This is a genomic window from Klebsiella sp. TF21-TM, assembly GCF_019753495.1.
Classification (GTDB): Bacteria; Pseudomonadota; Gammaproteobacteria; order Enterobacterales; family Enterobacteriaceae; genus Klebsiella; species Klebsiella quasipneumoniae.
Genome location: NZ_JAIJYL010000004.1, coordinates 1 through 56848 on the forward strand (window position 1 = coordinate 1; position 56848 = coordinate 56848).

The following is a 56848-nucleotide window of genomic DNA, read 5'->3' on the forward strand; positions in this document are numbered from 1 at the left end:
GGCTTTATTGTAGGTGGGCCAGTTGGTGATTTTGAACTTTTGCTTTGCCACGGAACGGTCTGCGTTGTCGGGAAGATACGTGATCTGATCCTTCAACTCAGCAAAAGTTCGATTTATTCAACAAAGCCCTTCTGAGGCTTTAGAAGAGTTGTATGATTATTCATTCATAGGGTTTTATAAGGCGGGTGGTAGTGGCTATGGTGGTTCAGAATATGTGTTTAAATACAGAGATTCCCGTGCATCTTTCTCTCATGCCTCTACTAGGTTCCGAATTCATCCTGGTCTAATTGAAGTTCTTGGATTAAAAAAAGTATAATTTTATCTTTAGCCCAGCTAATGCTGGGCTTTTCTTTTAGGGGGAGGGTACACAAAGAACTTTTTACCCATCATGTGTTTATTTCGGGGTTATTAGATATTGAATGCTTTACTGCATGTTTATGATGGTGGTGAATGACATGCGAATAATAGAATTTGACGATGATTCTGTGATGTAAAGATGACGCAGCCCCTACACTTAGGGGCCGGTATATAGGTTATTAAAGGAGTGTTTCTAAGGAGGGTTCGACTATGCAGCGAGATGTATCGAGTTCTGCATGGCTGTTTTTACAGCAGGGAGGTAGCTGAGGTGTAGGACACCCATTTTGGGGTTGGTTGTTGGTTTTTGGCCTGGCTGAACTGGCGCCAAGTCGAACCATTCTGAGTCATACGGTATCGTGACAGCCATGTTCATGTCGAACTTGGTGTCAAACGCAAGACCGCTGTCAGAAAAATTTGCATCTGCTTTCTTCAGCACAAATTCAGACTTGTAAATTTTGTCCGTTTTTTGGCTGGTACCGTACACGACCTTCACAACATGGTGTTCAGGCGATACCGCGATTACTAATGCGGGGCGGGGCTTTGGTCTAGGATTCCCAAGAAAGTGATAAGTATTTGAAATTTAGTGCACGTATTTGCAGCTATTTCAGGTCGGTTTTTGCTCACTTTTATTATTAACTGATTGATATTTAACAAAAATAAATGAGTGCTGGCAGAAACAGGAATCGTATTCGGTCTCTTTTTATCTTTATCTGTCTTCTTTCCCAAGAGCCAGCGACATCCTGTCAGTCAAACACCCGCTGGCCTCTGGATGTCCCGTTATAGCACACCGTTTTTAGCATACACAATTCATTTACACACAAATTGCATCCTGCGGAAGAACGATATGAGGAAGGCGGAACCGTAAGCGAGGGGAGAGGAAAAGAAAAAACCTGCACCTAAACAGGCCCGGCGTGCAGGTTAACTGGCGGGCCAACATCGGAAGTCTGCTAGTATACCTATTTGTATGATAAATAGAATAAACAAAACCTTATTGATTTGGCAATTCATGCGATTAGTCGTCCGCGCCCCACTACGTGGCGGGAAATAATATTCAGAGGTGTAGTTTCGGGCAAACAGTATTATTCCGGAACGCTGAAGGTGGGAAATATCTGACTCTCCAGATAGCAGAGTAAAAGCCAAATTTCATCGCTGAAAATAAACCATATGCTGCCCAGCAGCACGACCGCCAGAATAATCAGCAGAAAAATTTCGGTTTTACTCATCATGCTAACGACTATCCAATGGCCTGCGGGACCATGATAGTAGCGAAATAAGAACATAATAAGCAAACGCTGCGTAACGGGGCGGGTTCGCTGGTCGCGAAATTTACATGCCCGGCAGCGGCTGCGTCAATATTGCCACCTGCTCCGCCAGCTGATCCAGCAGCTGGAATCGACGCCGGTATTCGGCCCGTTTTTTACTGGCGATGCTCTCCAGCGGTTTTCTGTCCAGACGCAGCGGTAGCTGCCAGCGCCAGAGGCTTTCCGGCTTGCCGTCGATGGATTGCCAGAACTCGTCATAGCTGGCGTGGAAATGGCGCCCCTTGCTCAGGCGATAGCGCAGGGCGCGGAACACATGGCCGTTATCGCTGACGCCGTAAATCGCCGCGATATGGCTGCGAGCGGCCAGCAGCCAGATAAACTCCAGCAGCAGGCGCTTCGGGAACAGACCGTAGCAGGCGCGGGTCGCCTGCTTGATCACCTCATGAGAAACGTGGCGTCGCGGTCCCTGTAAACCGCCGATGACCAGCTGCCAGGCGTCGCCCTCCCGGGTCACGCTGAAGGTCGCGCTGGCCAGCAGGGTATGGTCGCTGTCGCGCAGCCATAGGGTGGTTTCACCCTCACGCTCGGCTTTCCCGGCCGAAGAGGCCGAGAGGGTAAACTGGCGTTCATCCTTTCCATTGAGCGTCAGCAACGGGACCTCGCACACCGCGGTCATAGCATGCGCCAGCCGCGACCCGCGCAGGGTATCGACATAGCGATAATGGCTTATGACCGCCATCGCCCGCTGCCAGGCGTTGAGATCGCGCGTCAAATATTGACGGTGCACTTTCCCCGGCAGCGTCGCCTGCGCCGTCAGCAGCTGGTTAAAATCGTCACGAGCGCTCAGCGCCTCCAGCATCGCTTTGGTAGGGCTATAAAATAACGCCGTGCGCAGCAGAAACTTAAAGCGGTAATTTTTCTGCCGCCAGATAGGTGCGGGTGTTAATCTGCCCATCACCAGATCGGCAATGAGATGCGAGCGCGGCGTAAGCACGCTGGATGAATGCAGGCTATTGTCTGTCACGATAAACACCTCGTTGTTATTTCCTGCTATTTTAAAGCGAGGCACTGATAAGCTTAATGCTCTGGCCGACTATATTTGCCGTTTGTTTAAAATCGATTGAGGTGTAAATAAAAAACAGCGGCTGTAAGCTGGAATTACCTATAATTACGGCAGAGAGGTAATTATATGTATCAGCGTATTAATGGCAGCGACTGGCGTAATATCTGGCTGATGGGCGATCTGCATGGCTGCTTTGCGCTGCTGATGGAGCGCCTGCGCCGGCTGCGCTTTGATCCCTGGGCCGATCTGCTGATCTCGGTTGGCGATCTGATCGATCGCGGGCCGCAAAGCGCTGACTGTCTCGGCCTGTTGCGCAGCCGCTGGTTCAGGGCCGTGCGCGGGAATCATGAGCAGATGGCGCTGGAGGCGCTGGAGAGCGGAGATATGACGCTCTGGCAGATGAACGGCGGCGACTGGTACGCCCGGAGCAACGTGCGGCAGCGGGCTGACGTCGATCGGCTGCTGGCGCGCTGTCAGCGGCTGCCGTTGATTATTGAAGTGGAGTGCGCAAAGGCGCGGCATGTGATTGCCCATGCCGATTACCCGGCGCCGGTCTATCGCTGGCAGCAGCCGGTGGATCCCCAGCGGGTCCTGTGGAGCCGCCATCGTCTGAGTGAACATCTGGCGGGGCGTCATGGCGCTATCGCCGGGGCTGACCATTTCTGGTTTGGCCATACGCCGCTTCGCGCGCGTTGTGACTACGACAATCAACACTATATTGACACCGGCGCCGTGTTCGGCGGCACGCTGACCCTGGTGGCGCTGCAGTCGGCAGGCTAAAAGTCACTGTATTCGCTGGCGGGTTGCCAGAAGCCGTCAATAAAATCTTCTATCGGGTAGCAGCCGCCGTGGCGGATCCGCTGATCTTCCATCGCCACCAGGCACTGCGTTTCCTCGCGGTAGACGTCAACCACAATGTCCTCGCAGCCGCCATCCAGATAGCAAATAAACAACACTAAGGCAAACATCCTGGCCTCTTGTCCGGGGGCACATACTCTTTAGTGTAGGGGATGACGGCGGGACGGGGAAATAAATAACCCGTCTCAGGCGACGGGTTCATTGGTGTCAGGCAAGGCGCATGACCCAGGCATCGGACTGGCGGTCGTAATGTTTACGGTAGAGGACGGAATGTTCACCATTGAGAATCGCGGGAACGCTGGTATCGGCATCCCAGGCGTCAAGCTGCATACATAAATCTGGATCGGATTTGCAGGGAATACTTAACGTTCGCTCACCCTGATGTTCACCATGCAGTTCGGCATCGTCTATCTCAAACGCGCCGATGCGGACATTGGTTTTACTCATCGCTTCACCCCATTTTTTCAGCTGAGTTGTGGTACGACCAGTTGCGGCCGTCATTTTTCAGCGTAGTCAATGGGGGGAAAACCGCCAGTCAAAAAGTGCGTATTTTTTGCGCGGTGTCACACCTTGCCGGCAAAAAGTTTCCCATCGCGTACCAGCTCGCGCGGATAACTGTTCTTCAGTCGGGAGCCGATGCGCTTGGCCAGGCCCAGCGGCACGCCCTGGAAGGTCACAATGGTTTCGTCCTGCGCTGGCGGGGTTTGCGGATAGACGTCGCGTCCGCGATACCACGCCTCCGCCTCCTCCAGCGTCAGCTCGAAGGCGCGCTGCGGCGCGGCAAAGGCAATAACCGCCTCATGCTGCCAGCGATAACCCTTATTGTGCAGCTCCGCCAGGCGCACGCCAATGCGCGAAAACCGCACCCGACCAAACAGAGGCTCCATAGACTGCGGAAACAGCCATAGCTCTTTATCTCGTTGCCACAGCGTGTGGCTCGCGTCCCATTCCAGGCCGACAGCGCGGGCTGCGGCGGTCGCCGCTGCGGCTTCCCGGCCCTTCAGCGGCACAAACGGGAACTTGCCGACCTTATAGCCCGGCGCCGGGAGCGGATCGATCGCCGCAGTCTTGCGCAGGCGAGCGACAAAGAAGCCTTCACAATCGTAGATCTGCGGGAAGACATGCAGAAATCCCTCCGCGGTTAGGGCATCTGCCGCGCCGGGAAACAGCGCTTCCAGCGGCTGGATCTCTACCGCCTGCGGGTAACGGGACAGCAGCCAGTGAATGACTGACTGATTTTCTTCGCGGTTCAGGGTGCAGGTCGAATAGACCAGCGTCCCGCCAGGGCGCAGGGCATGGAAAGCGCTGTCGATAAGTTCGCGCTGGGTGGCGGCGATGTCGAGGTTGCTCTCCGGCGACCAGTTTTTCAGCGCGTCGGCATCTTTGCGTACCACCCCTTCGCCGGAGCAGGGGGCATCAAGCAGAATGGCGTCGAAGGCTTCGGGCAATGCCGCGCCGAACACCCGCCCGTCGAAATGGGTCAGGGCGACGTTGCTGATGCCGCAGCGGCTGATGTTGGCATGCAGCACTTTCACCCGGCTGGCGGAGAACTCATTCGCCAGGATGCCGCCCGCATTGCCCATCCGGGCGGCGATCTGGGTGGTTTTCGACCCCGGGGCGGCGGCAACGTCCATGACCCGTTCAGGCAGCGGGTTGTCGGCGAACAGGGCGGCGACCGGCAGCATTGAGCTTGCTTCCTGAATATAGAACAGCCCGCTGAGGTGTTCGGCGGTGCTGCCCAGCGGCAGCGCATCGTCGTCCCGCTCGATCCAGAATCCCTCCTCACACCAGGGGACCGGCGTCAGCTGCCAGCCATAGGGAGCGACCAGAGAGAGGAAATCATCGACGCTAATTTTCAGCGTATTGACGCGAATACTACGGCGTAGCGGGCGCTGACAGGCGGCGATAAAGTCGTCGAAAGAGAGGTGCGCCGGCATTGCCGCGCGCATTTGAGCGAGAAACGCTTCAGGGAAATAGACAGTATTTTCGGCCACGGGCAGCGCACCACAGAAAAAAAGGGTGAGCAGTTTAGCACAAACGCCCCGGTGCAGGACACCGGGGCGTGCGGTTTGTCGTCTGCCCGCCGCCGGCGTTTGCCGGGGCGGGAGAAGGGGAGGTGAGGATTACTGCGGCAGGGCGGTGCCCCACTCCCGCCACTCTTTCGGCTCGCTCTCCAGCAGCAGGAAGTGCTTGCCGTCCTGGGCCTTCGGCGCCAGCGGCGTACCCGGCGGCGTGGCAAAGGCGATCCCGCCGCGGATAAACTGATTGAAGGTCCCGGTTTTCACCACGCCGCCAACCAGGCCGAAGTCGAGGCTGTAACCTGAGGCCAGCCAGAACACCGAGTTATTGCGCACCAGGTACTGGTAGCGCTTGCTGATGCGCATCTTAACCATGACCCGGTCAGACATCGATCCCAGCGACAGACCGGTCACCGTCCCGACTTCCAGACCGCGGAACAGCACCGGCGTACCGATGCCAAGCGATCCGGCCTCCGGCGCTTCCACCACGATATTCAGACCGTCGATATAGCGCGAGTCGCTGATCGTCGTATCCTGGATCTCAAAGTCGCGACGCGCCGGGCCGCGTCCGGGCTCAACGTTAATATAGGACTGGAACAGGGTGTCGAGATGCTCCACGCCTGCCGCGGAGATCTGCGGGGTGATCACCGAGAAGCGAGTCCCGGCGCGGGCAAACGTGCCGACGTATTCCGGGTAAAGCACGGCTTTCGCCTGCACCTCGTTTTTGGCGGTGATCAGCTCCAGGGACTGGATCTGACCGATATCAATGCCGAGATAGCGAATCGGCATCCCGGCCGCCATCTTCCCGGCGTCAAACGCATGCAGGGTGATCTGGCCGCCCACGGCGCGCGCCGCCGTTTCAGAAGCGTAAAGGATGCGTTTATTATTCAGCCGCGCGTTGGCGCTGCTGCCGTTGAGGTTATCGAAACTGATCGCTCCTTTAATGGCGCGGGCCAGCGGCGAGGCCTGAACGGTGAGCCCGTTGCCGTCAAGTTTGACCTTCGCACCCCCTTCCGCCCAGAAGACGCTGTTGTTGGTCAGCAGGTAGCGGTACTCCGGCTTGATATGCAGATCGATATCGAAAGCGTCTTTGCGCGGTTTGACGGCGATGATCTCGCCGACGGCGAATTTACGATACAGCACCACCGAGCCAGCCTGAACGTCAGGCAGCGTCTCAGCGGAGAGGCTCAGGGTGGTGGTCGGCACTTCGCTCAGGCTGTTTTCCTGCGCCTTTTCGAGGTTGGCATACAGCGGATAGCTGCTCTGCATTTCGCCTTTTTCACCCGGGATCACCCGGATCCCGCCGTTCACCCATTCGCTGGCGCTGGCGCCCAGCACCTGCACGCCATCGAGCCCCACTTTGACGTCCAGACGACTGTTCACCACAAACTTGCTGTCGCCGCGAATCAGATCGCGGTATTCCGGGGCAATCGCCACCTGGAAGGTCACCCCTTTGGCCGTCAGCTTGCGCTCCAGCACCTGGCCAACTTTCACCCCGTGCAGCACCAGCGGCTGGCCGCCGTCGATCCCGTAGCTCTCCGGCGCCGAAAGGGTGACGGTGGCGACATTGGGCTCCTCCAGCAGCGCTTTATCCGCTGGCATGACGGAGAAGTGATTACGCGGTTCGCCTTCGCCGGGCACCAGCTCAAAGGTATTGCCGGTGAGCAGGGCGCTGACGCTGGGGTTATCAAGGGAGATCTTCGGCTTCTTCATCTGAATCAGCGTTTTCTCCCGCAGCAGGGTCACCACGCTCGGGTCGACGGTCATCTCGCCCGTGACTTTGCCGCCAGGGTTAAGATTCAGTTTGCTTAACTGGCCCACTTCCAGCCCCTGATACATCAGCGGCGTCGAGCCCGCTTTCAGGCCGTCGCCGTCCGGCAGGTCGAGGGTCACCACCACCCCGCGCTGACTGTGCGCCAGGTCTTCGTACAGATGATAGTCATCGTTTTGCGACGCGACCTGCGAATCGGCAGGGGAGTCAAAGGCGATGGCGCCGTTCACCAGCGCGGAAAGGTTCTCCAGCTGCACTTTGGCCCCGCTCAGGCCGACGTCGGCTTTGATCCCGGAGACGTTCCAGAAACGGCTGCCTTTTTTCACCAGGTTGGTAAACCGGCGCTCGATCAGCACATCAATGGTGACCCCCTGGTTATTGTCATTCAGCGTGAAGTCATACACCCGCCCGACCGGGATCTTACGGAAGTAGACCAGCGAGCCGCTGCTCAGAGAGCCAAGGTCGGGCGCCTGCAGGTGGATCATCAGCTCGCCGTTGTTGATGCGGTATTTGGGCTGGGTGTCGAGGGCAACGAAGTGATCTTCGGGTTCGCCCTTGCCCGGCATCATGCCGATGTAGTTCCCGCCCACCAGGGCATCCAGTCCTGACACGCCGGCCAGAGAGGCTTTCGGCGTCACCAGCCAGAACTGCGTATCTTTGCGCAGCGCCTCTTTCATATCGCGTTTGATGCTGGCGGAAACTTCAATTTTACTCAGGTCTTTACTGAGACTAATGTCCTGGACGGTACCGACTTCCACCCCCTGATAGCGGATAGGCGTCCGCCCCGGCACGATGCCGTTAGCAGACTGGAAATCGATAGTGATCGTCGATCCACGGTCGTCAAAGCTGGTCCAGATGAGCCAGGCGGCAATCAGCAGCGCGATGACCGGCAGCAGCCAGAATGGCGAGATACGACGTTTGGTTTTTATTCTGGCTTCAGTCTGCGAAGCGGGCGTTTCCTGACTCATGTGCGTCCCAAAGTAAGCGGCTGTCCAGCCATTCAACTGCAAGAATAGTTAAAATTACCGCGCCACCGAAGTAAACCGCGGCCGGCCCCATCGTAAAGGCGAGGAGCTGATCGCGATTGATTAGCGACATGGTGAGTGAGATAACAAACAGATCCAGCATCGACCAGCGGCCAATCCAGGTTATCAGCCGCAGCAGCAGGATGCGGGTGCGCAGCCCCTGCTCGCATTTGAATTGTATGCTGAGCAGCAGGGTAAATAACACTATAACTTTGGTGAATGGCACCAAAATACTGGCGATAAACACCACGCCGGCGATGGCGATATTGCTGCTGGCGAGGGAGATGATCCCGGAGAGGATGGTGTCTTCCTGGCGCGCGCCGTTAACGTAAATGATGGAGATCGGCAGCAGGTTGGCCGGTAAGAGCAAAATCAGCGAGGCAATCAGCGCCGCCCAGCTGCGCTGCAGGCTCTGCGGTCGGCGATGGTGAAGCGGCGTGTGGCAGCGCCGGCAGCGGCCGCGGGCGTCGCGGTAGCCGGTGTAGTGGCAGCCGGTGCAAACCTGCAGATTGTTATCGGCGCGGGTCGCCGGCCGTTCGGGATAGAATCGCTCCCACAGCTCTTCGACGTTCATATGGATAAGCGTCAGGATGCTCAGCAGCGTCAGGGAGATAAATGCCACGAGGCCGATGCCGGGCTGCAGAAAGGCGTAATCCTGCACCTTGATGGAGGCGACGCCGATGCCCACCAGATAGATATCCAGCATGACCCACTCCTTGAGCTTACCGAGCATTAGCAGCACCGGACGCAGGTTCATCCCCAGCACGTTGCCCAGCCACAGATAGCTAATCGAAACCACCAGCAGCACCGGGGCGACCACCGCGCAAAACAGCACCATCGCGGCGGTAAGCGGGTCGCCCTGCGCGGTCATCTGCCAAATTCCATGCAGGACGTTGGCGTCAATGCGAACCCCCAGCAGGTGAAGGCGCAGCAGGGGTTCGGACCAGGCAAAGGGCATTAACAGCAGCATCGCCAGGGCCATGCTGCCCAGACGGGTCAACGACCAGTCGCGGCCATCGCGCACCTTTGCGTTACAGCGCGGACACCAGGCGCTTTGGTTGCGTTTAAGCACCGGTAAGCGAAAGAGCATGTCACACTGCGTACAGCGCTGATAATGCGCATAGGGAAGCGGTGTGCTCACGGCATGCACGACCATCTTATTCGCAGGCTTAAGGGTGGATGTTTTTATCGGCATTTAATACGTACAGGAATGAATGTATCCCACTATCTTAACCTATGAATGAATTCATCTTGAGCCCAAGCGCATTTAATGCTTATTTTAGTAGGCTGTACGTATCAGGCAGTAAGACAACCAAGTGAAGATATAATGAGCAAAACAGAATTTTACGCGGATTTGAACCGCGATTTCCAGGCATTAATGGCAGGTGAAACCAGTTTCCTGGCGATGATCGCCAATACCAGCGCGCTGCTGTTTGAACGACTGGGCGAGGTCAACTGGGCCGGTTTCTATCTTCTGGAAGGCGATACCCTGGTGCTGGGGCCGTTCCAGGGCAAACTGGCCTGCGTGCGGATCCCGGTCGGGCGCGGCGTATGCGGCGCGGCGGTGGCGCAAGCCCAGGTGCAGCGCGTCGAGGACGTCCACGCGTTTGACGGCCACATCGCCTGCGATGCCGCCAGTAATTCGGAAATTGTCTTCCCCCTGCGCGTGAACGACCAGATTATCGGCGTGCTGGATATCGACAGTCCGGCTTACGGCCGCTTCACTGCTGAAGATGAGCAGGGGTTGCGCACGCTGGTCGAGCATCTGGAAAAACTCATCGCGGCCACTGATTATCAAAAAATCTTTACCCGTGTCGTGGGATAATCAACGGATAACGTAGCATTTAGCGAGGACGTCATTATAATGTCGCCTGTTCATGCCTGCGGCTTGTTGGCTACGTCCGTTGTAATCAGGAAATTTCATGGAAAATCAACCTAAGTTGAATAGCAGTAAAGAAGTTATCGCCTTTCTGGCCGAACGTTTCCCTCAGTGCTTCAGCGCTGAAGGCGAAGCGCGCCCCCTGAAAATCGGAATTTTTCAGGATCTCGTTGAGCGAGTGGGTGGTGAGATGAATCTCAGCAAAACCCAGCTTCGCGCTGCATTACGTCTCTATACCTCGAGCTGGCGCTATCTCTACGGCGTAAAAGCCGGCGCTATCCGCGTTGACCTGGACGGCAACCCGTGCGGCGAACTGGAAGAGCAGCACATTGCCCATGCGCGTCAGCAGCTGGAAGAAGCGAAAGCTCGCGTTCAGGCGCAGCGCGCTGCCCAGCAGGCGAAAAAACGCGAAGCCGCTGCCGCTGCAGGCCAGCCGGATGAAGGCGTTCGCCGCGAGCGTAAACCGCGTCCTCAGCAACCGCGTCGTAAAGAGGGTGCTGAACAGCGTAAACCGCGTCCTGTTGCAGCCAAAGCTCCGCGTGAAGAGCGTCTTACTCCGGTATCGGATGTTTCCGTTCTGACCGTCGGCCAGGCGCTGAAGGTAAAAGCAGGCAATAACGCAATGGACGCCACCGTTGTGGAAATCACCAAAGATGGCGTTCGTGTACAGCTGACTTCTGGTATGTCAATGATTGTACGCGCAGAACACCTGGTGTTCTGAAACGGAGGCCGGGCCAGGCATGAACACATTTTTTAAAATCACCGCGCTTGCGGGCCTGCTGGCAATAGCAGGCCATGCGTTCGCTGTTGATGAAATAACCCGTGCAGATCAAATCCCAGTGCTGAAAGAAGAGCCGCAGCACGCGACGGTGAGCGAGCGCGTGACATCGCGCTTTACCCGCTCTCACTACCGTCAGTTCGATCTCGACAACGCCTTCTCGGCAAAGATTTTTGACCGTTATCTGAACCTGCTGGATTACAGCCATAATGTGCTGCTGGCCAGCGATGTGGCGAAGTTCGCGGCGAAAAAAGACCAAATCGGCGACGAACTGCGCACCGGGAAACTGGACGTCTTCTATGACCTCTACAACCTGGCGCAGCAGCGCCGCTTCGAGCGCTATCAGTATGCGCTGAAGGTGCTGGAACGTCCGATGGACTTTACCGGCAACGATAATTTCAACCTTGACCGCTCCAAAGCGCCGTGGCCGAAAGACGAGGCCGAGCTGAACAAGCTGTGGGACGCCAAGGTGAAATTTGACCAGTTAAGCCTGAAGCTGGCGGGGAAAGACGATAAAGAGATCCGCGACACCTTAACCCGTCGCTATAAGTTCGCTATCCGTCGTCTGGCGCAAACCAACAGCGAAGATGTCTTCTCGCTGGCGATGACCGCCTTCGCCCGCGAAATCGACCCGCACACCAACTATCTGTCGCCGCGCAATACCGAGCAGTTCAACACCGAGATGAGTCTCTCACTCGAAGGGATCGGCGCTGTGCTGCAGATGGATGATGACTACACGGTCATTAATTCGCTGGTGGCGGGTGGTCCGGCTGCGAAGAGCAAAGCGATCAGCGTCGGCGACCGCATTGTCGGCGTCGGCCAGACCGGGAAGTCGATGGTCGATGTCATTGGCTGGCGTCTGGATGACGTCGTGGCGCTGATTAAAGGGCCGAAGGGCAGCAAGGTTCGCCTTGAGATCCTGCCGGCCGGCAAAGGGGCCAAGACGCGTATCGTCACCCTGACCCGCGAACGCATCCGTCTGGAAGACCGCGCGGTGAAGATGTCGGTGAAAACCGTCGGTAAAGAAAAAGTCGGCGTGCTGGATATCCCGGGCTTTTACGTCGGCCTGACCGATGACGTGAAAGTGCAGCTGCAGAAGCTGGAAAAACAGAACGTCAGCAGCGTGGTTATCGATCTGCGCAGCAACGGCGGCGGGGCGCTGACCGAAGCGGTATCGCTCTCGGGGCTGTTTATTCCGTCCGGCCCGGTGGTGCAGGTGCGGGATAACAATGGCAAGGTGCGCGAAGACAGCGATAACGATGGCGTAGTCTATTACAAAGGGCCGCTGGTGGTGCTGGTTGACCGCTTTAGCGCCTCAGCGTCTGAGATCTTTGCCGCCGCAATGCAGGATTATGGCCGCGCGCTGATCGTTGGCGAGCCGACCTTCGGTAAAGGTACCGTACAGCAGTATCGCTCGTTGAATCGTATCTACGATCAGATGCTGCGTCCGGACTGGCCGGCGTTAGGTTCCGTTCAGTACACCATCCAGAAGTTCTACCGCATTAACGGCGGCAGTACTCAGCGCAAAGGCGTAACGCCGGATATCATGATGCCAACCGGAAATGAAGATCGCGAAACCGGCGAGCAGTATGAAGACAACGCGCTGCCGTGGGATAGCATCAACGCGGCCACCTACGTGAAGTCCGGGGACCTCGCCCCGTTTGGACCGGAACTGCTCAAGCGCCACGACGAGCGTATTGCCCAGGATCCTGAGTTCCAGTACATCATGAAGGATATTGCCCGTTATAACGCGATGAAGGACAAACGTAACATCGTCTCTCTGAACTACGCGCAGCGTGAAAAAGAGAACGAAGAGGATGATGCGATTCGTCTGGCGCGGATTAACGATCGCCTGAAACGCGAAGGCAAACCGCCGCTGAAAAAACTGGACGATCTGCCGAAGGATTACCAGGAGCCGGATCCGTATCTTGATGAAACGGTCCATATCGCGGTAGACCTGGCGCATCTCGAAAAAGCGCGCCCGGCGGTGGAACCGCCGGCCAGCCAATAAGTCGCCAACGGGCACCCTGAGAGGTGCCCGTTTTTTTATGCGCCTGGTCATCGCCATTCAGCTCATCTAACAAAATGTCAACCTGCTCTGCCGCTGTCAGCAAGATGCTACAAAATGTAAAGTTGTGTTTTTATCGTGACTTAGCGGGGGCTGATGGTTGAAAATTGCAGCCTGACCCATACGATGTGGGTAATCGCATAGTGCGTTTTGTTAAATTGAGGTAAAAAGAAAATTATGATGCGAATCGCGCTTTTCCTGCTGACGAACCTGGCAGTGATGGTCGTGTTCGGGCTGGTGTTAAGCCTCACGGGGATCCAATCCAGCAGCATGACCGGTCTGTTGATTATGGCCCTGCTGTTCGGCTTCGGTGGTTCTATCGTTTCGCTGATGATGTCGAAATGGATGGCGCTGAAGTCTGTGGGTGGGGAAGTGATCGAGCAGCCGCGCAACGAAACGGAACGCTGGCTGATGAACACCGTTGCGCAGCAGGCGCAGCAGGCGGGCATTGCCATGCCGCAGGTGGCTATCTATCACGCCCCTGACATTAACGCCTTCGCTACCGGCGCGCGTCGCGACGCCTCGCTGGTCGCCGTCAGTACCGGACTGTTGCAAAACATGAGCCGTGATGAAGCGGAAGCGGTCATCGCCCATGAAATCAGCCACATCGCCAATGGCGATATGGTCACCATGACGCTGATCCAGGGGGTGGTAAACACCTTCGTTATCTTTATCTCCCGCGTTATCGCGCAGATTGCGGCCGGCTTCCTCGGCGGCAACCGGGAAGATGAAGGCGAGAGCAGCAATGGCAACCCGCTGATCTACTTCGCCGTCGCTACGGTGCTGGAGCTGGTGTTCGGTATTCTGGCCAGCATTATCACCATGTGGTTCTCTCGTCATCGCGAGTTCCATGCTGATGCCGGCTCGGCGCGCCTGGTGGGCCGCGAGAAGATGATTGCCGCCCTGCAGCGTCTGAAAACCAGCTATGAGCCGCAGGAAGCCAGCAGTATGATGGCGTTCTGCATTAATGGTAAAGCGAAATCCATGAGCGAGCTGTTTATGACCCACCCGCCGCTGGACAAGCGTATTGAAGCCCTGCGTAGCGGTGAATATCTGAAATAGTCCGTCATCTGACGCTGAAAATAAAAATCCGCAGCCCGAAGGCTGCGGATTTTTTTTTGTCCTTCATCGTCAGGCTGCGCGCGGCTGGGTGACGCGCAGACCGCTAATCAGCGTAGCGACGGTCGCCAGGATGCCGGCCAGCAGCAGGGCGGTGTGGGTGCCGCTGTTGCCGAGCAGGTTGAACAGCAGGGCCACCAGCGCGGCGCCGGTGCTCTGGCCGAGCAGGCGAGCGGTGCCCAGCATGCCGCTGGCGCCGCCGCTGCGATGGCTCGGCGCCGAGGCGACAATGGTGTGGTTGTTGGGCGACTGGAACAGCCCGAAGCCGGCGCCGCACAGCGCCATACGCCAGATAATATCCAGATCGGTGGGCGACGCCGGAAGCAGCGCCAGACCGAACAGGCCGCAGGCCATAACCAGCAGCCCAATGGCCCCCAGCAGCCCCGCATGGCATTTCTCGATTAAATAGCCGGCCAGCGGCGCCATCACCATCGTCGCCAGCGGCCACGGCGTCAGCAGCAGGCCGGTTTCCACTTCGCTGCGCCCCATCATCGTCTGCAGGAAGAAAGGCAGAGAGACCATCGCCAGCATCTGTGCGCAGAAGGAGCAGATGGAGGTGCAGATTGAGAGGGAGAAGAGCGGGATGCGCAGCAGATCGACCGGCAGCAGCGGGACGGGCATCGTGAGCTGACGGCGAACGAAGAAAAAGCCTACCACCAGCATAGCGGCGACCTCCGCCAGCACCAGCTGCGTGGACTGGCCCTGGGCGAAACCGCTCAGGGCGGTGATCAACAGCCCGAAGGTCAGCGCGTTCATGATGGCGCTCGGCAAATCGAAGCGGACGATTTTGCTGCGCGCGCTGTTGGGCGGCAGAAAGCGCATGGCCAGGACAAAGGCGACGATGCCGAGAGGCACGTTAATTAAAAACAGCCATTGCCATGAGGCGAGGGAGAGGATGGCGGCGGCGATCGTCGGGCCTGCCGCCGAAGAGACGGCGACGACAAAGGAGTTGATACCCATGCCGCGACCGAGAAAGCGCTGCGGATAAATCAGGCGGATCAACGCCGTGTTTACGCTCATCAGCGCGGCGCCGCCTAGTCCCTGGGCGACGCGGGCGAAGGTCAGCATTTCGAGGCTGCGCGACAGGGCGCAGGCCAGCGAGGTAAAGATAAACACCACCAGGCCTATCTTATAGATACGGCGATAACCGACCATGTCGCCGAGGAAAGAGAGCGGCAGCAGGGCGATAACAATGGCGATTTGGTAGGCGTTAACGATCCAGATTGAAGCCGCCGGCGAGGCGTTAAGATCGCTGGCGATGGTTGGCAGCGCGACGTTAGCGATAGCCCCGTCGAGCACGGCCATGGTCAGCCCAAGCACAATGGTCAGAATGGCGCCATAGCGTTGCGGCAGCGGCACGCCATCGGATGAATTTTTATCCATGGTGAATATAAGTCTTAAATGAAACGGTTTTTTGAATGATGAGTTTAGCATTGATTATTCCGCAGTATGTCGCAGATTTGTAACGAAGTGGCAGAAGAATGATTGCGGCGCAGAGGCGGCGAATTTATAATAAAAACCGGTTCTAAATTTTATAAAACAGTTACGACGAGGTGATAAATGGCAGGTGCAGATTTGGATAAACAGCCAGATTCTGTCTCTTCGGTATTGAAGGTTTTCGGCATCCTGCAGGCGCTGGGTGAAGAGCGTGAAATTGGCATTACCGAACTGTCCCAGCGCGTCATGATGTCGAAAAGCACCGTTTATCGCTTTTTACAGACCATGAAATCACTGGGCTATGTGGCGCAGGAGGGAGAGTCTGAGAAATACTCCCTCACGCTCAAACTGTTCGAGCTGGGCGCGCGCGCGCTGCAGAACGTCGATCTGGTGCGCAGCGCCGATATTCAGATGCGGGAACTCTCCCGCCTGACGAAAGAGACTATCCATCTCGGCGCGCTGGATGAAGACAGTATTGTTTACATTCACAAGATTGATTCAATGTATAACCTGCGGATGTACTCGCGTATCGGCCGTCGCAACCCGCTGTACAGCACCGCGATTGGCAAGGTTCTGCTGGCGTGGCGCGATCGCAGCGAAGTGGAGCAGATCCTTGACGGCGTGGAGTATAAACGCAGCACCGAGCGGACCATCACCAGTACCGCTGAGTTGCTGAAGGTGCTGGATGGCGTTCGCGAGCAGGGGTATGGCGAAGATAACGAAGAGCAGGAAGAGGGGCTACGCTGCATCGGGGTACCGGTATTCGACCGTTTCGGCGTGGTCATCGCCGGGCTGAGTATCTCTTTCCCGACCTTACGTTTCTCTGAAGAACGTTTGCATGAATATGTGGCGATGCTGCACCAGGCGGCGCGCAAGATTTCTGAGCAGATGGGATATAACGACTACCCCTTCTGACCCGGCGCTGAAGCATTCGGCGACCGCGGCGCTATCGTCGCGGTCGCCGGTTCGATCTTAGCCGTTATCGACGACGGTTGCGCTTTTACGCAGCAGCGGGCAGCTGCTGACGCCGATCACGCCGCTATTGGAATGCACATAAAGTGCGGTACTGACCCCACGGGCGGTGAGGTATTGACACTTCAGGCCCAGACCGCCGACGTTTTCTTCACTGTGGAATAATACCCCGTAGCCGCTTAATAATACGCCAATCCATAAGATAGCCACTACGACAATAGTACGAATGATTAATCGCATTGATGCCTCATTATTTGTAAGATCCTTGCCGTGATTTTGACACGAACACGTTTTGAAACAAGTCGATGATTCCTAAACTTGCCTTTCGTATTACAGTTAGCCGCGGTTTAAGAAGGCCGTGTTATCCTGGCGACATAAAGTACTGATGCGGAGAGTGGAGTGAAAAAATTACGGTGGGTTTTACTGATAGTCATCATAGCAGGCTGCCTGTTGCTGTGGACTCAGATGCTTAACGTAATGTGCGACCAGGATGTTCAGTTTTTCAGCGGCATTTGCACTATCAATAAATTTATCCCGTGGTAAGACATTTTTCTGACGACCGATTTCCTTCTGCGCCGCGGGTGGTAGAATGAACGCCTTCTCTTTGAGGTGGTGAAATGAGTGAGTTACTAAATCCTGGGATCTTAAATCTGGCATCGCTGGCCGTGTCTGTGGCGCTGCTGCTTGTCGGTCTGTTGTTATGGTTCTTCGTCAACCGCGCCAGCTCGCGGGCGAATGAGCAGATAGAACTGCTGCAGGCGCTATTGGATCAGCAAAAGCGGCAGAATGCGCTGCTACGTCGCCTGTGCGAAGCCAGTGCGCCGGAAAAAGAGGACGTGGCTGAGCCGACCGTCGCCGGTAAGGCGAAAGGGGAGGACGACTTTATCCGCCTGGTGGCAGAGCGCTAAGTACCTCGACAGGTGTGCATCATAAGATGCGCACCTGCATGATAGCGGGCGGTAATATCTTATTCTTATTCCATTATTCCATTATTCCTTTCTCAATGTACTATCCCCTTTTTTACACGCTGTAAATAAAGTGATCCCCGCCGCGTTTATTGTTGGATAACGTGACGCTGTCATCTTTTTTTCATTATTAAGGTGCAGAATTAGCACTATTTTTAGCGTGACGACTAACAGGTTTTATTATCACTACACTGGCGTGGCTTTAGCGATTTTTCGTCTGGGGTTATAACGAATTTTGCGCATCAATATTCATCATGGCCCGCCAGTCGCCCGTATACTGGCAGTTCGTATACGGACATACCTGGACGAAGCGAAGTTGTTGAGCTATGGTAAAAAAGTTGCCGTTACCGGGCTGCGCTCTTGCGTTATTGATAACCGCCATAGCGCCTTGCCAGGGGCGACAAACACGCATAAATGTGCAGGCGATCAAAGGATTACCTTATAATTTGTGCGAACGATCGAGACACGTTTAAAAATGGCTTGCCATTATTTACGTAGTGTGTGATAACACCTTTCGGGTTAAACGAGGTACAGTTCTGTTTATGTGTGGCATTTTCAGTAAAGAAGTCCTGAGTAAACACGTTGTCGTTGAATACCGCTTCTCTGCCGAACCTTAAATTAGTGCCTCATGCAGTTATGTGTCAGTTTTATCTATGTAAACGCCAGCAGGCGAAGAAAACAGTCTAAGGAATTTTGCAAATGGCAAAGATTAAAGGTCAAGTTAAGTGGTTCAACGAGTCTAAAGGTTTTGGTTTCATTACTCCGGCTGATGGCAGCAAAGACGTGTTCGTACACTTCTCCGCTATCCAGGGTAACGGCTTCAAAACTCTGGCTGAAGGCCAGAACGTTGAGTTCGAAATTCAGGACGGCCAGAAAGGTCCGGCTGCAGTTAACGTAACTGCTATCTGATACAAGACCACTCTTCTTGTATAAAAGCCTCGCCTGCGCGGGGCTTTTGCGTTTTTATTGCAAAGCATGTCATTTTTCCCCCTCTCGTCGCGTCTTGTTGCAAATACTCAACTTTATTAGCATTGTGTAGCAGTCTGTTTTGCTAATTTTCTGTTAAATCAGTTGGTTGCAAAACAATGCCGGAGCTATGGTGCTAAATAAAAAAATGAAGTCCGCCGCCAGCTTTACCCCGATTCGCTTCGGGTTACTCTGCGTGGCCATACTCGGTTGTCTGGGACTGCTATTGGCCCGCGTGGGCTGGCTGCAGATTATTTCCCCCGATAATCTGGTAAAACAAGAGGATATGCGTTCTCTGCGCGAAGAGCCCGTTGCGGTTGAGCGGGGGATGATCACCGACCGGGAAGGACGACCGCTGGCGGTGAGCGTTCCGGTCAGCGCAATCTGGATCGACCCGCAGACCACCATGGAGAAGGGCGGCGTCGGCTACGGACCCCGCTGGCAGGCGATGGCCGAAGCGCTGCATCTCAACCTTGGGGAACTGGCCCAGCGGGTACAGAGCCATCCCCACGCCCGCTTTCTCTATCTGGCGCGGCAGATCAATCCCGAGCAGGCGGCGTGGATTGATAAACTGCATCTGCCAGGCGTCTACCTGCGCGATGAATCGCGGCGTTTCTATCCGGCAGGCCATGTGGCTGCCAATCTGCTGGGCTTTACCAATGTCGATAATCAGGGCATCGAAGGGGTGGAGAAAAGCTTCAACGCCCAGCTGACCGGTAAACCCGGGCGACGTCTGGTGCGGAAAGATAAACATGGCAATGTGATTGAGAACATTACCGAAGTACCGCCGGTGCCGGCGCATAATCTGCAGCTGAGTATCGATGAGCGCCTGCAGACGGTGACGGAAGATGCCCTCGACAACGCTGTTCGCTGGAATAAAGCCGAGTCCGGGGCGGCGGTGCTGATTAAAATCGATACCGGCGAGATCCTGGCGATGGCCAGCTATCCGGACTTCAATCCCAACAATCGCGATGCCGCAACGCTGGATGATTTTCGCAACCGGGCCATCAGCGATACCTTCGAGCCGGGGTCGACCGTCAAACCGCTGGTGATCATGACCGCGCTGCAGCAGGGGATTGTCCAGCCGGACAGCGTCGTGGACACTCATCCGTTTGTCCTCGACGGCCACCGTATCCGCGATGTCGGCTATTATCCGGAGCTGAGCCTGACCGGCATCCTGCAGAAGTCCAGCGATACCGGCGTATCGCATCTCTCGCTTGCCATGCCGGTGCAGCATCTGATTGACACCTATACGGCTTTCGGCTTCGGCGAGCCGACGGGGTTGGGGTTGACCGGCGAAAGCGCCGGGCTGATGCCGCATCGTCGTTACTGGGGGCAATTGGATCGTGCCACCTTCGCTTTCGGCTATGGTTTGATGGTTACCCCGCTCCAGCTGGCGCACGTTTACGCCACCATCGGCGGCTTCGGCATACAACGACCGTTGTCGATCACCCGCATTGATCCGCCGGTGATTGGCACGCGCGTAATGCCGGAGAATATTGTTCACAGCGTGGAGCATATGATGGAGAGCGTGGCGCTCCCGGGCGGGGGCGGTACCAAAGCGGCGGTGCGCGACTACCGGGTGGCGGTAAAAACGGGGACGGCGAAGAAAATCGGTCCGGACGGCAAATATATCGACAAATATGTCGCCTATACCGCCGGCGTGGCGCCCGCCAGCCGTCCGCAGTTCGCGCTGGTTGTAGTGATGAACGACCCGAGCAATGGCTCCTATTACGGCGGGGCCGTTTCCGCCCCGGTATTCAGCCAGATTATGGGCGATGTCCTGCGGCTGGAGAACGTCATGCCGGACGGCATGCCACAAGGGGCGGAGAATCTGATCGTTATGCACGACAGCCACCCGTTGGCGCCGGCGCTGTAACAGTGGTCTGCAGGGGCGAATAGCGCTACACTTTCGCCCTTTCAGCGACACCGGAGCCGTCATGTCATACAGTTGCCCCCTTTGCCACGCGCCGCTCAGCCGTAGCGACAATCACTATTCCTGCCCGCAGCGGCACCAGTTCGATCTGGCGAAAGAGGGGTACGTCAATCTGCTACCGGTGCAGTTCAAACGGTCGCGCGATCCCGGCGACAGCGCTGAGATGATGCAGGCCCGTCGGGCGTTCCTCGACGCCGGGCATTATCAGCCGCTGCGGGACGCTATCGCTGAGCGACTGCGGTACGCTGCCCCTCAGGCATTACTGGATATCGGCTGCGGCGAAGGTTATTACACCCACGCATTTGCCGCCATCGCCAGCCGCAGCTGGGGGCTGGACGTGTCGAAGCCGGCAATCCGCGCGGCGGCGAAACGCTATCCGCAGGTGAATTTTTGCGTCGCCTCCAGCCAGCGGCTGCCATTCTCCGATAACAGCTTCGATGCGGTGGTGCGCATTTACGCCCCCTGCAACGCCGGTGAGCTGGCGCGGGTGGTGCGGCCTGGCGGATGGGTGATCACTGCCACGCCGGGACCCCGCCATCTGCTGGAGCTGAAAGGGCTGATTTACGATGAGATCCGCCTGCATGAGCTGAAGACGGAAGCGATGCCGGGGTTCCGCCTGGATGCTCAGCAGCAGCTGGCTTATCCGATGACCCTGACGGGAAGTGAAGCGCAGGCCCTGCTGCAGATGACGCCGTTCGCGTGGCGGGCCAAAGCCGAAGTGCATGACGCGCTGCGTCAGCAGGCGACCTTTGGCTGCCAGACCGATTTTATGATCCATTGCTGGCAGCGTGAGGAGTAAAGCTTAACCGGCGAAATGGCTCCAGAGAATTTCGCTGCCGATGCCAATCAGTACAATACCGCCGAGAATTTCGGCCCGTTTGCCCAGCAGCGGGCCGATAAAGCGACCCACCATGATCCCCAGCGTCGACATGATAAAGGTGGCGCAGCCGATCGCCAGCGCGGTGGTCACAATGCTGACCTGCAGGAAGGCCAGACCGACGCCGACGGCCATCGCGTCAAGGCTGGTGGCGAAGGCGGTGGTGACCAGCAGCCAGAAGCCATGCCGGCGAGGCGCCTCGCACGCCTCGTCGCTATCGCCGCGAAGCCCTTCGACAATCATCCGCCCGCCGAGAAACACCAGCAGAATAAAAGCAATCCAGTGATTCCACTCGAGCACAAACTGGCTGGCCAGCATGCCCAGTCCCCAGCCGACCAGCGGCGTCAGGGTTTCAATGGCGCCAAAAATCAGCCCGGTGCGTACAGCTTCTGAGAATTTGGGTTTATGCAGGGTGGCGCCTTTGCCGATAGAGGCCGCGAAGGCGTCCATAGACATGCCGAAAGCGAGAAGAAGGGTTGCGGATAAATTCATGTGCCTGTCCTGACCGGGGATAATCCATATGACACATCGCTGCCCCCAGTAAATATACGCGGAGCCGCTCAATGGCTGAGCAATACGTACAGCAGTGATGTATCTATGGTCTCGCCTGATTGAATCACTTCAACCCGTACGTGCCACGTTTTGCAACGAGTATGTTGACACGTACATTTCCTGACGGGCAGGAAATCGGCTACTCCCCAACGACGGGCGCAACCTTAACATATTTTTAGAATATAAAACAATAACAGAAGAGGGCTATTTTAATAACCAAATGATAACGATTTTCATTTGAATTTATAAGTAAATAAATAGTTAATGAAAAACAGAAGGGCAGAGGGGAAAATATAGCCATGGCTATATAATTCCCCAGACGAAATCTGAAAAAACATAGCGTTGGCTATATTTTTAACTCATTGAGTTGAAACGAGAAGTTTGTATATTTTCTCCAGATCGTCGATATTTCGTACGCGAATCAGCAGCCGCCGTTGCTCTAATTGCATCACCAGCACGCCGTCCTCGGATAAATTCATCTCTTTAATTCGCTGATATTCTATCCACACGTTGGCGAAGAAAAAGCCGCGCGGTTTAAAAATGATTTTCGGCGTACGGATCCAGAATAAATAGAGTCCCATCAGCGCCAGCGCAGATAATAGCCAGGTGGTGATCGCGGTGCCGTGCTGGGTGATGTTGTTATAGATCAGAATGGCGATGAGGCCGACAAAGATCATGCCGTCAACGCGGCTGCGGCGAAGCAGGGGGATGGCCAGCAGCACCGGGCCGTTGCGCCTCGGCATAATAAACTGGTCATACACCGCGTAGGCCAGTAGCGCAAGGATAAACAGGATGATCACCAGGTCCGTGAATGTCATTGCTTTGCGTTCCTCCTGATAAAAAAAAGCCGGGGGCAAGCCCCCGGCGTACAACCTGGAAATTACAGACCCAGCAGACCGACAGCGTAGCCCGCGATACCGATGACAAAGAAGCCAACGATGATCCACAGCGGGTTAACTTTCTTACGCAGCAGCCACATACAGGCGAAGGTCAACAGCAGCGGTACCAGGCCCGGCATCAGCTGGTCGAGGATCGTCTGCACCGTGGTGACGTGAACCTGTCCGTCAGAGCCGGTGATTTTTGACACCACCATCGGAATGTTCACGTGCGTCCACTTGTTAACCAGCGCCCCCATGACAAACAGGCCGAGGATTGACGCCCCCTCAGTCAGTTTCTGCAGGAAGCCGCCGCCCATATCTTTCACGATGTCCACGCCTTTGCGGTAACCGTAGGCGACGCCATAGTAGCGGGTCAGTAGTCGCACCGCGTTGAACAGGATAAAGAACAGCAGAGGTCCGAGCAGGCTTCCGCTCATCGCGATCCCGGCGCCTAAGGCCGCGAACACCGGACGCACCGTACCCCAGAAGATCGGGTCGCCGACGCCGGCCAGCGGCCCCATCAGACCGACTTTGATGCCGTTGATGGCGCCATCGTCAATCTCTGCGCCATTGGCGCGCTGCTCTTCCATCGCCAGCGTTACGCCCAGTACCGGCGCGGCAACGTAAGGATGGGTATTGAAGAACTCAAGGTGACGCTTAATCGCCTGCTTACGCGCATCGTTGTTCTCCGGGTAGAGACGACGAATCGCCGGAACCATAGAGAAGCAGAAGCCCAGCGCCTGCATACGTTCGAAGTTCCATGAACCCTGAAACAGGTTAGAACGAATGAACACGCCACGAATATCACTCTGAGTGAGTTTTTTCTCGGTGGTATTTTTAGTCATATCAACCATTTCGCTCACCTGTTAGTCCAGTTCGTTATCGAGATCGTTGTTACCAGCCGCCTGAGCCGGGGCACCGGCGACGCGGTTATATTTCGGGCTCAGCTGGATGTAGAGGATTGCCATGACCGCGCCAATCACGCCCAGGGCCACCAGGTTGAAGTTGGTGAAGGCGGCGGTGACGAAGCCGAGGTAGAAGAACGGCATCAGGTAGCCCGCGCGCATCATATTGATGACCATCGCGTAACCTACAACCACGATCATGCCGCCGGCGATGTTCAGGCCGCTGGTAACCACTTCAGGGATCGCATTCAGCAGGCCCTGGACTTCGCTGGTACCGACGGAAATGGCCACGATGACGGCCGGGATAGCGATACGCATCGCCTGCAGGAACAGGGATGAGACGTGCAGCCACGACAGGGCGGTCAGGTTGCCATTCTCCGCCGCTTTATCCGCTGCGTGCTGGAAGGCTACGGTGATGGTACGCACGATGATGGTCAGCACCTGGCCTGCAGCCGCCAGCGGGATAGCCAGCGCGATGCCGGCGCCGATGCTCTGATGGCCGGCAATAACCAGAACGGTGGAAATAATGGACGCCAGCGCGGCATCAGGGGCAACCGCCGCACCGATGTTCATCCAGCCCAGGGCGATCATTTCCAGCGTACCGCCGATGATAATACCGGTTTTCATATCGCCGAGAACGGCGCCGATCAGCGTACAGGCGACCAGTGGACGGTGGAACTGAAATTCATCAAGCACCGACTCCATACCCGCAATACACGCGACGATGAACACCAGCACAATCTGAAGAAGGGTAATCTCCATTGTACTTCTCCTGTTGATTAAGTCTTAAAGTGAAAACTGGGGCGCGATCGTCCGGGTTATTTATCAACCTTGGCGATCAGATCCATCATTTTCAGTTTCGGGTCGGTGGACACTTTACGTGCCTCCAGCTCGATACCGCGTGCGTTCAGCTTGTTAAACGCCTCAATATCTTTGGCATCGACCGAAATCGCGTTGTTAACCTGAGTTTTGCCCTGGCGGAACGCCATACCGCCGATGTTGACGCTGGTGATTTTCACGCCGCCCTCGACGACGCGCTCAACGTCGGTCGGGTTAGTAAACAGCAGCATCACGCGCTGTCCGGCGTACATCGGGTTGTTGTAGACGCGGATCATTTTGGCGACGTCCACCACGTGGGCGGTGACGCCCGGCGGCGCAACCTGGGTCAACAGGGTTTTGCGCACGGTATCCGCGGCGACTTCGTCGCTGACGACGATGATGCGGGTGACGTTGGTCTCTTTGGTCCAGCGGGTGGCGACCTGACCATGGATCAGGCGGTCGTCGATACGCGCAAGGCCAATGACCATGTAGTCATTCGGGCCCATCGGTTTGGCCGGGGCGGCGGCTTTTGGCGCCGCGGCAGGAGCGGGCGCAGGGGCCGCTTTTTCCACCGGTTTGGCCTTCAGCGCTTTCACGCCTTCGCTGCCGGTCTCTACCGCTAAGGCGACCAGCTCATCAAAGGAAGGATCGTCATCGCGGGCCATGAAGGTTTCCACCAGCATCGGGATGTTGACGCCGGCGATGACTTCGTAATGCTCTTTATCGACGACAATGCGGCTCGCAGCGTTGAACGGGCTGCCTCCCCATGTATCGACGAGAAACAGCACGCCTTTACTGGTATCCAGTTTTGCCAACTGGGCATTGTATTTCTCGATCAGCGTTTCGGCGTTTTCACCCGGAACGAAATCGATCCAGCCAACGTTTTCCTGCTCGCCCAACAGCATCTCTGCTGTTTTCAGCAGCTGTTCTGCAGCCCAACCATGTGTGCCTATTACAATAGCAATCGTCACTTGCTACCTCCTTTATTATCGTGAATGCATCATCTGCTTTGATACATCCTGAATCACTCTTGAGGACAAAATCGATTCAGTTAGGGTGTAAGATAGAAAATAGTTACTACCGCGAATTATTTTAGACAGTGAAAAAATAATTAATGTGATGAAGATCCGTTAATCAGGCATCGCCTGGTAATAATTTTGCAGCGCAAAAAATAGCCTTAGTTATTGCAAATTCAGGTAAATCTTTTCCAATTTCGATCTATATTTTGCTATGTTTAACTTCCGTTTAATTACTCAGGAGTATAGGGCATAGCCCGCAGTATGGACCGTCATCGACGTCTTTTCACTTTCTGGCACCTGGTTGCCACCTCCACGCATCACGCTTATCTCTCAGCATCTATTGTCGCGTCCGCGCATGACATGGCGATGACTGACGTTGCCGCTAACCGGAGTCGCACATGGAATTGTTAATGGATCCCTCAATCTGGGCCGGCCTGTTGACGCTTATCGTTCTGGAAATTGTGCTCGGTATCGATAACCTGGTGTTTATTGCCATCCTGGCGGACAAGCTGCCGCCGAAGCAGCGTGATAAAGCGCGACTGATCGGCCTGTCGCTGGCGCTGGTGATGCGCCTGGGGCTGTTGTCGGTGATCTCCTGGATGGTGACGCTGACTAAGCCGCTGATTACTATCGCCGATTTCTCCTTTTCCGGGCGTGACCTCATCATGCTGCTCGGCGGGATCTTCTTGCTGTTCAAGGCGACAACCGAGCTGCATGAACGGCTGGAAAACCGCCAGCATGACGCCGGTCACGGGAAAGGCTATGCCAGTTTCTGGGTGGTGGTACTGCAGATCGTGGTGCTGGATGCTGTCTTCTCTCTGGATGCGGTGATCACCGCGGTCGGGATGGTGAACCATCTGCCGGTGATGATGGCGGCGGTCGTGATCGCGATGATTATGATGCTGCTGGCGTCCAAGCCGTTGACGCGCTTTGTCAACCAGCACCCGACGGTGGTGGTGCTCTGTCTGAGCTTCCTGTTGATGATCGGCCTGAGCCTGGTGGCGGAAGGGTTTGGCTTCCATATTCCGAAAGGGTACCTGTACGCGGCGATCGGTTTCTCGATCATCATTGAGTTCTTTAACCAGGTGGCGCGCCGCAACTTTGTTCGTCACCAGTCGACGCTGCCGCTGCGCGCCCGTACCGCGGATGCGATCCTGCGCCTGATGGGCGGCCGTAAACAGGCCTCCGTCAACCATGACGCCGACAGCCCGGCGTCGGTGCCGGTACCGGAGGGCGCCTTTGCGGAAGAAGAGCGCTACATGATTAACGGCGTGCTGACGCTGGCTCAGCGCTCTCTGCGCAGCATCATGACCCCGCGCGGGGAAATCAGCTGGGTGGACGCTGAGCAGAGTGAAGATGAAATTCGCCGTCAGCTGCTTTCGTCGCCGCACAGCCTGTTCCCGGTCTGCCGCGGAGAACTGGACGAAATCATTGGCATCGTGCGGGCGAAAGAGATGCTGGTGGCCCTGGAGTCGGGCGAAAACGTCGCGGCGCTGGCCTCCGCCTCTCCGGCGATTGTGGTGCCTGAAACGCTGGACCCGATCAATCTGCTCGGCGTCCTGCGTCGCGCGCGCGGCAGTTTCGTCATCGTGACCAATGAATTTGGCGTGGTGCAGGGGCTGGTGACGCCGCTGGACGTCCTGGAAGCGATCGCCGGTGAATTCCCGGACGCCGATGAGACGCCGGAGATCGTTATCGATGGCGACGGCTGGCTTATTAAGGGGTCGACCGACCTGCATGCGCTGCAGCAGGCGCTGGGGCTGGATCCGCTGATCAATGACGATGAGGATATTGCCACCGTTGCCGGTATGGTGATCTCCGCCAATGGCCATATCCCGCGCATTGGCGACGTGGTGTCGCTGCCGCCGCTGCATTTCACCGTGGTGGAAGCGAATGACTACCGGGTCGATCTGGTACGCGCGGTGGTCACCCGTCCGCCGAGCGACGAAGAAGAATAATCGTCCTGCGCGCCGGTTCCCGTGGGGGCCGGCGAGTTATTCTGTTGCCTCTTGACTGGCCAGCCACGCCGGGAACGCCTCCACCGGCATCGGCCGCGCATAATAAAACCCCTGCAGCACATCGACGCCGTGGTTTCTGAGGTAGCTTTCCTGCTCCAGCGTCTCCACCCCTTCGGCAACGGTAATAATATTCAGCCGGTTGGCGAGGGAGATAATGATATCGGTCACCGTGGCATTGACGCTGTCTATCCCCACCGAGCTGGTAAACGAGCGGTCAATCTTCAGCACGTCCGGGCGCAGTTTTTCCAGCCATGAGAGCGAACTGTTGCCGGTGCCAAAGTCATCGATCGCCAGCTGTACGCCTTTCAGGTGCAGATCTTCGGCCATATGCTGGTCGCCATCCTGCAGGACATCGCGTTCGGTCAGCTCGACCACCAGCTGTTGTACCGGGTTCATGCTGAACCAGTAATTATGCAGGTCATGCAGCAGTAAGCCGTTGGCGAAGTGGCGGGCAGCGACGTTAATGGCGATATGAAATTGGCGGTCGCTGGGAAAAACATCCAGACGGCGGGCGGTTTCGGCAATGACGTAGCGGGTGAGGGGGATGATCAGATTGTCCCCTTCGGCGATGGGAATAAACACCTCCGGCGAAATCGCTCCGCGGCGAGGGTTGTTCCAGCGCAGCAGGATCTCCACCCCGCAGCAGCGGCCGCTGCGCGCATCCTGCAGCGGCTGGCACCAGAGGGCAAACTCCCGGGCGGAAATACCGAGGCTTATCTCCCGCGAGAAGCTCATTCTTCCGGCGGTGGCCAGCCAGGCGATGCCGGTCATTAGCAGGCTGAAGATCAGCGCCAGCGGCAGCTCGCCGGGCAGTTCTTCGAGGGCGATTGTCGAGGCGCCAGGGCCGTTGATGTTGATGGTAAACGGAAACTCGCTAGAGCGTTGGCGATAAATCACCGTTCCCTGCGGGCTATGCGTTTTATCGAGAAGCCCATCGCGGCTGCTAAAATAACGATCGCCAACCTGCAGGCTGACGTCGCTTATCAGGGATGATTTTTCGTTGAGAATTAAGGTCCCCAGCAGCTCGATATTGACAATCAACATCACGCCGTCCTGGCCGCTTTCCGGGGTGGGGTACCACTGGATCAATACCGGCGTCCCTTTAAGCAGCGATTTCTCGGTTGAAAAGAGCAATAAGGGATGGGGGGCTGGCAGCGAGGGCTGCAGCTGGTGTAAATCCGCCTGCCGTAGCCCGAAAATACTCGAACAGTAAACGATACCGTCCGTCACGAGGACGACGGAACGAACGGTCTGCAACGAGGCTGCCATTTTGCGCAGGGTCAGATGGATATCCGGGCAGCGTTTGCCCACCAGAGGAAGCAGGGTGGTGCGCTCCGCGCTCAGCGGGCGCAGGATATTATTCAGCGCCGCCACCCGCTGGCTGGCGGCCGTGCGGATATAGTCTTCATTTTCGCTACGCTGCGAAATAAATCGAATGGCTAAGGTGGTGCCCAGGGTCACCAGGGCGACCAGCAGGCAGACTATAATGCGTTTGCGGCGATAGGCCGTAATGACTTTTTGTGCAGTCTGCATGTGCGACACCCTGTCGACAGGACGAGTGGTTAAGCGTGGCTTATTTAATAGAGCAATTGTAGTGGCAGAATATCGCCAGGTATAGAAAAAAGAAAATGCGCCACGGAGGGCGCATCAGGAAGGCAGGGGCTTTTAGTTACCCTCGCTCCGCGCCTGCGCCCCGGGAGGCGGCAGGCGAAAGCCAACATGTTAGTCACACTGAACTTTAATCGCCAGGCCGCCTCGCGAGGTTTCGCGGTACTTGGCGTTCATGTCTTTGCCGGTTTCGTACATGGTCTCGATCACTTTATCGAGCGAGACGCGCGGTTCGCTGGTGCGGCGCATCGCCATCCGCGCGGCGTTGATCGCTTTCACGGAGGCGATGGCGTTACGTTCTATGCACGGCACCTGTACCTGGCCGGCGACCGGGTCGCAGGTCAGGCCGAGGTTGTGTTCCATACCGATCTCCGCCGCCACGCAGACTTGCTCCGGGCTGGCGCCGAGCAGTTCAGCCAGACCCGCCGCCGCCATCGAGCAGGCGACGCCCACTTCGCCCTGACAGCCGACTTCGGCGCCGGAAATGGAGGCATTCATCTTGTACAGCGCGCCGATCGCACCGCAGGCCATAAAGTAGCGGATATAGATCTCCGGGCTGACGGATTCGATAAAGTGATCGTAATAGGCGAGTACCGCCGGAACGATGCCGCAGGCGCCGTTGGTCGGCGCGGTCACCACGCGACCGCCGGCGGCGTTCTCTTCATTGACCGCCAGCGCGAACATGTTGACCCAGTCAACCACGTTCATCGGATCGCTGGAGAGCTTATCGCTGGCCACCAGCAGACGACGCAGCGCCGAGGCGCGACGCGGCACGCGCAGCGGGCCAGGCAGCACGCCTTCGGTGTTCATGCCGCGGTCGATACAGGCGCGCATGGTCTGCCAGACATTAGCGAAATAGTCCTCGATCTCTTTTTTGCTGTGCAGCGCCAGCTCGTTCTGCATCACCATCCCGGAGAGCGACAGGCCGGTCTCTTTGCAGTAGGCCAGCATTTCCTGCGCCGATTTAAACGGGTAGGGCACCTGCAGTTCGTTGGCGTTTTCTTTGCCGAAGTGCTCTTCGTCGACGATAAAGCCGCCGCCAATCGAGTAATAGGTCTTGCAGTAGATCTCTTTCTCGCCGGCCCAGGCATGAATGGTCATGCCGTTTTCGTGCAGCGGCAGATTGTCGCTGCGAAAACGCATGCCGTCATCCGCCGGGAAGTCGACTTCGTGCTGACCGTTGGCCAGCAGCAGACGGCCGCGTGTCTCGACGTCACGGATAAATGCCGGTATCGCGTCTATATCGACCGTATCGGGCTGATTGCCCGCCAGTCCCATGATAATGGCGATGTCCGTATGGTGGCCTTTGCCGGTTAATGACAGCGAACCGTAGACGTCAACCGCCACGCGGGTCACTGCATTAAGCAATCCTTTTTCGACCAGGTCATCGACGAACTGTTTACCGGCCTTCATCGGGCCAACAGTGTGGGAAGATGAGGGACCAATCCCCACCTTGAACATGTCGAATAGACTAATCACGATAATACTCCTGACAGGGTTACCGCGGGTGCGGTAACGATGTAATAACTGCGCATAGTGTAAGAGGGAAGCGCCCTGTCAGTTCAACTATTCACATGAATTAAACTAATGGATAACCGCGATTTTACTAATAGTGAGAGCGCTCTCTCATAATCAGTATAGCTAAGGGCGCGCGCCTATCTGCAGCGCCAGCTCGCGAATGATCCCGGCGGTCATCCCCCAGACAAAATAATGCTGGTACCAGGAGAGCCAGACGCGGTGGTCGTTGCCCCGGCGGTGGATATCGAGCGGATGATAGCGCCCGAGGCGCAGGGCCTCGGCGAGCGGCATTTCAAATACCGCGGAGACTTCGTCCTGGCTGGCGTGATAGTGCAGATCCGGCGGAATAATACCCACCACCGGCGTCACCTGGAAGCCGGTGACGCTGTCCACCGGCGGCAGAACGCCAATCACCTCAACCGTCTCCGGCGGGATCGCCACCTCTTCCTGGGCTTCGCGCAGAGCGGCGGCGATAAGGGTCGCATCGGTATTATCTACCGCCCCGCCGGGAAAGGCGACCTGGCCGGCGTGCTTGCGCAGCAGCGGCGAGCGCTGGGTCAGCAGCAGGCCAGGCTGCGGCCGGCGCACGATCGGCACCAGTACCGCCGCCTGCCGCTGATTGAGCGCATGGCGCGAAGGCTGAGGGCGCAGCAGCTGGAAGCGGGACAGAAAATCATCCAGATTGAGGGCGTGGTCCGCCATGGTCTAGTTCTCCAGTTGGTGCAGGATACGATTAACTTTATCAAAAGTTTCCTGATATTCCGCATCTTCCTCGCTGTCCGCGACGATACCGCCTCCGGCGGAGCAATACAGTTGCCCCTGCCAGGCCGTCAGGGTGCGAATGGTGATGCTGGTATCCATATTGCCGCAATAGCTCAGATAGCCGACGCTCCCGCACCAGGCGTTGCGTCGCTGGGGTTCCAGTTCATCAATAATCTCCATCGCCCGTACCTTCGGCGCGCCGGTGATCGACCCTCCGGGGAAGGCGGCGCGCAGCAGATCGCTGGCATGAAGCGTCGCCGGCAGGCGGGCGGTGATGGTGCTGACCAGATGATGGACCGCCGGGAACGGCTCCACCACGAACAGCTCGGGGACCCGCACGCTGCCCGGGACGGCGACGCGGCCGATGTCGTTGCGCATCAGGTCGACAATCATTAAATTCTCAGCGCGGTCTTTCGGCGAGTTAGCCAGCTTCTCCGCCTGCTGCGCATCCGCCAGCGGCGAATCGAGCCGCGGCAGGGTGCCCTTAATCGGGCGCGTCTGGATCTCACCCTGGCGGAGCTGAATAAATCGCTCCGGCGACAGGCTTAAAATCGCCCCTTCCGCAAGGCGGATGAAGGCGCTAAAGGGGGCGCGGTTGGCGGCGTTCAGCCGGCGGAAGGCCTGCCATTCATCCCCGACGTAGCGGGCCTGAAAACGCTGAGCGAGGTTGACCTGATAGCAGTCACCGCTGCGCAGATAGGCCTGCACCTGACGAAATTTCTCGCCATACTGCTGGCGGCTCATATTTGACTGCCAGGCCGAGGTCAGGGCGAAGGTTTCACCCGGCGCCGGCGTTTGCGCCTCCAGCCACTGCAGACGCTGCTGCGGGTCGTCATAGCTGAGCAGCGACACCTGCTGGCGCTGATGGTCGACGATCAGCGCCCAGTCATAAATCCCCACCGCCATATCCGGCAGCGCGATATCGGCCTGCGCGGCAGCGGGAAGTCGCTCAAAACGGCGGCCCAGATCGTAACCGAAGAGCCCCAGCGCGCCGCCAAGAAACGGCAGATCCTCATGGGGCTGCGGCGTGAACGGCTGACGATCCAGCTGCTGCTGAAGCAGTTGTAGCGGATCGTCAGCCGAGACACAAACGGTCTCGCCGTCATCGATCCAGGTCTGTTCACCGCGCGTCAGCAACGTGGCGCGCGGGGCCGCCACCAGGATATCAAAACGGTTATGCGGATGGTCGGCAAAGCCGGAATGCAGCAGCATCGCCCAGGGCGTGGCGCTTAACGGCGTAAAATAGTATTCGGCGGCATCCGGGCGCCAGGGCAGGGTAATAATCGCGGGGGACAACATCTTTCTCGATCCTGAACGTTACCGTCCCTCTGGCGTAGGCGGGGACGGCGTGAAATAATTACGCCCCACAATGTAGCAGGAGTACAAGATGTTTGCAGGTTTACCTTCGCTGAGCCACGAGCAACAGCAAAAAGCGGTCGAACGTATCCAGGAACTGATGGCCCAGGGGATGAGCAGCGGCCAGGCGATTGCCCTGGTGGCGGAAGAGCTACGCGCGACGCATACCGGCGAACGGATCGTCGCGCGCTTTGAAGATGAAGACGAAGACGAGTAATTACACCGCGGCGATGATTTTGATCTCAACTTTATACTGCGGGTTCATCAGCGTCGCTTCCACCGTGCAGCGCACCGGGGCGTGACCGGCTACCACCCAGGCGTCCCAGGCTTTATTCATCGCCGCAAAGTCGCTTTTGTCGGCAAGGAAAATAGTGGCGTCAAGAATACGCGACTTGTCGCTGCCCTGTTTTTCCAGCACCGCGTCAATCTGCGCCAGGGTGTTGGCGGTCTGCTCGAAGGCATCGGCATCAAGATTCGCCGGTACGCCGGTGTAGTAAAGGGTCTGATTGTGGATCACCACATCTGACCAGCGGGCTTCGGCATCAATACGCGTAATTGTCATTTCTCATTCCTCTTTGAGCATTCCATTCGGCAGCGGCAAGACTGCCATAATGTTCCGCTCGCGTCACTACCCGGACTGGCGAAACGCCGTCCTCCCTGACATAATCACTGTCCAAATAACCAGGGGGCAATGTGATCGACGATTTTGCAGCAGACGGCCAGCTAGCCAAAGCCATACCGGGATTTAAACCGCGCGAGCCGCAGCGCCAGATGGCGGTGGCGGTCAGCGAAGCGATTGAGGCCTCCCGGCCGCTGGTGGTGGAAGCGGGGACCGGAACCGGTAAAACCTACGCTTACCTGGCGCCGGCGCTGCGGGCGAAAAAAAAGGTGATTATCTCCACCGGGTCGAAAGCGCTGCAGGATCAGCTCTACAGCCGCGATCTGCCCACCGTCGCCAAAGCGCTCAAATTCACCGGCAAACTGGCGCTGCTAAAAGGGCGCTCCAACTACCTGTGCCTCGAACGCCTGGAACAGCAGGCGCTGGCTGGCGGCGATCTGCCGGTGCAAACCCTCAGCGACGTGATCCTCCTGCGCTCCTGGTCGAACCAAACCCAGGATGGCGATATCAGCACCTGCGCCAGCGTGGCGGAAGATTCCCAGGCCTGGCCGCTGGTCACCAGCACCAACGATAACTGCCTTGGCAGCGACTGTCCGCTGTATAAAGATTGCTTCGTGGTGAAGGCGCGTAAAAAAGCGATGGACGCCGACGTGGTGGTGGTCAACCATCATCTGTTTCTTGCCGATATGGTGGTCAAAGAGAGCGGCTTTGCCGAACTGATCCCCGAGGCGGAGGTGATGATTTTCGACGAAGCCCATCAGCTGCCGGATATCGCCAGCCAGTACTTTGGCCAGTCGCTTTCCAGCCGCCAGCTGCTGGATCTGGCGAAAGACATCACCATTGCCTACCGCACCGAACTGAAAGACACCCAGCAGCTGCAAAAATGCGCCGACCGCCTCGCGCAAAGCGCCCAGGATTTTCGCCTGCAGCTGGGGGACCCGGGCTACCGCGGCAACCTGCGCGAGCTGCTGGCGGACAGCCACATTCAGCGGGCGCTGCTGCTGCTCGATGATGCTCTTGAACTGTGTTACGACGTCGCCAAACTTTCGCTGGGGCGCTCGGCGCTGCTCGACGCCGCCTTTGAGCGCGCCACGCTTTATCGCGGGCGTCTGAAGCGGCTGAAAGAGATCAATCAGCCGGGCTACAGCTACTGGTATGAGTGCACCTCGCGCCACTTTACCCTTGCGCTGACGCCGTTGACCGTGGCCGAGAAGTTTAAAGAGGTGATGGCGCAGAAGTCGGGAAGCTGGGTCTTTACCTCGGCGACGCTGTCGGTAAATGACGATCTACACCACTTCACCGCCCGGCTGGGGATCGACGAGGCGCAGACTCTTCTGCTGCCTAGCCCCTTTGACTATCAGCATCAGGCGCTGCTCTGCGTACCGCGTAATCTACCGCTGCCGAACCAGCCCGGCGCGGCGCGCCATCTGGCGGCCATGCTTAAACCGCTGATCGAGGCTAACGACGGTCGCTGCTTTATGCTGTGTACTTCGCACGCCATGATGCGCGATCTGGCGGAGCAGTTCCGCGCCACCATGACCCTGCCGGTGCTGCTGCAGGGGGAGACCAGTAAAGGCCAGCTGCTGCAGCAGTTTGTCAGCGCCGGCAACGCCCTGCTGGTGGCCACCAGCAGCTTCTGGGAAGGGGTCGATGTGCGCGGAGACGCGCTGTCGCTGGTGATCATCGATAAGCTGCCGTTTACCTCGCCGGACGACCCGCTGCTGAAAGCGCGGATGGAAGATTGCCGGCTACGCGGCGGCGATCCGTTCGATGAAGTGCAGCTCCCGGACGCGGTGATCACCCTCAAGCAGGGGGTGGGCCGGCTGATCCGCGATATCGACGACCGTGGGGTGCTGGTTATCTGTGACAATCGGCTGGTGATGCGTCCTTACGGCGCGGTGTTCCTGGCCAGCCTGCCGCCCGCGCCGCGGACCCGCGATATCCGCCGGGCGGTGCGCTTCCTCGCCGTGCCGCCGGCAAGGTAATCCGCCCTAAAATGTGTTAAGCTGCGCGCCATTTTGTTAATTAGCGGTTCCCACTAGACTTCGGGCGGTGTGGCGACGGATTGACCGTCTGCCGGTAAACAGGCTGCCTGAAGGCCTGAACTATGTAACGAGAGCGTGACCACCCATGCGAATTTTGGCTATCGATACCGCCACAGAGGCCTGCTCCGCGGCGCTGTGGAATGATGGCACCCTTAGTGCTCATTTCGAAATTTGTCCCCGCGAACACACCCAACGTATCCTGCCGCTGGTGCAGGAGGTTCTCACCGAGAGCGGCACCACCCTGACCGAGCTGGACGCGCTGGCCTTTGGCCGCGGCCCGGGCAGCTTTACCGGCGTGCGTATCGGCATCGGCATCGCCCAGGGTCTGGCGCTCGGCGCGGAGCTGCCGATGATCGGCGTTTCCACGCTGGCCACCATGGCGCAGGGCGCCTGGCGCAAAACCGGCGCCACCCGCGTGCTGGCGGCGATTGACGCCAGGATGGGTGAAGTCTACTGGGCTGAGTACCAGCGCGACGAGCAGGGCGTCTGGCACGGCGAAGAGACGGAAGCGGTGCTCAAACCGGACGCGGTGGCCGAACGGCTGGCGCAGCTTTCCGGCGAATGGGCCACCGTCGGCACCGGCTGGCAGGCGTGGCCGGATCTGGCGAAAGAGAGCGGACTGACCTTAAGCAGCGGCGAAATTGAACTGCCGGCGGCAGAGGATATGCTGCCGTTAGCCTGTTATCTGCTGGCGGCAGGGAAAACCGTGGCCGTGGAGAAAGCGGAGCCGGTTTATTTGCGTAACGAGGTGGCGTGGAAGAAACTTCCGGGCCGCGAGTGAATCTCAGTAACAAGAAGACTGAGAAAAGGAGTCGCATCATGGCGGGTCAAAAACAGGGCGTTCGCTGGCTGCTGGCCGCGGCGGTTGCCGTTGCGCTGAGCGGCTGCGTATCGGTGCCGGATGCCATCAAAGGCACCAGCCCCACGCCGCAGCAGGATTTGGTGCGGGTGATGAACGCCCCGCAGCTGTACGTTGGTCAGGAAGCGCGCTTTGGCGGCAAGGTGGTTAACGTGCAGAACCAGCAGGGTAAAACCCGCTTAGAAATCGCTACCGTGCCGCTGGACAGCGGTGCGCGGCCGGAACTGGGCGAACCCTCGCGCGGGCGAATCTTTGCCGATGTTAACGGCTTCCTCGATCCGGTGGACTTCCGGGGCCAGCTGGTGACCGTGGTCGGGCCGATTGCCGGGGTGGTCGATGGCAAAGTGGGTAGCACGCCCTACAAATTTATGCTGATGAACGCCACCGGCTACAAACGCTGGAACGTGGTGCAGCAGGTGGTGATGCCCCCGCAGCCCATCGACCCGTGGATGCTGGGTCCCCGCCCCTGGGGGTACGGCTATGGCGGATGGGGATGGTACAACCCCGGCCCTGCTGAGGTAAGAAACGTTGTAACTGAATGATTTTGTTGTTTTTGTTAGTTCAAAGAAACAGCGGCCAGTCCGCTGTTTCTTTGTTTTCAGTCGAATAAGAAAAAAAATAGTGACGCGCTTCGCAACCTGCTCATTGCCTAATTAATAAACTGGTACGCTGAGTTAATATAATGTTAACAAAATGTATTTCCCAGGGGCTGTGATGACGACGAATAACTATTTCAGAGGTGATGCAGTGAAAAAGGTTTGGCTAAACCGTTATCCCGCAGATGTTCCGGCGGAGATAAATCCTGACCGCTATCAATCCCTGGTTGAACTGTTTGAACATGCCACCACCCGCTACGCCGACCAACCGGCGTTTATCAATATGGGTGAAGTGATGACCTACCGTAAGCTGGAAGAGCGCAGTCGCGCCTTCGCCGCTTACCTTCAGGAGGGCTTAGGGTTACAGAAGGGCGATCGGGTGGCCCTGATGATGCCTAACCTGCTGCAGTATCCGGTGGCCCTGTTTGGCATCCTGCGCGCCGGGATGATCGTGGTCAACGTCAACCCCTTATATACCCCGCGTGAACTGGAGCATCAGCTCAACGACAGCGGCGCGGCGGCGATCGTCATCGTCTCCAACTTTGCCCATACCCTGGAAAAAGTGGTGGCGAAGACCCAGGTGAAACACGTGATCCTGACGCGCATGGGCGATCAGCTCTCCACCGCCAAAGGCACGCTGGTGAACTTTGTGGTTAAGTACATCAAGCGCCTGGTGCCGAAGTACCATCTGCCGGATGCCATCTCGTTTCGCAGCGCGCTGCAGCACGGCTATCGCATGCAGTACGTGAAGCCGGAGATCGTAGCGGAAGATCTGGCGTTTCTGCAGTACACCGGGGGCACTACCGGGGTGGCTAAAGGGGCGATGCTGACCCATCGCAACATGCTGGCCAACCTCGAGCAGGTCAATGCCACCTACGGCCCGCTGCTGCATCGCGGCAAAGAGTTTGTGGTGACCGCGCTGCCGCTGTATCACATTTTCGCCCTCACCATGAACTGCCTGCTGTTTATCGAGCTGGGCGGGCAGAATCTGCTGATCACCAACCCGCGCGACATACCCGGACTGGTGAAGGAGCTGGCGAAATATCCCTTTACCGCCATGACCGGGGTTAATACGCTGTTCAACGCCTTGCTGAACAACAAAGAGTTCCAGCAGCTTGATTTCTCCTCGCTGCACCTCTCCGCCGGCGGCGGCATGCCGGTGCAGCAGGCGGTGGCTGAGCGCTGGGTGAAACTGACCGGGCAATATCTGCTTGAGGGCTACGGACTGACCGAGTGTTCGCCGCTGGTCAGCGTCAACCCCCACGATATCGACTACCACAGCGGCAGCATTGGTCTGCCGGTGCCTTCCACCGAAGCCAAACTGGTGGATGATGACGATAACGAAGTGGCGCCGGGCCAGCCTGGCGAACTCTGTATCAAGGGGCCGCAGGTGATGCTGGGCTACTGGCAGCGACCTGACGCGACGGATGAGATCATCAAGAACGGCTGGCTGCACACCGGGGATATCGCGGTGATGGATGAAGAGGGGTTCCTGCGCATCGTCGATCGGAAAAAAGATATGATCCTGGTGTCGGGTTTTAACGTCTATCCGAATGAAATCGAAGATGTGGTCATGCAGCACAGCGGCGTGCTGGAGGTGGCGGCCATCGGCGTGCCGTCCGGCAGCAGCGGCGAAGCGGTGAAGATCTTCGTGGTGAAGAAAGATGCCGCGTTAACCGAAGAAGCGCTGATTACGTTCTGCCGACGCCATTTGACCGGCTATAAGGTGCCGAAACTGGTGGAATTCCGTGACGAACTGCCGAAATCCAACGTCGGGAAAATTTTGCGGCGAGAACTGCGTGACGAAGCGCGCGCTAAAGTGGACAATAAAGGCTGAGTAACGAATGAGTCGCCAGACGCCGGCTACGCCGGCGTTTTTTATGGGCGCAAGTTAAGAGAGTATGCTTTGAACTATCAGATGATCACCACCGACGATGGCCTGCGCGCTGTCTGCGAAGCGGCAAGCGCGGCCTCCGCCGTCGCTCTGGATACGGAATTTGTCCGTACCCGCACCTATTACCCGCAGCTGGGCCTGCTGCAGCTGTTCGACGGCCACCAGGTCTCTCTGATCGATCCCTTGACGATTAACGACTGGGCGCCGATGCGCGACCTGCTGCTCAATCCGGATGTGACCAAATACCTGCATGCCGGCAGCGAAGATTTAGAAGTCTTCCTCAACGCGTTCAACCTGATGCCGCAGCCGCTGATCGACACCCAGATCCTGGCGGCTTTCTGCGGTCGGCCGATGTCCTGGGGCTTTGCCTCGATGGTGGAAGAGTATTCCGGGGTCGCGCTGGACAAAAGCGAATCCCGCACCGACTGGCTGGCGCGACCGCTGACCGAGCGTCAGTGTGAATACGCTGCGGCCGACGTCTGGTACCTGCTGCCGATCGCCAGCCAATTAATGGCGGAGACCGATCGCGCGGGCTGGCTATCGGCGGCACTGGACGAATGTCGCCTGATGCAGCAGCGCCGTCAGGAGGTGGTCGACCCGGCCGAGGCCTGGCGCGATATCGGCAACGCCTGGCAGCTGCGTACCCGCCAGCTGGGCTGCCTGCAGCTGCTGGCGGAGTGGCGTCTGCGCAAAGCGCGTGAGCGCGACCTGGCGGTGAACTTTGTGGTGCGGGAAGAGCATCTGTGGAGCGTGGCGCGCTATATGCCCACCAGCCTCGGCGAGCTCGACAGCCTCGGGTTGTCCGGTAGCGAAATTCGCTTCCATGGCAAAACGCTGATCGGCCTGGTCGAGAAAGCCCAGGCGCTGCCGGAGTCGTCGCTGCCGGCGCCGCTGCAGAATCTGATCGACATGCCGGGCTACCGCAAAGCCTTTAAAGAGATTAAAGCGCTGGTGCAGGAAGTGAGCGCGGAGAAGGGCGTAAGCGCGGAGCTGCTGGCGTCGCGTCGACAGATCAACCAGCTGCTGAACTGGCACTGGCAGCTGAAAACGCAGGCCGCTGAGCCTGAGCTGATTTCCGGTTGGCGTGGTGAGCTGATGGGCGAACGGCTGAAGACGCTGTTAAACGACTATCCGCGCTAGCGGGCGGTCTGGTTCAGGCTATAAAAAAACCGGCGGCGCGTGGCGTAGCCGGTTTTTTTTCGGGATGGAACAGCAGGTCAGGGTTTCGACTCTTCCGTTTCGGGTAGGGTCACGTTCAGCTCAAGAATGGAAATATCACCGTCCCGTTGCTCCAGCTGCACGCTGACCATCTCCGGGTCGATCTGCACGTATTTGCAGATCACTTCCAGGATATCTTTGCGCAACTGCGGCAGGTAATGCGGCTCCGCGTCCCCGCGGCGGCGCTCGGCGACGATGATTTGCAGGCGTTCTTTCGCAATATTAGCCGTGTTCTTTTTTCGCGAGAGAAAAAAGTCGAGTAAAGCCATAATTTATCCTCCGAACAGGCGTTTGAGGAATCCTTTCTTCTCTTCTTCAATGAAGCGGAAAGGGCGTTCTTCTCCGAGCAGACGTTCAACGGTATCGGCATAGGCTTTGCCTGCGTCCGACGCGGCATCGAGGATCACGGGCTCACCCTGGTTGGATGCGCGCAGGACTGACTGGTCTTCCGGGATCACGCCCACCAGGTTGATGCGCAGAATCTCCAGCACGTCTTCCATGCTCAGCATATCGCCTTTATTGACGCGGCCTGGATTGTAGCGGGTCAGCAGCAGGTGCTCTTTGATCGGCTCTTCGCCATTTTCCGCGCGGCGGGATTTGGAGGCGAGAATGCCAAGGATACGGTCGGAGTCGCGAACGGAGGAGACTTCCGGGTTGGTGGTGATAATGGCTTCATCAGCGAAATAGAGCGCCATCAGCGCACCGGTTTCAATGCCTGCCGGGGAATCACAGACGATGAAATCGAACTCCATCTTCTTCAGTTCTTCGAGAACTTTGTCGACGCCTTCGCGGGTCAGGGCGTCTTTATCCCGGGTCTGGGAAGCCGGGAGAATGTAGAGGTTTTCCGTGCGCTTATCTTTGATCAGCGCTTGGTTCAATGTGGCATCGCCCTGGATGACGTTGACGAAATCATAAACGACGCGACGTTCGCAGCCCATAATCAGGTCGAGGTTACGCAGGCCGATGTCGAAGTCGATAACGACGGTTTTCTTTCCCTTCTGGGCCAAACCTGTAGCGATGGCCGCGCTGGAGGTGGTCTTGCCAACGCCCCCTTTACCCGAAGTCACAACAATAATGCGTGCCATAGAAATTCCTTGTTAAAAAGGGATTAATTTAACGGTTGAATTGTCAAAGCGCTTTCGCCTAAACGCAGGCGTGCCGCTTTGCCATAAAATTCGGCCGGGATGTTATCGCTCAGCCAATATTCCCCGGCGATGGAGACCAGCTCCGCCGCAAGGTGGGTACAAAATATCTGGGCGTCTCTGTCGCCACCGGCGCCTGCCAATGCGCGTCCTCGCATCATGCCATATACATGGATATTGCCGTCAGCGATAAGTTCCGCGCCGGCACTCACATGATTTGTAACAATAAGATCACAGTGTGGCGCATAAATGCGCTGACCGGAACGTACCGGCTGGTCAATCAAACGCGTTTTTGTGATCTGGTTAGCAACTGGCGGCGGCGGGGCAGGTTCGGACGGTGCCGGACGAGGGGCTTTTTCTTTCCCTTCGGTTAATAACGGGATACCGGCGCGGTCGATTTCGGTTTTCAGGCGCGGGATTTTGCATCCGCTGACGCCCATAATACGTAAACCGGTCGCGGCGATAGCCTCGTTGACGGCGCGCCATTCGACACTCTCCTCGACGCTGGCGATATTCACCACCACCGGAGCATGGCGTAAAAAGGCGGGAGCCTGGGCGATTTTGTCTTCTAACGCCTGACGAATAACCTCGGGATTTGCATCGTGCAAATGAACGACAGATAACGTGAAGCTACTGCCTTTAAGTTCGATTGGCGTATTTGACATCCTGGCCTTACTCAATTTGCTGTTTATCGACCGCCGAAGTGCGGTGATATTCCGAAGACTAAAAGGCATGTTATAGTCACTCATATATTGAGGCAAGTGACCACGGGTCTAATTCCGAGTAAAACTATGTTTTGTGTGATCTATCGAAGTACTAAACGTGAACAAACCTATTTATACGTCGAAAAAAAGGACGATTTCTCACGCGTTCCTGACGAGCTGATGCGCGGCTTCGGCACGCCGCAAATGGCGATGCTGCTGCCGCTGGATGGGCGCAAAAAACTGGTTAACGCCGACCTCGAAAAAGTGAAACAGGCGTTAAGCGAACAGGGCTATTACCTGCAACTTCCTCCGCCGTCTGAAAATCTACTAAAGAAACACCTGGCGGAACAGGGGAAACAATCCGATTAACCCACGAGGGAAAATAATGTACCAACATCATAACTGGCAGGGAGCGCTCCTGGATTATCCGGTGAGCAAAGTGGTTTGCGTCGGCAGTAATTATGCAAAGCACATCAAGGAAATGGGCAGTGCGACGCCGGAAGAGCCGGTGCTGTTTATTAAACCTGAGAGCGCGCTGTGCGATCTCCGTCAGCCGTTGGTGCTTCCTGAGGGGCTGGGCTCGGTGCATCACGAAGTCGAGCTGGCGGTGCTGATCGGCGGTACGCTGCGTCAGGCGACGGAAGAGCATGTGCAGAAAGGGATTGCCGGCTATGGCGTCGCATTGGATCTCACCCTGCGCGACCTGCAGGCGAAGATGAAAAAGGCCGGTCAGCCGTGGGAAAAGGCCAAAGGCTTCGATAACGCCTGTCCGATCTCCGGCTTTATTCCGGCCGCCGAGTTCCACGGCGACCCGCAGAATACGCCGTTAAGCCTGAAGATTAACGGCGAGGTGCGCCAGCAGGGCACCACCGCCGACATGATCCATAAGATCGTGCCGCTGATCGCCTATATGTCGCGCTTCTTTACTCTCAAAGCCGGGGACGTGATCCTCACCGGCACCCCGGAAGGGGTAGGGCCGCTGCACAGCGGCGACGAGCTGGTGGTCGGCTTCAACGGCCTGTCGCTCACCACCCGGGTACTGTAAGCGTGGTTTGCCGCCTTTTGGGGCGGCAAAACTTGCATCGTCGTGCCAGACTGGTTATAAGGTGCACCCTTAACTGGCAACGACGGACACTTCGATGAGCGAACAACCTTTCTGGCAACAAAAAACCCTGGATGACATGACCGACGCGGAGTGGGAATCGCTGTGTGACGGTTGCGGCCAGTGCTGCCTGCATAAGCTGATGGATGAAGATACCGATGAGATCTACTTCACCAACGTCGCCTGCCGTCAGCTCAATATCAAAACCTGCCAGTGCCGTAACTACGAGCGTCGCTTCGAATATGAGCCGGACTGCATCAAGCTCACGCGCGAAAATCTGCCGACTTTCGAATGGCTGCCGCCAACCTGCGCCTATCGCCTGCTGGCGGAAGGCAAGCCTCTGCCGGCCTGGCACCCGCTGCTGACCGGCTCAAAAGCGGCGATGCACGGCGAACGCATCTCCGTCCGTCATATTGCGGTGCCCGAGTCCACCGTTGTCGACTGGCAGGACCACATCCTTAATCTGCCTGACAGGGCACGGTAAGCGCCGTCACGCTTTTTTCGCGTGGAACAGCCCGTTTTCACCGTCGGTTTCATCCGCCACCCAGAAGTGAATATTGAAGCGGGCATCGTCGCTGAGTTCGACGCGGTGCCAGTACTGCGGCGGACTGGTGGCAAACTGCCCGGCATGAATGACGACTTTTTTCTCCGGCTCCGTCGCCTGTTCATTGGCAAAACCGTAATAGGTCACCGTACCTTCCATGACGCACAGCTGACCGAAGACGCCGGCTGCGGTGTTGTGGTGGCTCAGCAGGGCGGCGGGGACGTTCTCTTTGGTAAAGAACGGGGTGGAGCGTTTAACTTTCCAGTCTGCGGGGATCAGTAAAGATGACATGTGAGCTCCTGTGGGGCTATATAAGATGTATTTAATATGCATCTTTTGATGGCCGTGGTCAACCACAGACAGGAAACGATTCAGCGATGAACAGCAGGCACAAAAAAACGCCCCGGAGGGCGTTTCATGATGCGCGGGACTCACAGCGGCTTAGCGGCCAAACAGATCGCGCTTTTTCGCTTTAAAAGGCTGAGCAACGATCACCAGGATAGCCACCACCAGATAGGCCGCGAAAATGCCCACCAGCCATTGCGGCATCTCCAGCGACAGGAACTGCCACTGGCGTACCGAACAGTCGCCGGACGCGACAAACACCTGCGGCAACCATTTATCCAGCGGCAGCCAGCTCGGGAAGCGGGCGGCGAAATCACAGGTCTGGAACGGCGATGGGTGCAACTGGATCATCGTATGTTCCCACGCCAGCTGCAGCCCACGTACCGCGCTGTACAGCCAAATCAGCATGGCGACATAGCGCAGCGGCGTTTTGGGGGCAATGGCGCCCACCAGCCCCGCGCCCATGATGCCAAACAGGGCGCAGCGTTCATAAATGCACATCACACACGGCTGCAGCAGCATCACGTGCTGGAACCACAGCGCGACGAGTTCGAGAATGAACGCGGTCAATGCCATCAGGAGCCAGGCGCCGCGTCCCCGCGAGCACTGGTTTAAATATTGCAACATAATCATTTCCCTGGAAGATGCTAAATCATGGCAGTGTAAACGAAAACCGAACCGACGCCAGCGGCCCGGCGGAAAATATTACGTAACTGGTTATTGAATCGCCCGGGCGAACCCGGGCGACAGGTGGATCAGGGCAGGGTGGGGGTAACCAGCCAGCCGTGAGCCAGCAACCATTCGGTGACCGGCATCAGGGTGAACTCGACGCACAGCAGGCCGACCAGCGTCAGCACGAGGGTGTAGGGCAGAGCCATCCACACCATGCGGCCATAGGAGAGCCGGATAAGCGGCGCCAGCGCGGAAGTCAGCAGGAAGAGGAATGCCGCCTGGCCGTTCGGGGTGGCCACTGACGGCAGGTTGGTGCCGGTATTGATCGCCACCGCCAGCATCTCAAACTGCTTCAGGCTGATGGCGCCATGCTCGAGGGCGGTTTTCGCTTCGTTGATGTAGACCGTACCGACAAAAACGTTATCCGAGATGGACGACAGCAGGCCGTTAAACAGATAAAACAGCGACAGCTGCGCGTGCGGCGAGGCCTGCAGAACAAACTCGATGACCGGCGTGAACAGCTGCTGGTCGATGATCACCGCCACGACGGCAAAGAATACCGTCAGCAGCGCGGTGAAGGGCAACGCCTCGGTGAACGCCTTGCCAATCGCATGTTCATCGGTCACGCCGGTAAAGGTGGTAGCGAGAATGATCACCGACAGGCCAATGAGGCCGACTTCGGCAAGGTGCAATGCGAGGGCTGCGATCAGCCAGACGCCAATCAGCGCCTGGGCAATCAGCCGCAGCCGTTCCTGACGACTGCGCTGCGCGCGGCTGCGATCGTCAAAGTCCTGCAGCACCTTTCGGACCGCCGGCGGCAGCGGTTCGCCGTAGCCAAACAGGCGATACTTTTCCACCAGCAGACAGGTCAGCAGCCCGCAGACCAGCACCGGCAGCGTGATGGGCGACATGCGAATGAAGAATTCGCCAAAGTGCCAGCCCGCCGCTTTGGCGATAATCAAGTTTTGCGGCTCGCCGACCATGGTCATGACGCCGCCGAGCGCGGTACCGACGCCGGCGTGCATCATCAGGCTGCGCAGAAAACCGCGGAACTGCTCCAGCACCTCGCGGTAGTGCTGATCGATATGGCTGTCGTCCTGCACATCGCTATCGTCGGGGCGCGCCGAGGCGACGCGGTGATAGATGCCGTAAAACCCGACGGCGACGCTAATCACCACCGCCACCACGGTGAGCGCATCGAGAAAGGCGGAGAGGAAGGCGGCGGCCAGGCAGAAGGCCAGCGACAGCAGCATTTTGCTGCGGATGCCGAGCAGCAGGCGCGTAAAGACGAAGAGCAGCAGCTGCTTCATAAAGTAGATGCCCGCCACCATGAACATCAGCAGGAGCAGCACTTCCAGGTTGCTGGCGATCTCTTCCCGCACATGACCCGGGCTGGTCATGCCGATCAGCACCGCTTCAAATGCCAGCAGCCCCCCCGGCAGCAGTGGATAGCACTTCAGCGCCATGGCGAGGGTAAAGATAAACTCAACCACCAGCAGCCAGCCGGCGACAAACGGCGCTAAGGCGAACACCAGCGGATTAATGATTAAGAAAATAATTAATGCCAGCTTGTACCAGTCAGGCGACTGGCCAAGAAAATTGCGCCACAGCGCGCGGCCATAAGAAATTTCCACGACAGAATCCTTCCCCGTCAATTAGTACATGATTTTGTGCGTAACGATTGGCAAGAGTATCAGCTGAGCAAAATGAGAAGCAACTTTCTTCGCAGCGCGGCGGCGGTTACGGGAGAGAAGGAAAAGCGTAAAGTAAAAACGGAAAATGAAACGGCGATCCCTTTTTAATTCACTTGCGATGCTATCTGCGCTATAGCGGCTCTGGTATGATGAGTGCAATTGCAACAATGTGTAATGGAAATATTATTATGGTCATTAAGGCGCAGAGCCCTGCGGGTTTCGCGGAAGAGTATATCATTGAGAGCATCTGGAATAACCGCTTCCCACCTGGATCGATTCTCCCCGCTGAACGCGAGCTTTCTGAGCTGATCGGTGTCACCCGCACCACTCTGCGCGAAGTGTTGCAGCGTCTGGCGCGTGACGGCTGGTTGACCATTCAGCACGGCAAACCCACCAAAGTGAACAACTTCTGGGAGACCTCCGGGCTGAATATCCTTGAAACGCTGGCGCGTCTCGATCACGACAGCGTCCCGCAGCTGATTGATAACCTGCTCTCCGTGCGCACCAATATTTCCACGATTTTTATTCGCACCGCGTTCCGTCAGCATCCGGATAAAGCGCTGGCGGTGCTGGACAGCGCCCGGGAAGTGGAAGATCACGCCGACGCCTTCGCCGACCTCGATTACAACATTTTCCGCGGTCTGGCGTTCGCCTCCGGCAATCCGATCTATGGTCTGATCCTCAACGGCATGAAGGGGCTGTATACCCGCATTGGCCGCCACTATTTCTCCAGCCCGGAAGCGCGCAGCCTGGCGCTGGGCTTTTATCATCAGCTGGCGAAGGTGTGCGAAGGCGGCCTGCACGATCAGGTGTATGAGCTGGTTCGTCGCTACGGCCATGACAGCGGCGAGATCTGGCACCGGATGCAGAAATCGCTGCCCGGCGATTTAGCCATGAATGTGCGTTAAGCTGGCTATTCGCCATCGATAAACACAATAAGGGGGCCGATGGCCCCCTTCGTCGTTTTATACGTCCCGTAAAGCTATAGCGCGTTCGGCCGCGCCGGGCAGCGGTCCAGTAGCTCAATGCTGCCGTCGGCGTTCTGCTGCTCCAGCAGCACATCGAACCCCCACAGACGATGCACATGTTTCAGCACTTCGCGCCGCCCTTTGTCCAGCGGGACGCGGTTGTGCGGCACATAGCGCAACGTCAGCGAGCGGTCGCCGCGCAGGTCAACGTTCCACACCTGGATATTCGGCTCAAGATTGCTGAGGTTATATTGCGCTGAGAGCTTGTTGCGGATCTCGCGATAGCCCTCTTCGTTGTGGATCGCCGAGATCTCGAGATAATTGTTGTGGTCGTCGTCGAGCACGGTGAAGAAGCGGAAATCGCGCATGATCTTCGGCGACAGGAACTGGCTGATAAAGCTCTCATCCTTGAAGTCGCGCATGGCGAAATGCAGCGTTTCCAGCCAGTCGGAACCGGCGATATCCGGGAACCAGTACTTGTCCTCTTCGGTGGGCGACTGGCAGATGCGCTTGATGTCCTGGAACATGGCGAAGCCCAGCGCGTAGGGGTTAATCCCACTGTACCACGGACTGTTGTATGGCGGCTGGAACACCACGTTCGTGTGGCTGTGGAGAAACTCCAGCATAAAGCGCTCGGTCACTTTCCCTTCGTCATAGAGATGATTGAGGATGGTGTAGTGCCAGAAGGTGGCCCACCCCTCGTTCATCACCTGGGTCTGTTTCTGCGGGTAGAAATACTGGCTGACTTTGCGCACGATGCGCAGGATCTCGCGCTGCCACGATTCCAGCAGCGGGGCGTTCTTCTCCATAAAGTACAGCAGGTTCTCCTGCGGTTCGGAAGGGTAGCGGCGGGCGGACTCAATCGCCTTCTCCTCTTCGCGCTTCGGCAGGGTGCGCCACAGCATATTCACCTGGCTCTGCAGATACTCTTCCCGGCTTTTCTGCCGCGCCTTCTCCTCCTGCAGAGAGATTTTTTGCGGACGTTTATAGCGGTCGACGCCGTAGTTCATCAGCGCATGGCAGGAGTCGAGCAGTTTCTCCACTTCGTCGACGCCATAGCGTTCTTCGCACTCGGTAATGTATTTGCGGGCGAAGATCAGGTAGTCGATGATTGAGCTGGCGTCGGTCCAGCTGCGAAACAGGTAATTGTTTTTAAAGAACGAGTTATGCCCGTAGCAGGCGTGCGCCATCACCAGCGCCTGCATGGTGATGGTGTTTTCTTCCATCAGGTAGGCGATACAGGGGTTGGAGTTGATGACAATCTCATACGCCAGGCCCTGCTGGCCGTGCTTATAGGCCTGCTCGGTCTCAATGAATTTTTTGCCGAACGACCAGTGCGGATAGTTGATGGGCATGCCGACGCTGGAGTAGGCGTCCATCATCTGCTCGGAAGTAATGACTTCGATCTGGTGCGGGTAGGTGTCAAGACGATAGAGCTTAGCGACCCGGTCCACTTCGGCCAGGTAGGTCTCCAGTAACTCAAACGTCCAGTCGGGTCCATCGCTTAAACGGGTGGTGTCCCTGTTCATGGAGTCAATCGTAGCCATTAGCGCGCCCTCGTTGTTGTTGGTTTTCTCTGAACGGAAAACCTCTAAACAAGCATAGAACACCGCACAGCAAACTGTGTTGTCAGCCAATCGCTTTTCTTCGCGATTTCCCCATCTCAAAGCCGTTTTTTGCGCTTATTTACAGAATATAATGCTGGGTAAAAATAAAGAGCAGCATGAGATCGTAAATCTCGCAGCGCAGGGCTGGTGCGGTTTGCTGTGAGTTAAGTCACCATAAATAAAGCGTATGTTGAATAATATTTTCATCTGAGTTATCAATTTGTAATTAGATGATTGTTCTTTAACTGTTACGGAGTCGCTATGCGTGTCGTCATACTGGGAAGTGGGGTGGTTGGGGTAGCCAGCGCGTGGTATTTGAGTCAGGCGGGTCATGAGGTGACGGTTATCGACCGTCAGCCCGGTCCGGCAGAGGAGACCAGCGCGGCCAACGCCGGGCAGATTTCTCCCGGCTATGCGGCGCCCTGGGCGGCGCCGGGGGTGCCGCTGAAGGCGATAAAATGGATGTTCCAGCGCCATGCGCCGCTGGCGATCGGCCTTGACGGCACGTCGTTCCAGCTGAAGTGGATGTGGCAGATGCTGCGCAACTGCGACACCCGCCACTATATGGAGAACAAAGGCCGGATGGTGCGCCTGGCGGAGTACAGCCGCGACTGCCTGAAGGCGCTGCGCGACACCACCGGCATTCAGTATGAAGGGCGTCAGGGCGGGACGCTGCAGCTGTTCCGTACCGCCAAACAGTATGAAAACGCCACCCGCGACATCGCGGTGCTGGAGGACGCCGGCGTGCCGTATCAGCTGCTGGAGGCGAAGCGGCTGGCGGAAGTGGAGCCCGCGCTGGCGGAGGTCAGCCACAAACTGACCGGCGGCCTGCGCCTGCCAAACGATGAAACCGGCGACTGCCAGCTGTTTACCACCCGTCTGGCGGCGATGGCGGAACAGGCCGGGGTCACTTTCCGCTTCAACACCCCGGTGGACGCCCTGCTGCAGGAGGGCGATCGCATTGCCGGGGTGAAATGCGGCGATGAGATTATCAAAGGCGACGCCTATGTGATGGCCTTCGGCTCCTACTCGACGGCGATGCTCAAGGGACTGGTGGATATTCCGGTCTACCCGCTGAAAGGCTATTCGTTAACCATCCCGATTGCCCAGGAAGACGGCGCGCCGGTTTCCACTATCCTTGATGAGACGTATAAAATCGCCATCACCCGTTTCGATCAGCGTATTCGCGTCGGCGGTATGGCCGAGATCGTCGGTTTTAACAAAGCGCTGCTGCAGCCGCGTCGGGAAACTCTGGAAATGGTGGTGCGCGACCTGTTCCCGCGCGGCGGCCACGTTGAGCAGGCCACCTTCTGGACCGGCCTGCGGCCGATGACGCCGGACGGCACGCCGGTGGTCGGGCGCACGGCGTTTAAAAACCTGTGGCTCAACACCGGTCACGGTACCCTCGGCTGGACCATGGCCTGCGGCTCAGGGCAGCTTATCAGCGATTTGATCTCCGGCCGCACGCCGGCGATCCCTTACGACGATCTGGCGGTCGCCCGCTACAGCCCCGGGTTCACCCCGGCGCGTCCGCAGCATCTGCATGGCGCACACAACTAAGGAGCTTGCATGACCCGTCCGGTAGTGGCCAGCATCGACCTGCTGGCCTTGCGGCAGAATTTACAGATAGTGCGTCGCGCGGCCCCCGGGTCGCGCCTGTGGGCGGTGGTCAAAGCTAATGCTTATGGCCATGGCGTGGCGCGGGTATGGAGTGCGTTGAGCGCGGCGGATGGTTTCGCCTTGCTCAACCTGGAAGAGGCGATCCTGCTGCGCGAGCAGGGCTGGAAAGGTCCGATCCTGCTACTGGAGGGCTTCTTCCATGCCGATGAGCTGGCGGTGCTGGATCAATATCGCTTAACCACCAGCGTTCACAGCAACTGGCAGATTAAGGCGCTGCAGCAGGCGAAGCTGCGCGCGCCGCTGGATATCTATCTCAAGGTGAACAGCGGCATGAACCGGCTGGGCTTTATGCCGGAGCGGGTGCATACCGTCTGGCAGCAGCTGCGGGCGATAAGCAACGTCGGCGAGATGACGCTGATGTCGCACTTCGCGGAGGCGGAGAACCCGCAGGGGATTGTCGAGCCGATGCGCCGTATTGAACAAGCGGCGGAGGGACTGGATTGCCCGCGCTCGCTGGCTAACTCGGCGGCGACCCTCTGGCATCCGGAAGCGCATTTTGACTGGGTTCGACCGGGCATCGTGCTGTATGGCGCGTCGCCCTCCGGGCAGTGGCAGGATATCGCGAACACCGGCCTGAAGCCGGTGATGGCCCTGCGCAGCGAAATCATCGCCGTGCAGAACCTGCGCCCCGGCGAGGCGATCGGCTATGGCGGCCTGTATCGCACCACCCAGGAGCAGCGGATCGGCATCGTCGCCTGCGGCTATGCCGACGGCTATCCGCGGGTGGCGCCGAGCGGCACGCCGGTGCTGGTGGACGGCGTGCGGACCACCACCGTCGGGCGCGTGTCGATGGATATGCTGGCGGTCGATTTAACCCCCTGTCCGCAGGCCGGGATTGGCGCGCCGGTCGAACTGTGGGGCAAAGAGATTAAAATCGACGACGTGGCGGCCAGCTGCGGCACCGTCGGCTATGAGCTGATGTGCGCCCTGGCGCCGCGGGTGCCGGTTGTGACGCTGTAACGTATTCCGGGGCGGATCACTCCGCCTCGTCTTCCGCGACCCGGACCCCTACCTTCAGCACGTGATCGTTCTCTTTTTCCGCTACTGTCCACACCATCCCGGCGAACTCCACCTGGTCGCCCACCACCGGCGCGGCGCCCAGCAGCTGCTGAACCACTTCCCCCAGCGACTGCTGATGTTCGCGGAACTCCTCTCCGCCGTCGATGCCGTAGATTTGCGCCACATCGGCGAAGCGGGCCTCGGCATCAAGGATAAAGTCGCCGAAAAAGCGCTGGTCGAGCGCCACCGGCGGCGACTGGCTGAACATTTTGCCCAGCGCAGGCAGGTCGTGTTCCCGGCCAATGACGCACAGGATATCGCCTTCCCGCAGGCGGGTGCTGCCGGTGGGGTGCAGCAGGACATTGTTGCGAAACAGCGCGGCAATCCGCGTCTCCGGCGGCATATGCAGGTCGCGCAGCGCCGCGCCGATGCACCATTTATCGGCCCCCAGCTGGTAGACGAACTGCTCCCACGGGTTTTCCGGGTGAATATCCAGCCCGACGCGGGAGATGGGCCAGCTGACGGGGGGCACCACCACTTTGGCTTTTTTCGCCGCCCACGATAGCGAGGTGCCCTGCAGCAGTAGCGACACCAGCACCACGAAGAAGGCGACATTGAAGAACAGGCGGGCGTTGTCCAGGCCGGCCATCATCGGGAACACCGCGAGAATAATCGGCACCGCGCCGCGCAGGCCAACCCAGCTGATAAACACCCGTTCACGGAGGTTAAATCCGCGGAACGGCAGCAGACCGGCAAACACCGACAGCGGACGGGCAATGAAAATCATCCACATCGACAGCAGCAGCGCCGGGATAGCGATCGGCAGCAGGTCGGAGGGCGTCACCAGCAGGCCCAGCACCAGGAACATGGCGATTTGCGCCAGCCACGCCAGACCGTCGAAGTTCTGCAGGATACCGTGCCGGTTGCGGATCGGCCGGTTGCCCAGCAAAAAGCCGCAGAGATAGACGGCGAGGATACCGCTGCCGTCGAGGGTGGTGGTGACGGCGAAAATCATGATCCCGCCGCTCAGCGCCAGCAGCGGATAGAGCCCGGCGGGCAGCACGATGCGGTTGATCATCTGCAGCAGCAGGTAGCCGCCGCCGAGGCCGATGACGATCCCGAGGCCAAACTGTTGAATGATATGCACGGCGAACATCCAGCTGAGGCCGGTCTGGTGCTGCTGGATCATTTCGATCAGGGTGATGGTCAGGAAAACCGCCATCGGGTCGTTACTGCCTGACTCAATTTCCAGCGTCGAGCCGACGCGCTCGTTGAGCCCCTTGCCGCCGAGCAGCGAGAAGACCGCCGCGGCGTCGGTGGAGCCGACAATGGCGCCGATCAGCAGGCCTTCGATCATATCCAGTTTGAACAGCCAGGCTGCCATCATCCCGGTGAGCGCCGAAGTGATCAGCACCCCGACCGTCGCCAGCGACAGCGCCGGCCATAGCGCCACGCGAAAGGAGCTGGCCTGGGTGCGCATCCCGCCGTCCAGCAGGATCACCGCCAGCGCCAGGTTACTCACCATGTAGGCGAAGGGGTAGTTGTCGAAGGGGATGCCGCCGATGCCGTCAATGCCTGCCAGCATCCCGATAGCCAGAAAGATGACCAGAATCGGGATGCCAAGGCGAGAAGAAAAGGAGCTCAATAAGATACTGCAGGTTACTAAAACAGAACCCAGAATAAACAGACTAATGACCGCAGCGGCGTCCAATGTTCACGTACTCCCTGACTGGCGTGAAAAAATGGCTAAAAGTGACACTATTTTAACAATTCGCAGGGGATCCGCCTATGCGTCTGACAAATTTATTCTGCCAGCACCGGGTGGCCGCTGATTGTCAGGGTGGTGGCCGCCGCCTGATTCACCAGCCGCGCGCGCGCCCCCAGCGGCAGGGTCACCGTGCGCTGCTCGTGACCAAACTCCAGTCCGCTAATCATCGGTACAGAGAGCTGCTGGCGCAGGTAATCAAAGACCTGCGGCAGGTCGTATCCCGCGTCATAGTCGTTCGGCGTGCCGCCGGTGAAGCTGCCGAAGATCACCGCCTTCTGCGCCGCCAGTACGCCGCTGTGCAACAGCTGAAGCAGCATGCGTTCGACGCGGAACGGGTGCTCATTGATATCCTCCACCACCAGGATGCCGTCGCGGATCGCCGGCAGCCACGGGGTGCCGATAAGCGAGGTCAGCATCGCCAGATTCCCGCCCCACAGGGTGCCTTCCACCCGGCAGTTCGGCCCTTCGCCCGGCCATTCGAGGGTGAATTCCGGCTGGCGCAGCGCCTGCCAGAAATGGTGTTCGGTAAACGGATCGAGGGTCTCCGCGCCGAAGTTGCCCGCGAGCATCGGCCCGCTGAAGGTGACGACATTGCCCAGGGCCAGCAGGCCCGATTGGATGGCGGTGAAATCGCTGTGGCCGCAAATCAGCAGCGGGTCGCGCTGCTGGCGGGCAATCAGCCCCTGCCAGTCGATATGCGGCAGCAGACGACTGGCGCCGTAGCCGCCGCGCACCGCGAGGACGATCCGGTTGCGCCCGGGCAGCTGGGCAAGCTGGTTAATATCGGCCAGCCGTTCATGTTCAGTCCCGGCGAAACGCTGCAGCCGGCGGGGAATGACCTGCTGGTGGGCCACCTCGTGTCCGGCCTGCTGCAGACGCTCGACGCCGCGGGCCGCCGCCTGCTGGTTGATGCAATAACCGGATGGCGCGACCAGATAAAACTGAGACATGATAATTCCTTGCTATGAATGAAAGGGTTATGATGCCGCCTGGAATGGCGATTGTCATCTCCAGGTGGCTAACTTCAATCCGCACCCGTCATCCTTCTGGCTGTCGGCGGGCGGGGGTCGTACCGCTGCCGTCGTTCTGCAGCATGATGGCGTTTGGGTAGATAAGGATAGATGTGTGAAATTGAGATGGTTGCTTATTTTAGTCGTTTTTCTGGCCGGTTGTAGTTCGAAACATGATTACACCAATCCGCCGTGGAACCCCGAGGTCCCGGTGAAGCGGGCGATGCAGTGGATGCCGATCAGTGAAAAAGCCGGCGCCGCCTGGGGCGTGGATCCGCAGCTGATCACGGCGATCATCGCCATCGAGTCGGGCGGTAACCCTGCGGTAGTGAGTAAATCCGGCGCCGTCGGGCTGATGCAGCTTAAGCCGTCGACCTCCGGACGCGATGTCTATCGGCGGATGGGCTGGCGCGGCGAGCCGTCGGTCAGTGAGCTGAAAAACCCGGAACGGAATATCTCGATGGGGGCCGCCTATCTGAGCATTCTGGAAAACGGCCCGCTGGCGGGGATCAAAGACCCGCAGGTGATGCGCTATGCGGTGGTGGTCTCCTACGCCAACGGCGCGGGCGCGCTGCTGCGCACCTTCTCGTCAAACCGGCAGGACGCCATCGAGGAGATTAACGATCTCGACGCCGATGAGTTCTTCGAGCATGTGGTGAAAAAACACCCGGCTCCGCAGGCGCCGCGCTATATCTGGAAGCTGCAGAAAGCGCTGGATGCCATGTAATCCCTCGTTTGGCCTCCGGGAGTCTCCCGGAGGCCACGTCCTCAGAAATCGTAGCCGACGGTCGCCATCACGCTGCGCTCTGCTCCCCAGTAGCAGTTGCCGGTGCCGTAGCAGCCGGAAACGTATTCACGATTGCCGATATTGTTGGCGTTAACCTGCACATAAGCGCCTTTCAGCCCCGGCGACCAGACGCCGAGGTCGGCCCGCATCATGGCGTCCATCAACGTCACCGACGGCAGCCGCGCGGTGTTGGCATCATCCGCCCACTGTTTGCCGATGTAGCGGACGCCGGCGCCCACCGAGATCCCCGCCGGGAACTGATAGCGCGCCCAGAAGGAGGCCATCTGATCCGGGGTCAGCTGCGGCGTGTTGTTGTCGGTACCGTCCTTAGTGTCCTGGAAGCGCAGACGATTCCAGGTATACGAGGCGATAGTGCTCAGCTGCGGCGTGATCTGATGGTGCGCTTCCAGTTCGACGCCCTGGGAATGCACTTTCCCCGCAGGAATATAGGTGGCGGTGGCGATGTTCGGGTCGCGGGTGGCGACATCCTTTTGCGTCAGGTCGTAAATCGCGATGCTGTAGAGGTCGCTGCTGCCCGGCGGCTGGAACTTCAGGCCGGCTTCAAACTGTTCGGCGGTGGTCGGTTTCAATGGTTTGCCATCCGCGCCGGGCAGCATCGCCGGGGTAATCGCCTGACTGTAGCTCAGATAGGGTGAAAGCCCGTTGTCCAGAGCGTACAACAGCGAGGCGCGGCCGCTGATATGGTCGTCTGAACGGCGGTTCGAGGTGCCCTGGGTGTCGCTGACCTGCTGGGAAACGATGCGGTCATAGCGGGCGGAAACATCCATATGCCAGCGCTCCCAGACCATCTCATCCTGCAGATACAGCCCGGTCTGGTAATAGCGGCGATTATTGTCATCGCTGTAGGTCACGGTATGCCCGGTCTGGGCGGTATAGCCGGTAAACGGGTTAAGCGGCGCCGCGCCGCCGGCGCCGGTCCACAGATCGTTGCGGAAGCGATGATATTCGGCGCCGAGGATCAGGGTATGCGCCAGATCGCCAGTGTTGAAATCGGCGCGCAGGCGGTTATCGGTTGACCAGCCGTCCAGCGAACCGCGCGAGCCGCTGTAGCCGCGGGCCAGCCTATCGCTGTCATCTATCCAGCCGACCTGGTAGACCTGATCGAGGGAGACGTTGGTGTGGGTGTAGCTCCCGGCGGAATAGACCGACCAGACGTCGGTGAACTGGTGGTCAAACTCATAGCTGTAGATCTGCTGGCGGCGCTGATAGCCATCTCCCGGATCGCCCTCGTTGGTGCTGGTGGAGAGCTTACGGCCATTGTGCGCGTAGCGGGTGCCGTCCAGCGGCAAAGAGCCATGATAGCCGCCGGAAGGATCTTTTTGCAGATAGGCGCGCAGCAGCAGCGAGGTGTCGCTGTCCGGCTGCCACAGCAGGGAAGGCGAAATGGCGTAGCGCTCTTCGCGGGTATGGTCATACTGCGTGTCGCTGCTGCGGGTCATACCGATCAGCCGCCATGCCCACTGCTCATTGATGGCGTCGGTGTAATCGAAGGCCGCGCCTTTGGTATTTTGCGTTCCGCCAGTCAGGCGGACGTGGCCCTGCTGACTGAACTGCGGGCGCTTGGAGGTCAGGTTGACCACGCCGCCCGGCACGCTTTGCCCGTAGAGCGCGGAGGAGGGGCCGCGGATCACATCGACGCGTTCGATAAACCATGGGTCGATCTGCACAACGTTATGGCTGCCGCCGTCGCTCATCAGGCGCATGCCGTCGAGGAACAGGTTATCGACGTCGCCGCCGTGGTAGCCGCGCAGGGAGATAGCGTCAAACCGGGTGGCGCCGCCGCCGAAG

General features: G+C 58.0%; 56 protein-coding genes and 2 pseudogenes (1 of these 58 cut by a window edge). 27 read left to right on the forward strand and 31 right to left on the reverse strand.

Translation table 11 applies throughout. The features are described 5' to 3' along the window. The 4 genes from K5R89_RS27350 to K5R89_RS04885 all read right to left on the reverse strand — a co-directional run. Positions 1 to 96 (reverse strand): hypothetical protein (locus tag K5R89_RS27350; protein WP_047353184.1); only part of this gene is annotated, 96 nt, incomplete at its 3' end. Between the two features lie 469 nt (positions 97 to 565). Continuing rightward, positions 566 to 841 (reverse strand): hypothetical protein, encoded by a 276-nt coding sequence (locus K5R89_RS04875; protein WP_142375639.1) that lies wholly within the window; start codon positions 839 to 841, stop codon positions 566 to 568. A 595-nt stretch (positions 842 to 1436) separates the two neighbouring features. After that, on the reverse strand, positions 1437 to 1580 hold the full coding sequence (locus K5R89_RS04880; protein WP_032425946.1) for an Ecr family regulatory small membrane protein: 144 nt from the start codon (positions 1578 to 1580) through the stop codon (positions 1437 to 1439). Between the two features lie 103 nt (positions 1581 to 1683). Next, a complete protein-coding gene (locus tag K5R89_RS04885; RefSeq protein WP_165455260.1) occupies positions 1684 to 2652 on the reverse strand; it encodes a VirK/YbjX family protein in 969 nt (322 codons plus the stop codon). Positions 2653 to 2808: 156 nt separating this feature from the next. Between K5R89_RS04885 and pphA the strand changes: the two genes are divergently transcribed. Further along, complete coding sequence (gene pphA, locus K5R89_RS04890; protein WP_023290232.1) at positions 2809 to 3462, forward strand: protein-serine/threonine phosphatase; 654 nt, start codon at positions 2809 to 2811, stop codon at positions 3460 to 3462. Here the strand turns inward: pphA and K5R89_RS04895 are convergent. The 5 genes from K5R89_RS04895 to yebS form a co-directional block, all read right to left on the reverse strand. Next, complete coding sequence (locus tag K5R89_RS04895) at positions 3459 to 3650, reverse strand: YebW family protein (protein ID WP_002911395.1); 192 nt, start codon at positions 3648 to 3650, stop codon at positions 3459 to 3461. The genes pphA and K5R89_RS04895 overlap by 4 nt on opposite strands. A 97-nt stretch (positions 3651 to 3747) precedes the next feature. Next, entirely contained in the window at positions 3748 to 3987 is a 240-nt protein-coding gene (locus K5R89_RS04900) for a YebV family protein (protein WP_002911393.1), read from the reverse strand. A 116-nt stretch (positions 3988 to 4103) separates the two neighbouring features. Continuing rightward, the gene (gene rsmF / locus K5R89_RS04905; RefSeq protein ID WP_087827143.1) at positions 4104 to 5534 is read right to left on the reverse strand and encodes a 16S rRNA (cytosine(1407)-C(5))-methyltransferase RsmF; all 1431 of its coding nucleotides are present in this window, start codon (positions 5532 to 5534) and stop codon (positions 4104 to 4106) included. 129 nt (positions 5535 to 5663) lie between these two features. After that, positions 5664 to 8297, reverse strand: a complete 2634-nt coding sequence (locus K5R89_RS04910; protein WP_017900210.1) for a PqiB family protein — start codon at positions 8295 to 8297, stop codon at positions 5664 to 5666. Continuing rightward, positions 8266 to 9549: a membrane integrity lipid transport subunit YebS gene (gene yebS / locus K5R89_RS04915; RefSeq protein ID WP_032428915.1), complete on the reverse strand. Its 1284-nt coding sequence runs from the start codon at positions 9547 to 9549 to the stop codon at positions 8266 to 8268. Before yebS ends, K5R89_RS04910 begins: the two co-directional genes overlap by 32 nt. Before the next feature lie 132 nt (positions 9550 to 9681). On the opposite strand from yebS, the pseudogene K5R89_RS04920 reads away from it, so the two are divergent. The 4 genes and pseudogenes from K5R89_RS04920 (at position 9682) to htpX (ending at position 14141) form a co-directional block, all read left to right on the forward strand. Then, positions 9682 to 10195 (forward strand): annotated as a pseudogene (locus K5R89_RS04920) (GAF domain-containing protein). A gap of 81 nt (positions 10196 to 10276) precedes the next feature. Continuing rightward, a complete protein-coding gene (proQ, locus tag K5R89_RS04925) occupies positions 10277 to 10954 on the forward strand; it encodes an RNA chaperone ProQ (RefSeq protein ID WP_023290227.1) in 678 nt (225 codons plus the stop codon). Between the two features lie 19 nt (positions 10955 to 10973). After that, a complete protein-coding gene (gene prc, locus K5R89_RS04930) occupies positions 10974 to 13022 on the forward strand; it encodes a carboxy terminal-processing peptidase (protein ID WP_032453364.1) in 2049 nt (682 codons plus the stop codon). A 234-nt stretch (positions 13023 to 13256) separates the two neighbouring features. Further along, a complete protein-coding gene (gene htpX, locus K5R89_RS04935) occupies positions 13257 to 14141 on the forward strand; it encodes a protease HtpX (protein ID WP_023290225.1) in 885 nt (294 codons plus the stop codon). A gap of 69 nt (positions 14142 to 14210) precedes the next feature. On the opposite strand, the gene K5R89_RS04940 is transcribed toward htpX, so the two are convergent. Continuing rightward, complete coding sequence (locus K5R89_RS04940; protein ID WP_087827141.1) at positions 14211 to 15581, reverse strand: MFS transporter; 1371 nt, start codon at positions 15579 to 15581, stop codon at positions 14211 to 14213. 177 nt (positions 15582 to 15758) lie between these two features. Here K5R89_RS04940 and kdgR point away from each other — a divergent pair, with 177 nt between their 5' ends. Continuing rightward, positions 15759 to 16550, forward strand: a complete 792-nt coding sequence (gene kdgR, locus K5R89_RS04945) for a DNA-binding transcriptional regulator KdgR (RefSeq protein WP_004203369.1) — start codon at positions 15759 to 15761, stop codon at positions 16548 to 16550. 57 nt (positions 16551 to 16607) lie between these two features. Here the strand turns inward: kdgR and K5R89_RS04950 are convergent, their stop codons facing one another. Then, positions 16608 to 16847 (reverse strand): YobH family protein, encoded by a 240-nt coding sequence (locus K5R89_RS04950; RefSeq protein ID WP_023290223.1) that lies wholly within the window; start codon positions 16845 to 16847, stop codon positions 16608 to 16610. 159 nt (positions 16848 to 17006) lie between these two features. On the opposite strand from K5R89_RS04950, the gene mgrB reads away from it, so the two are divergent. The 6 genes and pseudogenes from mgrB (at position 17007) to rlmA (ending at position 21273) form a co-directional block, all read left to right on the forward strand. Further along, positions 17007 to 17150: a PhoP/PhoQ regulator MgrB gene (gene mgrB / locus K5R89_RS04955; RefSeq protein ID WP_002911375.1), complete on the forward strand. Its 144-nt coding sequence runs from the start codon at positions 17007 to 17009 to the stop codon at positions 17148 to 17150. A 74-nt stretch (positions 17151 to 17224) separates the two neighbouring features. Further along, positions 17225 to 17515, forward strand: coding sequence for a YebO family protein (locus tag K5R89_RS04960; RefSeq protein WP_217259212.1), 291 nt, complete (start codon positions 17225 to 17227; stop codon positions 17513 to 17515). A 599-nt stretch (positions 17516 to 18114) separates the two neighbouring features. Continuing rightward, positions 18115 to 18186, forward strand: a pseudogene (locus K5R89_RS04965) (DUF2627 domain-containing protein); the annotation flags it as partial. An 85-nt stretch (positions 18187 to 18271) separates the two neighbouring features. Further along, complete coding sequence (cspE, locus tag K5R89_RS04970; RefSeq protein ID WP_001062678.1) at positions 18272 to 18481, forward strand: transcription antiterminator/RNA stability regulator CspE; 210 nt, start codon at positions 18272 to 18274, stop codon at positions 18479 to 18481. 187 nt (positions 18482 to 18668) lie between these two features. After that, entirely contained in the window at positions 18669 to 20417 is a 1749-nt protein-coding gene (gene ftsI, locus K5R89_RS04975; RefSeq protein ID WP_032428912.1) for a peptidoglycan glycosyltransferase FtsI, read from the forward strand. Positions 20418 to 20478: 61 nt separating this feature from the next. Then, a complete protein-coding gene (gene rlmA, locus K5R89_RS04980; RefSeq protein ID WP_072413387.1) occupies positions 20479 to 21273 on the forward strand; it encodes a 23S rRNA (guanine(745)-N(1))-methyltransferase in 795 nt (264 codons plus the stop codon). A gap of 3 nt (positions 21274 to 21276) precedes the next feature. On the opposite strand, the gene mntP is transcribed toward rlmA, so the two are convergent. The 5 genes from mntP to manX form a co-directional block, all read right to left on the reverse strand. Continuing rightward, entirely contained in the window at positions 21277 to 21843 is a 567-nt protein-coding gene (mntP, locus tag K5R89_RS04985) for a manganese efflux pump MntP (RefSeq protein WP_023290219.1), read from the reverse strand. 419 nt (positions 21844 to 22262) lie between these two features. After that, positions 22263 to 22721 (reverse strand): DUF986 family protein, encoded by a 459-nt coding sequence (locus tag K5R89_RS04990; RefSeq protein ID WP_023290218.1) that lies wholly within the window; start codon positions 22719 to 22721, stop codon positions 22263 to 22265. 62 nt (positions 22722 to 22783) lie between these two features. After that, positions 22784 to 23635 carry a PTS mannose transporter subunit IID gene (locus tag K5R89_RS04995; RefSeq protein ID WP_004145526.1) on the reverse strand — a complete coding sequence of 284 codons (852 nt, stop codon included), beginning with the start codon at positions 23633 to 23635 and terminating at the stop codon, positions 22784 to 22786. Between the two features lie 12 nt (positions 23636 to 23647). Next, entirely contained in the window at positions 23648 to 24448 is an 801-nt protein-coding gene (locus K5R89_RS05000; RefSeq protein ID WP_004203359.1) for a PTS mannose/fructose/sorbose transporter subunit IIC, read from the reverse strand. 56 nt (positions 24449 to 24504) lie between these two features. After that, a complete protein-coding gene (gene manX / locus K5R89_RS05005) occupies positions 24505 to 25476 on the reverse strand; it encodes a PTS mannose transporter subunit IIAB (protein ID WP_004203357.1) in 972 nt (323 codons plus the stop codon). 446 nt (positions 25477 to 25922) lie between these two features. Between manX and yoaE the strand changes: the two genes are divergently transcribed. Further along, complete coding sequence (gene yoaE / locus K5R89_RS05010; protein ID WP_087827138.1) at positions 25923 to 27482, forward strand: CNNM family cation transport protein YoaE; 1560 nt, start codon at positions 25923 to 25925, stop codon at positions 27480 to 27482. A gap of 36 nt (positions 27483 to 27518) precedes the next feature. On the opposite strand, the gene K5R89_RS05015 is transcribed toward yoaE, so the two are convergent. The 4 genes from K5R89_RS05015 to pabB all read right to left on the reverse strand — a co-directional run bounded on the left by K5R89_RS05015 (position 27519) and on the right by pabB (position 32729). After that, positions 27519 to 29075, reverse strand: coding sequence for an EAL domain-containing protein (locus K5R89_RS05015; RefSeq protein WP_087827137.1), 1557 nt, complete (start codon positions 29073 to 29075; stop codon positions 27519 to 27521). Between the two features lie 189 nt (positions 29076 to 29264). After that, positions 29265 to 30629, reverse strand: a complete 1365-nt coding sequence (sdaA, locus tag K5R89_RS05020; RefSeq protein WP_004203344.1) for an L-serine ammonia-lyase — start codon at positions 30627 to 30629, stop codon at positions 29265 to 29267. Positions 30630 to 30791: 162 nt separating this feature from the next. Beyond that, complete coding sequence (locus K5R89_RS05025; protein ID WP_023290215.1) at positions 30792 to 31370, reverse strand: CoA pyrophosphatase; 579 nt, start codon at positions 31368 to 31370, stop codon at positions 30792 to 30794. Positions 31371 to 31373: 3 nt separating this feature from the next. Continuing rightward, a complete protein-coding gene (gene pabB / locus K5R89_RS05030) occupies positions 31374 to 32729 on the reverse strand; it encodes an aminodeoxychorismate synthase component 1 (RefSeq protein ID WP_086075449.1) in 1356 nt (451 codons plus the stop codon). Positions 32730 to 32817: 88 nt separating this feature from the next. On the opposite strand from pabB, the gene K5R89_RS05035 reads away from it, so the two are divergent. After that, positions 32818 to 33003 (forward strand): YoaH family protein, encoded by a 186-nt coding sequence (locus K5R89_RS05035; RefSeq protein ID WP_004203339.1) that lies wholly within the window; start codon positions 32818 to 32820, stop codon positions 33001 to 33003. Here the strand turns inward: K5R89_RS05035 and K5R89_RS05040 are convergent, their stop codons facing one another. Beyond that, on the reverse strand, positions 33004 to 33348 hold the full coding sequence (locus K5R89_RS05040) for a RidA family protein (RefSeq protein WP_002910910.1): 345 nt from the start codon (positions 33346 to 33348) through the stop codon (positions 33004 to 33006). It abuts the gene before it with no gap. Between the two features lie 131 nt (positions 33349 to 33479). Between K5R89_RS05040 and K5R89_RS05045 the strand changes: the two genes are divergently transcribed. From K5R89_RS05045 to rnd, 5 genes are all read left to right on the forward strand, one after another. After that, positions 33480 to 35390 carry an ATP-dependent DNA helicase gene (locus K5R89_RS05045; RefSeq protein WP_087827136.1) on the forward strand — a complete coding sequence of 637 codons (1911 nt, stop codon included), beginning with the start codon at positions 33480 to 33482 and terminating at the stop codon, positions 35388 to 35390. A 145-nt stretch (positions 35391 to 35535) separates the two neighbouring features. Further along, positions 35536 to 36231: a tRNA (adenosine(37)-N6)-threonylcarbamoyltransferase complex dimerization subunit type 1 TsaB gene (gene tsaB, locus K5R89_RS05050; protein WP_023290213.1), complete on the forward strand. Its 696-nt coding sequence runs from the start codon at positions 35536 to 35538 to the stop codon at positions 36229 to 36231. A 38-nt stretch (positions 36232 to 36269) separates the two neighbouring features. After that, complete coding sequence (locus tag K5R89_RS05055) at positions 36270 to 36851, forward strand: Slp family lipoprotein (protein WP_032453356.1); 582 nt, start codon at positions 36270 to 36272, stop codon at positions 36849 to 36851. A gap of 205 nt (positions 36852 to 37056) precedes the next feature. After that, positions 37057 to 38742, forward strand: a complete 1686-nt coding sequence (gene fadD / locus K5R89_RS05060) for a long-chain-fatty-acid--CoA ligase FadD (protein ID WP_085551111.1) — start codon at positions 37057 to 37059, stop codon at positions 38740 to 38742. A gap of 81 nt (positions 38743 to 38823) precedes the next feature. Continuing rightward, positions 38824 to 39939, forward strand: a complete 1116-nt coding sequence (rnd, locus tag K5R89_RS05065; RefSeq protein WP_072420787.1) for a ribonuclease D — start codon at positions 38824 to 38826, stop codon at positions 39937 to 39939. A 77-nt stretch (positions 39940 to 40016) separates the two neighbouring features. Here rnd and minE read toward each other — a convergent pair whose 3' ends face one another. The 3 genes from minE to minC are packed head-to-tail and all read right to left on the reverse strand — an operon-like array spanning position 40017 to position 41824. Then, positions 40017 to 40286, reverse strand: coding sequence for a cell division topological specificity factor MinE (minE, locus tag K5R89_RS05070; RefSeq protein ID WP_004103270.1), 270 nt, complete (start codon positions 40284 to 40286; stop codon positions 40017 to 40019). Positions 40287 to 40289: 3 nt separating this feature from the next. Continuing rightward, the gene (minD, locus tag K5R89_RS05075) at positions 40290 to 41102 is read right to left on the reverse strand and encodes a septum site-determining protein MinD (protein ID WP_002910900.1); all 813 of its coding nucleotides are present in this window, start codon (positions 41100 to 41102) and stop codon (positions 40290 to 40292) included. 23 nt (positions 41103 to 41125) lie between these two features. Next, a complete protein-coding gene (gene minC, locus K5R89_RS05080) occupies positions 41126 to 41824 on the reverse strand; it encodes a septum site-determining protein MinC (protein WP_023290209.1) in 699 nt (232 codons plus the stop codon). Positions 41825 to 41950: 126 nt separating this feature from the next. Between minC and K5R89_RS05085 the strand changes: the two genes are divergently transcribed. The 3 genes from K5R89_RS05085 (at position 41951) to K5R89_RS05095 (ending at position 43449) form a co-directional block, all read left to right on the forward strand. Next, a complete protein-coding gene (locus K5R89_RS05085; RefSeq protein WP_004203320.1) occupies positions 41951 to 42232 on the forward strand; it encodes a YcgL domain-containing protein in 282 nt (93 codons plus the stop codon). A 16-nt stretch (positions 42233 to 42248) separates the two neighbouring features. Continuing rightward, entirely contained in the window at positions 42249 to 42908 is a 660-nt protein-coding gene (locus K5R89_RS05090) for a fumarylacetoacetate hydrolase family protein (RefSeq protein ID WP_023290208.1), read from the forward strand. A gap of 94 nt (positions 42909 to 43002) precedes the next feature. Beyond that, a complete protein-coding gene (locus K5R89_RS05095; RefSeq protein WP_017900197.1) occupies positions 43003 to 43449 on the forward strand; it encodes a YcgN family cysteine cluster protein in 447 nt (148 codons plus the stop codon). A gap of 6 nt (positions 43450 to 43455) precedes the next feature. Here the strand turns inward: K5R89_RS05095 and K5R89_RS05100 are convergent, their stop codons facing one another. The 3 genes from K5R89_RS05100 to nhaB all read right to left on the reverse strand — a co-directional run bounded on the left by K5R89_RS05100 (position 43456) and on the right by nhaB (position 46160). Next, positions 43456 to 43800: a DUF1971 domain-containing protein gene (locus K5R89_RS05100; RefSeq protein WP_032453353.1), complete on the reverse strand. Its 345-nt coding sequence runs from the start codon at positions 43798 to 43800 to the stop codon at positions 43456 to 43458. Between the two features lie 150 nt (positions 43801 to 43950). After that, positions 43951 to 44481, reverse strand: a complete 531-nt coding sequence (dsbB, locus tag K5R89_RS05105) for a disulfide bond formation protein DsbB (RefSeq protein ID WP_004203315.1) — start codon at positions 44479 to 44481, stop codon at positions 43951 to 43953. Between the two features lie 128 nt (positions 44482 to 44609). Beyond that, a complete protein-coding gene (gene nhaB, locus K5R89_RS05110) occupies positions 44610 to 46160 on the reverse strand; it encodes a sodium/proton antiporter NhaB (protein ID WP_023290206.1) in 1551 nt (516 codons plus the stop codon). A 248-nt stretch (positions 46161 to 46408) separates the two neighbouring features. On the opposite strand from nhaB, the gene fadR reads away from it, so the two are divergent. After that, the gene (gene fadR, locus K5R89_RS05115; RefSeq protein WP_004203311.1) at positions 46409 to 47128 is read left to right on the forward strand and encodes a fatty acid metabolism transcriptional regulator FadR; all 720 of its coding nucleotides are present in this window, start codon (positions 46409 to 46411) and stop codon (positions 47126 to 47128) included. 74 nt (positions 47129 to 47202) lie between these two features. Here fadR and K5R89_RS05120 read toward each other — a convergent pair whose 3' ends face one another. Beyond that, the gene (locus K5R89_RS05120) at positions 47203 to 48735 is read right to left on the reverse strand and encodes a SpoVR family protein (RefSeq protein ID WP_004203310.1); all 1533 of its coding nucleotides are present in this window, start codon (positions 48733 to 48735) and stop codon (positions 47203 to 47205) included. A 76-nt stretch (positions 48736 to 48811) separates the two neighbouring features. Between K5R89_RS05120 and K5R89_RS05125 the strand changes: the two genes are divergently transcribed. From K5R89_RS05125 to dadX, 3 genes are all read left to right on the forward strand, one after another. Then, a complete protein-coding gene (locus tag K5R89_RS05125) occupies positions 48812 to 48958 on the forward strand; it encodes a hypothetical protein (protein WP_064154403.1) in 147 nt (48 codons plus the stop codon). A gap of 98 nt (positions 48959 to 49056) precedes the next feature. Further along, on the forward strand, positions 49057 to 50355 hold the full coding sequence (locus K5R89_RS05130) for a D-amino acid dehydrogenase (RefSeq protein WP_044523951.1): 1299 nt from the start codon (positions 49057 to 49059) through the stop codon (positions 50353 to 50355). A 9-nt stretch (positions 50356 to 50364) separates the two neighbouring features. After that, positions 50365 to 51435 (forward strand): catabolic alanine racemase DadX, encoded by a 1071-nt coding sequence (gene dadX / locus K5R89_RS05135; protein WP_023290204.1) that lies wholly within the window; start codon positions 50365 to 50367, stop codon positions 51433 to 51435. Positions 51436 to 51451: 16 nt separating this feature from the next. Here the strand turns inward: dadX and K5R89_RS05140 are convergent, their stop codons facing one another. Both K5R89_RS05140 and ldcA read right to left on the reverse strand, forming a co-directional pair. Then, on the reverse strand, positions 51452 to 53185 hold the full coding sequence (locus tag K5R89_RS05140) for a potassium/proton antiporter (RefSeq protein ID WP_023290203.1): 1734 nt from the start codon (positions 53183 to 53185) through the stop codon (positions 51452 to 51454). A gap of 92 nt (positions 53186 to 53277) precedes the next feature. Next, complete coding sequence (ldcA, locus tag K5R89_RS05145; RefSeq protein ID WP_044523947.1) at positions 53278 to 54192, reverse strand: muramoyltetrapeptide carboxypeptidase; 915 nt, start codon at positions 54190 to 54192, stop codon at positions 53278 to 53280. A gap of 175 nt (positions 54193 to 54367) precedes the next feature. On the opposite strand from ldcA, the gene emtA reads away from it, so the two are divergent. Further along, a complete protein-coding gene (gene emtA, locus K5R89_RS05150; protein ID WP_002910846.1) occupies positions 54368 to 54979 on the forward strand; it encodes a membrane-bound lytic murein transglycosylase EmtA in 612 nt (203 codons plus the stop codon). A 41-nt stretch (positions 54980 to 55020) separates the two neighbouring features. Here the strand turns inward: emtA and K5R89_RS05155 are convergent, their stop codons facing one another. Beyond that, on the reverse strand, positions 55021 to 56848 hold the 3' portion of the coding sequence (locus tag K5R89_RS05155; RefSeq protein WP_217259213.1) for a TonB-dependent siderophore receptor. It continues 293 nt past the right edge of the window; only the last 1828 of its 2121 coding nucleotides appear in the window; its start codon lies off the right edge, out of view — the gene reads right to left on this strand; its stop codon occupies positions 55021 to 55023.

Bases quoted from the DNA above. Each gene is read 5' to 3' on its own strand.
- K5R89_RS04880 (WP_032425946.1), bottom strand. From the start codon at position 1,580: ATGAGTAAAACCGAAATTTTTCTGCTGATTATTCTGGCGGTCGTGCTG.
- pphA (WP_023290232.1), top strand. From the start codon at position 2,809: ATGTATCAGCGTATTAATGGCAGCGACTGGCGTAATATCTGGCTGATG.
- K5R89_RS04895 (WP_002911395.1), bottom strand. From the start codon at position 3,650: ATGTTTGCCTTAGTGTTGTTTATTTGCTATCTGGATGGCGGCTGCGAG.
- K5R89_RS04900 (WP_002911393.1), bottom strand. From the start codon at position 3,987: ATGAGTAAAACCAATGTCCGCATCGGCGCGTTTGAGATAGACGATGCC.
- K5R89_RS04910 (WP_017900210.1), bottom strand. From the start codon at position 8,297: ATGAGTCAGGAAACGCCCGCTTCGCAGACTGAAGCCAGAATAAAAACC.
- yebS (WP_032428915.1), bottom strand. From the start codon at position 9,549: ATGCCGATAAAAACATCCACCCTTAAGCCTGCGAATAAGATGGTCGTG.
- proQ (WP_023290227.1), top strand. From the start codon at position 10,277: ATGGAAAATCAACCTAAGTTGAATAGCAGTAAAGAAGTTATCGCCTTT.
- prc (WP_032453364.1), top strand. From the start codon at position 10,974: ATGAACACATTTTTTAAAATCACCGCGCTTGCGGGCCTGCTGGCAATA.
- htpX (WP_023290225.1), top strand. From the start codon at position 13,257: ATGATGCGAATCGCGCTTTTCCTGCTGACGAACCTGGCAGTGATGGTC.
- K5R89_RS04940 (WP_087827141.1), bottom strand. From the start codon at position 15,581: ATGGATAAAAATTCATCCGATGGCGTGCCGCTGCCGCAACGCTATGGC.
- kdgR (WP_004203369.1), top strand. From the start codon at position 15,759: ATGGCAGGTGCAGATTTGGATAAACAGCCAGATTCTGTCTCTTCGGTA.
- K5R89_RS04950 (WP_023290223.1), bottom strand. From the start codon at position 16,847: ATGCGATTAATCATTCGTACTATTGTCGTAGTGGCTATCTTATGGATT.
- K5R89_RS04960 (WP_217259212.1), top strand. From the start codon at position 17,225: ATGAGTGAGTTACTAAATCCTGGGATCTTAAATCTGGCATCGCTGGCC.
- cspE (WP_001062678.1), top strand. From the start codon at position 18,272: ATGGCAAAGATTAAAGGTCAAGTTAAGTGGTTCAACGAGTCTAAAGGT.
- ftsI (WP_032428912.1), top strand. From the start codon at position 18,669: ATGGTGCTAAATAAAAAAATGAAGTCCGCCGCCAGCTTTACCCCGATT.
- rlmA (WP_072413387.1), top strand. From the start codon at position 20,479: ATGTCATACAGTTGCCCCCTTTGCCACGCGCCGCTCAGCCGTAGCGAC.
- mntP (WP_023290219.1), bottom strand. From the start codon at position 21,843: ATGAATTTATCCGCAACCCTTCTTCTCGCTTTCGGCATGTCTATGGAC.
- K5R89_RS04990 (WP_023290218.1), bottom strand. From the start codon at position 22,721: ATGACATTCACGGACCTGGTGATCATCCTGTTTATCCTTGCGCTACTG.
- K5R89_RS04995 (WP_004145526.1), bottom strand. From the start codon at position 23,635: ATGGTTGATATGACTAAAAATACCACCGAGAAAAAACTCACTCAGAGT.
- K5R89_RS05000 (WP_004203359.1), bottom strand. From the start codon at position 24,448: ATGGAGATTACCCTTCTTCAGATTGTGCTGGTGTTCATCGTCGCGTGT.
- yoaE (WP_087827138.1), top strand. From the start codon at position 25,923: ATGGAATTGTTAATGGATCCCTCAATCTGGGCCGGCCTGTTGACGCTT.
- K5R89_RS05015 (WP_087827137.1), bottom strand. From the start codon at position 29,075: ATGCAGACTGCACAAAAAGTCATTACGGCCTATCGCCGCAAACGCATT.
- K5R89_RS05025 (WP_023290215.1), bottom strand. From the start codon at position 31,370: ATGGCGGACCACGCCCTCAATCTGGATGATTTTCTGTCCCGCTTCCAG.
- pabB (WP_086075449.1), bottom strand. From the start codon at position 32,729: ATGTTGTCCCCCGCGATTATTACCCTGCCCTGGCGCCCGGATGCCGCC.
- K5R89_RS05035 (WP_004203339.1), top strand. From the start codon at position 32,818: ATGTTTGCAGGTTTACCTTCGCTGAGCCACGAGCAACAGCAAAAAGCG.
- K5R89_RS05040 (WP_002910910.1), bottom strand. From the start codon at position 33,348: ATGACAATTACGCGTATTGATGCCGAAGCCCGCTGGTCAGATGTGGTG.
- tsaB (WP_023290213.1), top strand. From the start codon at position 35,536: ATGCGAATTTTGGCTATCGATACCGCCACAGAGGCCTGCTCCGCGGCG.
- K5R89_RS05055 (WP_032453356.1), top strand. From the start codon at position 36,270: ATGGCGGGTCAAAAACAGGGCGTTCGCTGGCTGCTGGCCGCGGCGGTT.
- rnd (WP_072420787.1), top strand. From the start codon at position 38,824: ATGATCACCACCGACGATGGCCTGCGCGCTGTCTGCGAAGCGGCAAGC.
- minE (WP_004103270.1), bottom strand. From the start codon at position 40,286: ATGGCTTTACTCGACTTTTTTCTCTCGCGAAAAAAGAACACGGCTAAT.
- minD (WP_002910900.1), bottom strand. From the start codon at position 41,102: ATGGCACGCATTATTGTTGTGACTTCGGGTAAAGGGGGCGTTGGCAAG.
- minC (WP_023290209.1), bottom strand. From the start codon at position 41,824: ATGTCAAATACGCCAATCGAACTTAAAGGCAGTAGCTTCACGTTATCT.
- K5R89_RS05085 (WP_004203320.1), top strand. From the start codon at position 41,951: ATGTTTTGTGTGATCTATCGAAGTACTAAACGTGAACAAACCTATTTA.
- K5R89_RS05090 (WP_023290208.1), top strand. From the start codon at position 42,249: ATGTACCAACATCATAACTGGCAGGGAGCGCTCCTGGATTATCCGGTG.
- K5R89_RS05095 (WP_017900197.1), top strand. From the start codon at position 43,003: ATGAGCGAACAACCTTTCTGGCAACAAAAAACCCTGGATGACATGACC.
- K5R89_RS05100 (WP_032453353.1), bottom strand. From the start codon at position 43,800: ATGTCATCTTTACTGATCCCCGCAGACTGGAAAGTTAAACGCTCCACC.
- dsbB (WP_004203315.1), bottom strand. From the start codon at position 44,481: ATGTTGCAATATTTAAACCAGTGCTCGCGGGGACGCGGCGCCTGGCTC.
- fadR (WP_004203311.1), top strand. From the start codon at position 46,409: ATGGTCATTAAGGCGCAGAGCCCTGCGGGTTTCGCGGAAGAGTATATC.
- K5R89_RS05120 (WP_004203310.1), bottom strand. From the start codon at position 48,735: ATGGCTACGATTGACTCCATGAACAGGGACACCACCCGTTTAAGCGAT.
- K5R89_RS05130 (WP_044523951.1), top strand. From the start codon at position 49,057: ATGCGTGTCGTCATACTGGGAAGTGGGGTGGTTGGGGTAGCCAGCGCG.
- dadX (WP_023290204.1), top strand. From the start codon at position 50,365: ATGACCCGTCCGGTAGTGGCCAGCATCGACCTGCTGGCCTTGCGGCAG.
- ldcA (WP_044523947.1), bottom strand. From the start codon at position 54,192: ATGTCTCAGTTTTATCTGGTCGCGCCATCCGGTTATTGCATCAACCAG.